This window comes from Microbacterium sp. W4I20 (assembly GCF_030816505.1).
Taxonomy (GTDB): Bacteria; Actinomycetota; Actinomycetes; order Actinomycetales; family Microbacteriaceae; genus Microbacterium.
On sequence record NZ_JAUSYB010000001.1, the window covers coordinates 4008981 to 4065795 of the forward strand.

Below are 56815 nucleotides of genomic sequence, written 5' to 3' on the forward strand. Positions count from 1 at the left end.
TGTGCCGCGAGCTCACCAAGTTCTACGAGGAGGTGCGCCGGGGCACGGCATCCGAACTCGTCGCCTGGGCCGAGAACGGCGTGAAGGGCGAGATCGTCGTTGTCGTCGAGGGCGCGCAGCGCCGCGACGCCTCGCCCGAAGACGCGCTGGCACAGGTGCAGCAGCTGGTGGCCGACGGCATCCGCCTGAAGGATGCGGCCTCCGAGGTCGCCGCGCTGACCGGACTGTCGTCGCGGGACCTCTACCAGGCCGCGCTGGCTGCCCGCACGCGATGACTCCGGCCGATTCTGCGGACGCTTCGGTAGGACGAACGCGCGTGACAAGGATGGATGCGCCGAATTCGTCCTTGGCAGGCGTACAAGGCCTTGCGAAGCGCACGGCTACGGATGCCGAGATCAGCGCACGCCCGCACGGGGCCCTCGTCGCCCGCCGGGTACCCTGGGCAGGATGACCGGAGAGAGGGCGCGATCGTGAGCAAGGCAGCGACGGTGTACGACGTCGCGGATCGCGCGGGCGTCTCGATCGCCACCGTCTCCCGCGTCCTGCGCTCGCCGGATGCCGTGCGCCCGGTCACGCGCGAGCGGGTGCTCGACGCGGTCTCCGCGCTCGGCTACGTGCCGAGCGGCAGCGCCCGCGGCTTGGCGGAGCGCCGAACCGGTGTGCTCGGTCTGTACTTCCCCGGCTTCGACGCGGCGGAGGATGCGCCCGCGCTCGACGTGCTCTCGCGCGGCGCGGATGCGGCGCCTCCGTTCACGGTCGTCCACGACGAGACGGATGCCGATGGCGAGCATCCGACGATGCTGTTCCTCGACGAGGTGCTCCGAGGCGCCGAGCTCGAGGCCTGGAAGCAGGGCTTCGTGCTCATGGTCGGTGTCGGACGTCATGACCCCGACCGCTCGACCGTGCGCGACATGGCCGGGCGGGTGGACGGTCTCGTCGTCCTGGCCCGCAGCGTTCCCGACGATGTGCTCGCCCGACTCGCCCGCAGGATTCCGGTTGTCGTGCTCTCGGGCCCGTCTCGAGGGGACCACTACGATCACGTGACCGTCGGCAACGCCGAGGCGATGGCCGAGCTGACGCGGCTCGTGCTGTCGGAGACCCGCGGCGCACCCCCGGCCTTCCTCGCCGGGCCCGACGACTCGCCGGACGGCGCCGAGCGCTGGGACGGATTCTCGCGCGCGATCTCCGATGCGGGAATCGCGGCCGATGATGTCGTGGTGCTCCGCGGAGACTTCACCCGTGCGTCCGGCCGCCGCGCCGCTGAGCAGCTCATCGGCCGAGGTCTTCCGGTGGCGCTGATGTCGGCCAACGACCAGATGGCGCTGGGCGCGCTCGACGCCTTCCGATCGGCCGGGGTGTCGGTGCCGGAAGACCTGATCGTGACCGGTTTCGACGGCATCGAAGCCGGGGCGCTCTCGATCCCTCGTCTCACCACCGTGCGGCAGCCGATGATCGAGCTGGGGAGAGCCGCCGTGCAGGTGCTGGCCCGGCGGCTGGAGCGTCCAGGCACCGATCCGGTCGCCGTCCGGCTGCCCCTCGAGATCGTGGTCCGCGAGAGCTCTCGCCGTTCGGACTGACCCCCCGCGACACCGCGGTGCACGACGGGCACACCCGTCAAGGGGTTGCCGAGCACAAATGTATGCGCTTACAATCGCTGATACGGCGCAGGCCGTACAGGGCGATCTCATCGGGGAGCGTCCTTCATGACAGAGATGACATGAGGTAGCAGGGTGTCAGAGGGCAAAGTGTCGACGAAGCACACGTTCCGACGCTGGCGACGAGCCGCGATCGTGGGACTGGCGGCCGCAGCGGTCGCCCTGAGCGGATGCAGCATCCAGATCACATCCCAACCCGATCCTTCGATCGGCGAGGACACGATGCTGATCAACGCGGACAAGGGCAATCCGTTCTTCACGCAGAACTTCAACCCGTATCTCACCAACACGCGTACCGCGTCGCGGTGGATCTACGAACCGCTGATCCTGATGAACAACCTCGACGGCTCGCTGAACCCCTGGCTGGCCACCGAGTGGGAGCAACCCGACGCCCGCACCATCGTGATGACCCTCCGGGACGACGTGACGTGGAGCGACGGCGAGGACTTCACCGCCGACGACGTGGCCTTCACGTTCCAGATGCTCAAGGACAACCCGCCGCTCGACATCAAGGGCGCCTGGCAGCACCTCGAGAGCGTCGAGACCGACGGCGACACCGTCATCCTGCATCTGCTCGGTGACGACGCGCCCGCGCTCACGATCCTCGGACAGACCATGATCGTGCCGGAGCACCTCTGGAAGGACGTGAAGGACCCCGGCACCTATCGCAACGAGAACCCGGTCGGCACCGGCCCGTTCGTGCTCGGCAACTACAACGACCAGCAGTACTCGGTGGACAAGAACCCCGACTACTGGCAGGCCGAGAAGATCGAGATCGAACACATCATCCTGCCGTCGACCAACTCGCAGCTCGACACCGTCAGCCGCGGGTACGACTGGTCGTACTCCTTCATCTCCGACGTCGAGGGGACCTGGGGTGCGGCCAGCGAGCACAACCAGTGGTGGTTCCCGCCGGGCGGCGTGATCGCGCTGATGCCGAACCTCGAGGTCGCTCCGTTCGACGACGTGAACGTGCGCCGCGGCATCGCGCTCGCGCTCGACCGTGAGGAGATCGCCGAGACCGCCTCCGAGGGCTACATGGAGCCCGCCGGCCAGACCGGCCTCATCCTCCCCAACCAGGAGGAGTACCTCGACCCCGACATCCCCGACCAGGGCATGATCACGCAGGACAGGGATGCCGCCCTCGCGGCGTTCAGCGATGCGGGCTACGAACTCGACGGCGACCGGCTCGTCGGTGCCGACGGGAAGCAGCTCGAGTTCGCCCTCACCACCGCGAACGGATTCACCGACTGGACGCGTGCGGCGCAGACCGTGCAGAGCCAGCTCGCCGACGTCGGAGTGAAGGTCACCCTGCGGCTGCCGCAGCCCGCCGGGTATCAGAGCGCCATCAGCAACGGCGACTTCGAGATGGCGATCGGCGGCATGGGCGGCGGCGACGTCTACCAGGCCTACAACAACCTGCTGTCGAGCCAGTTCTACGTGCCGTCCGGCGAGGCGACCTCGAACAACTTCCAGCGGTTCCAGTCCGAGGAGGCCGACGCCCTGCTGGCGGAGTACCGCGGCACCGTCGACCCCGCCCGGCAGACCGAGATCGTGCAGGAGCTGCAGGGCATCGTCTACGACCAGATGCCCGTGATCGGGCTGTACTACGGCGGCATCTGGGGCCTGTTCAGCGACGCCAAGTTCACCGGCTGGCCCTCGGCCGATGACCCGTACATGATCCCGCAGAACTACGACAATGCGCCGCTGATGATCTTCACGCGGCTCGAGCGAGTGAAGGGTGACGACCAGTGAAGTACGTCCTCCAGAAGGTCGGGCTGTTCGTCCTCACGCTGTGGGCTGCGATCACGCTGAACTTCTTCCTCCCGCGGCTCATGCCCGGATCCCCGGCGGATGCGGCCATCGCCAAGCTCTCGCAGAACGGGCCGGTGTCCGATGCGACCCGCGCGGCCATCGAAGCCCAGCTCGGTGTTCCGACCGGATCGATGTGGGACCAGTACGTGTCCTACCTCGGCCAGGTCGCCCGGCTCGACTTCGGCGTCTCGTACACGTTCTACCCGCAATCGGTGTCGAGCATGGTCTCGACCGCGCTGCCGTACACGATCGGACTGGTGGGCATCGTCACGATCCTCGCCTTCGTGATCGGCACCCTGATCGGCGTCGCCGCGGCCTGGCGCCGCGGCACGTGGCTCGACTCGCTGCCGACGCTGACCGGATCGTTCCTCAGCACCTTCCCGTACTTCTGGACGGCGCTGCTGCTGCTGTTCTTCTTCGGCTACGTGCTGCACTGGTTCCCGACCACGGGCGCCTACGCCGCGACGACGACTCCCGGATTCACCGGGGACTTCCTCGCCGACCTCGCCCAGCACGCCGTGCTCCCGGCGTTGACGATCCTGCTCACCTCCCTCGGCGGCTGGATCATCGGCATGCGCAACGCGATGATCAACACCCTCGGCGAGGACTACATCACCTTCGCGGAGGCGAACGGCCTGCACGGCCGCACGATCGCACTCCGCTACGCCGCGCGCAACGCGATCCTGCCCAACCTCACCGGCTTCGGGCTCACGCTCGGCGGCGTGGTCGGCGGATCGATCCTCGTGGAGCAGGTGTTCGGATACCCCGGCATCGGGTACCTGCTCTTCAACGCCGTGATCGGGCAGGACTACCCGCTCATGCAGGCGCTCTTCCTGATGATCACCGTGAGCGTGCTCATCGCCAACTTCCTCGTAGACATCCTCTACGGGGTACTCGACCCGAGGACCCGCCGATGACCTCCACGATGAACGTCAAGATCCCGGCCGACCGCATCGCCGCGCCCAGCCCGTGGCGCGCCTTCGGGCGCATGGTCGGCACCCTCTGGTCCAACGGCAAGGCGCGGCTGGGCCTGTGCATCCTCGCCTTCTTCGTGCTGGTGGCGGTCTTCGCGCCGCTTCTCGCACCATATGGAGCGAAGGACAACGGCTTCGAGCGCAACCTCGACTCGTCCTGGGAGCACTGGCTCGGCACCACCGCCGCCGGTGAGGACGTGCTCAGCCAGTTGATCTTCGGCGCCCAGGTCAGCCTGCTCGTCGGCTTCGCCGCCGGCATCCTGTCGACGATCGTCGCGATCCTGATCGGGTTGAGCTGGGGCTACATGCGCGGCTTCGGCGGCGAGGTCGTCGGGTTCATCGTCAACCTCTTCCTCGTCATCCCCGGCCTGCCGCTGATGATCGTGATCGCCGCGTACCTGCAGAACGGCGGCATCCTGATGATCATCGCCGTCATCGTGGTGACCGGATGGGCCTGGGGTGCGCGCGTGCTGCGCAGTCAGACGCAGTCCCTCCGCGGCAACGACTTCGTCACCTCGGCGCAGTTCTCCGGTGACAGCAGAGCGCGGATCATCTTCCGCGAGATCCTGCCGAACATGACCTCGATCATCGCCGGCACGCTCTTCGGAGCGGCGACGGCCGCGATCCTCGCCGAGGCGGGGCTCGAGTTCCTCGGGCTCGGCGACTCCAGCATCGTCAGCTGGGGCACGATGCTCTACTGGGCGCAGAACTCCAACTCGCTGCTCACCGGGCAGTGGCTGCTGCTGTTCGCCCCCGGTCTCTGCATCGCGCTGCTCGCGCTGAGCCTCACACTCATCAACTTCGGCGTGGACGGCATATCCAACCCGCGCCTGCGAGAGGGGAAGGGACGATGAGCGTCTCCGAACAGACCACCGGCCCCGAAGGCGCCGAAGTCCTGCTCGACGTGCAGAACCTGTCGGTCGAGTACGCGTCGCCCGGCACGACGCCGGTCACCGCGGTGCACGACGTCTCGTTCTCTCTGAAGCGCGGCGAGTTCGTCGGACTGGTCGGCGAGTCGGGGTCAGGCAAGTCGACCCTCGGCTTCGCGCTGACCCGTCTGCAGAAGCCGCCGGCGCGGATCAGCGGCGGCCGCATCCTGTTCGGCGGCCGCGACATCCGCGAGCTGGATGCCGAGGAGCTGCGGCGCCAGCGTCAGGGCGGCTTCGCCATGGTGCTGCAGTCCGGCATGAACGCGCTCAACCCGGTCCGCACCGTCGGCCACCACTTCCGCGACATCTTCGCCGCACACGGCCATGTGCCGAAGGAGGCGCGAGACGCGCGGGCTCGGGAGCTGGTCGGCAAGGTGGGTCTCGACGCCGAGGTGCTGGCCCGGTACCCGGGAGAGCTCTCCGGCGGGATGCGGCAGCGCGCCTCGATCGCCCTGGCCCTCTCGCTCGAGCCGCAGCTGATGGTCTTCGACGAGCCGACGACCGCGCTCGACGTGCTCGTGCAGCACGCCGTGATGGACACCATCAAGGAGCTGCAGCACGCCGAGCGGTTCACCGCCATCCTGATCAGCCACGACCTCGGCATCGTGCTCGAGGCCACCGACCGCGTGATGGTCATGCACGAGGGACGCATCGTCGAGGATGCGGCGAGCCGCACGATCCTCGAGAACCCCGGCGACGAATACACGCGGATGCTGTTGAGCCACTACGCCGACCCGCGTGCGAAGTCGATCTCCATCCCGGGGTTCCTCGACCTCGGCACCCGCGAGCGCGAGGGCCGCTCCCGCACCGACGTCACCGAGACGCTGCCGACCGTGTCGAAGCGCGACACGCGCCGGGCGGATGCGGCCATCGTGGTCGAGGGCGTGTCCAAGCTCTATCCGGCCCCGCGGCGCGGACAGGACGCGGTCACCGCGGTCGACGACGTGTCGTTCCGGCTGGAGCCGGGCGAGTCGCTCGCGCTGGTCGGAGCATCCGGATCGGGCAAGTCCACGATCGCCAAGCTGATCACCGGCGTCGAGAAGCCGAGCTCCGGAACGGTGCGCTTCGGCGACACCGACGTCGCCTCGCTCAAGCGCCGCGGCCTGCGCGACCTCCGCAAGGACGTGCAGATGGTGTTCCAGGACCCGTACGCGGCGCTCAACCCGCTGCACACGGTCGAGTACGCGCTGACCCGACCGGTCATGAACTACACGAAGCTGCGCGGCCAGGAAGCCAGAGCGCGGGTGCTCGAGCTGCTCGAGACCGTGGGTCTCACGCCGGTCGAGCAGTTCGCGGCGAAGCTGCCGCATCAGCTGTCCGGTGGTCAGCGGCAGCGTGTCGTGATCGCGCGGGCGCTCGCGAGTGATCCGCAGGTGCTGATCGCCGACGAGCCCGTGTCGATGCTCGACGTCTCGCTGCGGGCCGGCGTGCTGGCGCTGCTGGAGGACCTGCGTGAACGCTGGGGCATCAGCATGCTCTACATCACGCACGATCTGCTCAGCGCGCGGCTCGTGACCCAGAACATCCTGGTGCTCAACAGCGGGCGGGTCGTCGAACGTGGCGAGACCGCCGAGGTGCTGCAGCATCCGGAGGATCCGTACACGGTGCAGCTGCTGGATGCCGTGCCGAATCCGGCAAGAATTCGATAGAGAGGAGCACTCGTGCTCAGATTCCCCGACGGCTTCCTGTGGGGCGCCGCGACCGCCGCGCACCAGGTGGAGGGCAACAACACCTCCAGCAACTGGTGGGCCATGGAGCATGCTCCCGGCTCGCCGATGGTCGAGCCTTCCGGAGACGCCGCCGATCATTTCCACCGCTACCCGGAGGACATGGGCCTGCTCGCTGCGGCCGGCCTGAACTCCTACCGGTTCTCGGTGGAGTGGGCGCGCATCGAGCCGGAGCGCGGCTTCGTGTCGCGCGCCATGCTCGACCACTACCGCCGCATGATCGACACCGCCCGCGAGAACGGGCTCGATCCCACGGTCACCCTCATGCACTTCACGGTGCCGCAGTGGTTCCAGCAGGACGGCTTCTGGCGGGCGGATGACGCGGTCGACCTGTTCTCGCGCTACGTCGAGACGGTGCTTCCGATCCTCGACGGCGTGAAATACGTCTGCACGATCAACGAGCCGAACATCGCCGCGATGCTCGCCGGGGGAGAGGATGCCGCGAACCTCGTGGCCTTCGGCCTCCCGAACCCCGATCTCGCGGTCGCCGACACGCTGCTCGAGGCGCACCACCGCGCATCCGAGATCGTGCACTCGGTGTCGGGCGCACAGGCGGGCTGGACCATCGCGACGCAGGCATTCCACTCCACCGGCGAGCCGGGCGCGGACGAGATGGTCTCGACGTACGGCGACCCGCGTGACCACTGGTACCTCGACCAGTCCGCCGGCGACGACTTCGTCGGCGTGCAGGCGTACACCCGCACCTTCATCGGCCCCGAGGGGCCGCTGCCGGTCGCGGACGACGTGGAGACGACGCTCACCGGCTGGGAGTTCTTCCCCGAGGCGCTCGAGCTCGGCGTGCGCAGCGCCTGGGAGCGCAGCGGCGGCGTGCCGATCCTCGTGACCGAGAACGGCATCGCCACGGCCGACGACACCCGGCGCATCGCCTACACGCAGGGCGCGCTGGAAGGTCTGCATCGGGCGATCTCCGACGGGATCGACGTGCGGGCTTACCAGCACTGGAGTGCGCTGGACAACTACGAGTGGGCGAGCGGATTCGCCCCCACGTTCGGGCTGATCGGCTTCGACCGCGAGACGTTCGTGCGCTCACCGAAGCCCTCGCTCGCCTGGTTGGGTGAGGTCGCACGCCGGAACGGCCTCTGACACCCGCACCCGGGGTTACGCTCGGGTCATGACGATGACCTCGGACGCCCGCGTTCAACAGCGAGAACGGCTCAGGCCGGCGCTCGCCGGCCTGAGCGCGGCGTTCGCGGGCGTCGGCCTGGCCGAGCTCGTCGCCGCGGTGATCGAGCCGGCCGCGAGCCCGTTCGCCGTGATCGGGAGCGGGCTCATAGACCTGGCGCCGAGCTGGGCGAAGGACACGGCGATCGCGCTGTTCGGCACCGGCGACAAGGTCGCCCTGCTGATCGGCATCGCGATCGTTCTCGTGATGGTGGCCGCGGTCGCCGGCATCCTCGAATTGCTGCGCTCCGGCGTGGGCGCGGTGATCCTGGGCGCTCTCGGTGCCCTCGCCGTCGTCGCCGCGCTGATCCGGCCAGGAGCCGGGCCGTTCGCGTTCGTCCCCGGCATCGTGGCGGGGCTCGTCGCGATGATCGTGCTGCGCTTCCTGGTGCGCAAGCTCCGACCCGTCGCGGGGTTCCCGCCCGACGGCGACGATCGCCGCAGGTTCCTGCTGTGGACCGGGGGCGCCGCCGCCGGCGGAGTGATCACCCTGCTGATCGGGAGCGTCGCCCGCGGTGCCACGCAGTCGCTCGAGACCGTGCGCGAGGCGCTCAAGCTGCCATCGCCCGCCACCGAGGCGTCGCCTGTTCCGGCCGCTGCCGAGCTGGACATCCCCGGACTCGCCCCCGTCGTGACGCCGAACGCCGACTTCTATCGCATCGACACGGCGCTGGTCGTGCCGCGCATCGACCCCGCCGATTGGTCGTTGCGCATCCATGGGATGGTCGACCGTGAGGTCGTGATCACCTGGGACGAACTGCTCGCCCTGCCGATGACCGAGGCGGACGTCACCCTGGCCTGCGTCTCGAACGAGGTGGGCGGATCGCTGATCGGCAACGCCCGCTGGCTCGGATATCCGCTCCGAGAGCTGCTGGCGCGCGCCGGGGTCAAGCCCGACGCCGACATGGTGCTGTCGACCTCGTCCGACGGCTTCACGGCATCCACCCCGATCGAGGCGCTCACCGACGATCGTGACGCGCTGCTCGCGATCGGCATGAACGGCGAGACGCTGCCGGTGGAGCACGGCTTCCCGGTGCGGATGGTCGTTCCGGGGCTCTACGGCTACGTGTCGGCGACGAAGTGGGTCACTCAGCTCGAGGTCACGCGCTTCGACCGCACGCTCGCGTACTGGACGACCCGAGGCTGGTCGGATCACGGACCCGTCAAGCTGCAGTCGCGGATCGATGTCCCCCGCGGTGGTCGCCAGCTCGCGGCCGGCGCGACGATGATCGGCGGGCATGGCCTGGCAGCAGCACGTCGGCGTGGCCGCCGTCGAGGTGCGCGTCGACGGCGGAGCCTGGCAGCCCGCCGACCTGGCCGAGGCGATCTCGGACGACACCTGGGTGCAGTGGAGCCTCCCGTGGGCGGCGATGAGCGGGCAGCACACGATCGAGTGCCGTGCGATCAGCGCGGACGGCGAGACGCAGACGCCTGACCAGGCCGCTCCGGCGCCCGACGGCGCGCAGGGCTGGCATCGGGTCGAGGTCTCTGTCGGCGCGTAACCACCGGCGCTGCGGCACCTAGAATTGACCCCATGCCCGCAGGCGAATCGTTCTACATCACCACGCCCATCTATTACCCCTCCGACGTGCCGCACATCGGCCACGGGTACACGTCGGTGGCGGTCGACACCCTCGCACGGTGGCACCGCCAGGCGGGCGACGACACCTGGATGCTGACCGGCACCGATGAGCACGGCCAGAAGATGCTGCGGGCCGCTGCGGCCAACAACGTCACGCCGCAGGAATGGGTCGACAAGCTGGTCAGCGAGGCGTGGTTCCCGCTGCTGGAGACGCTCGACGTCGCCAACGACGACTTCATCCGCACCACGCAGGAGCGCCACGAGACGAACGTGCAGACGTTCTTCCAGCGGCTCTACGACCGCGGCTACATCTATGCCGGTGAGTACGAGGCGCTCTACTGCGTGGGCTGTGAGGAGTTCAAGCCGGAGTCGGAGATCGTCGACGGCACCGGGCCGTTCGAGGGTCTGAAGGTGTGCGCGATCCACTCGAAGCCCCTCGAGTTGCTGCAGGAGAAGAACTACTTCTTCAAGCTGAGCGAGTTCCAGGACCGCCTGCTCGAGCTGTACCGGACGCAACCCGATTTCGTGCGCCCCGACTCGGCGCGCAACGAGGTCGTCTCATTCGTCTCGCAGGGTCTGAAGGATCTGTCGATCTCGCGCTCCACGTTCGACTGGGGCATCCCGCTGCCCTGGGACGAGTCGCACGTCATCTACGTGTGGGTCGACGCTCTGCTCAACTACGCCACGGCGGTCGGCTACGGCTCCGACGAGGAGAACTTCGCGCGCCGCTGGCCGGCGTATCACGTGGTCGGCAAGGACATCCTGCGGTTCCACGCCGTGATCTGGCCCGCCCTGCTGATGGCTGCCGGCCTCGAGGTGCCGAAGGGCGTCTTCGCGCACGGCTGGCTGCTCGTGGGCGGCGAGAAGATGTCGAAGTCGAAGCTCACCGGCATCGCGCCGACCGAGATCACCGACGTCTTCGGCTCCGACGCATACCGCTACTACTTCCTCTCGGCGATCGCCTTCGGCCAGGACGGCTCCTTCTCGTGGGAGGACCTGTCGGCCCGATACCAGTCCGAGCTCGCGAACGGCTTCGGAAACCTCGCCTCGCGCACGATCGCGATGATCGAGAAGTACTTCGACGGAGTCGTGCCGTCGGCGGCCGAGTACACCGAGCAGGACCTCGGGATCCAGAAGATCGTCGCGGATGCGGCGTCGAAGGCGGATGCTGCGATCGCGCAGTTCCGCATCGACGAGGCCATCTCGGCGATCTGGACGATCGTCGACGCGCTCAACGGTTACATCACTGACAACGAGCCCTGGGCGCTTGCGCGTGACGAGGCTCAGCGCGCGCGCCTCGGCACCGTGCTCTACACCTGTGCCGAGGGACTGCGAGCGCTCGCCGTGCTGCTGTCTCCGGTCATGCCGCAGTCGACCGAGAAGCTGTGGACCGCGCTCGGCGCCGCCGAGACGCTCGGCGGTCTGCAGGACCAGCCGGTCCGCGAGGCCGGGAACTGGGGCGCGCTGCGCCCCGGAACGACCGTCGCCGCACTCGCTCCGCTGTTCCCGCGGGTGGAGTCGACGGCCTGACGCATGGCCGAGACGTATGTCCGTGAGCGCTCGGGTGACGGCCGCAAGGATCTGAAGTATCCGGCCGCACCCGAGCCGCTCGCCGTACCGGTGTACGACAACCACGCGCACCTCGAGATCCTCGACGGCGATGAGCCGCTGTCGCTGACCGAGCAGCTCGACCGCGCGGCCGCGGTCGGCATCGCCGGGGTCATCCAGGCGTCCGGCGACGTCGAGTCGTCGCGGTGGGCGGTCGAGGCCGCGGCATCCGATCGTCGCGTCCTCGCGGCCGTCGCCATCCACCCGAACGATGCGCCGACCTATGCCGAGGAGGGCCGCCTCGACGAGGCGATCGCCGTGATCGACGAGCTCGCCGCGCACCCGCGCACTCGGGCGATCGGGGAGACGGGGCTCGACTTCTTCCGCACCGAGGCCGAGCGCCGGGGGCCGCAGCACGAATCCTTCGAGGCGCACATCGCGCTGGCGAAGAAGCACGGCATCGCGATGCAGATCCACGATCGTGATGCGCATGACGCGGTGCTGGAGACGCTCGGCCGTGTCGGCGCCCCCGAGCGGACCGTCTTCCACTGCTTCTCCGGCGACGACGCGATGGCCAGGATCTGCGCGGATGCCGGCTACCACCTGTCCTTCGCCGGCAACGTCACGTTCAAGAACGCACAGAACCTCCGCGATGCCCTGAAGGTCACGCCGCTCGACCGCATCCTGGTCGAGACCGACGCGCCGTTCCTGACGCCGGTGCCGCTGCGCGGGAGGCCCAACGCCCCGTACCTGGTGCCGATCACGGTGCGCTTCATGGCCGCGGAACTCGGCCTCGACGTCGATGAGCTCTCGGCGCAGATCGCCGCCAATACGCTGCGCGTCTACGGCTCCTTCGACGACTGAACTGCTGCCATGTAGTCACGCGCTGGTAAGCTTGTGACCACAAAGGAGGCAGCCATGCAGCAGGTCGGAATCCGCGAGCTCAAGACGCATCTCAGCGCTTACGTGAGTGCGGCGCGCTCAGGGGAGAGCACCGTCATCACCGACCGAGGGATCGCGGTCGCGAGACTGGTGCCGATCACGTCCGAAGACGCGCTGGAGAGGTTGATCGTCGAGGGGATCGCAACCAGACCGTCTGCTGCGCGTCGGCCCCGACCGGCACCGATCGACGCGGGGAGTGCTCTCAGCGATCTCGTCATCGAGCAGCGTGGATGATCGTCTACTTCGACACATCGGCGTTCGTGCCCCTGCTGCTGCAGGAGCCGGGAACCCCCGTCGCCTCCCGCCTCTGGGACGAGGGGCTCGCCGTGTTCAGCTCGCGCCTCATCATCGTGGAGACGGCCGCTGCCATAGCCATGAGCCGGCGGATGGGCCGAGTGTCTCCCGACCAGGCCGAGGAATTGGGAGCGGCGTGCGATGAGCTCGTCTCGCAACTGACGCTGGTGGAGGCCGCTCCGACGGTCGTCGAGACGGCGGCGGAGCTTGCCGGCAGACACGGCCTCCGCGGATACGATGCCATGCATCTCGCGTCGGTCTCGATGGTGCTCACCACGGGCGTGCTGTTCGCCAGCGGAGACCAGCGTCTGCTCGCAGCCGCGCTCGCCGAGGGCTTCGAGACCGTCGACACGAGCGGCCGGTCTGCCTCGGCGTCGTAGGTCAGCCCTCGCCGGGCTCTTCCACTGATCTCGCACTGACGATCTGCGAGATCGGCTTCCACACGAAGACCAGCGTGAGGGCTGCACCCACGAAGGCGAACCACCACGGTGCCGTGAGACCCCAGATCTGCGCGATCACACCGCCGAGTGCCTGACCGATCACCATGCCGCCGAAGACGCCCACCATGTTCACCGACGCGACCCGACCCTGCAGTTCAGCCGGTACGAGTCGCTGCCGGACGGTGGTCGAGATCGTTCCCCAGACGAACGCATACGCGCCGAAGAAGAACATGATCACCAGCGCGACCCAACCCGTCGTGGTGAGCGCGAACGAGAGGTGCATGAGCACCTCGAGCGACAGCACGACGCGCATGAGCGTCGCGAACGACACGTGCCGCTCGAGCCAGCCGAAGCTCAGCGTCGCGAGGATACCGCCCGCGGCGGACGCGGTCGTGAGTGCGCCGTAACCGACGGCGCCCATCTGCAGGTGCTCGGTGGCGTACAGCACGAGCACGCCCCAGGGCGCGGCCCAGGTGACGTTGAACACCAGGATGATCAGCACGAGCATGCGCACCGGCGGGTTGCGCCACAGCCAGCGGAGCCCCTCGGCGATGTCGGTGTGCACCGGCGGATGCTCATCGGTATCGCGCGGCGGGACCGGCGTCTTCGCCATGCGGGAGATCAGCACGACCGCGAGCGACACGCAGACCACCTCGACGAGGAACGGCCACGCCGTTCCTGCCGCGAACAGGAACGCCCCGAGCGGAGGCCCGGCGAACTGGTTCGCGACGAGGTATCCGGCCTGCAGGCGTGCATTGCCGAGTCCCAGGTCGGCCGGCTTCACCAGCATCGGCAGCAGAGTGCTCCCGGCGGTGTCGACGAACACCTCGGCAGTGCCGTAGAGGAAGGCGACGGCGAGCACGATCCAGATGTTGGCGGATCCGGTGACGAGGAACACGCAGAGACCGGCGAGGACGACCGCCCTGGCGCCGTTGGCGAACATGACGAGGCGACGCCGGTCGAAGCGGTCGGCGATCGCCCCCGCGTGCAGGCCGAAGAGCAGCCAGGGCAGGAACTGCAGGATCGCGCCGGCCGCGACGAGGATCGGGGACGACGTCATCGACGCGATCAGGAGCGGAGCCGCCGCGAGGGCGACGCCGTCGCCGACGTTGCTGGTCCACGACGACGCGAGCAGCCATCGGAAGTCACGGCCCATGCGGCGGGGCGCGACGAGTTCACCGAGAGAGGGCATCTCGAAAGACTACTGAGGGTGAGGGACAATGGAGGGATGACCATCACGCTGCTCGGCGCCACCGAGATCCGCCGCCTCGCCGCCGAGCTCGACGTGACCCCGACGAAGAAGCTCGGACAGAACTTCGTCGTCGATGCGAACACCGTGCGCAAGATCGTGCAGGCCGCTCGGGTGCAGCCGGGCGAGCGGGTCGTCGAGGTGGGCCCCGGCCTCGGCTCCCTCACTCTCGCGATCCTCGAGACCGGTGCCGCCGTGACCGCAGTGGAGATCGACCACCGCCTGGCCGCCCGGCTCGCGCAGACCGCCGCGGAGCACGGCGTGGCACCCGACATGCTCACGGTCGTCGACGCCGATGCGCTCCGCATCACCGAGCTGCACGGCGAACCCACTGTGCTGGTCGCGAACCTGCCCTACAACGTCTCGGTCCCGGTGCTCCTGCACTTCCTCGAGAGCTTCAGCTACCTCCAGCGCGGCGTGGTCATGGTGCAGTCCGAGGTCGCCGAGCGCCTGGCCGCCAAGCCGGGCTCCAAGATCTACGGCACGCCGAGCGTCAAGGCCGCCTGGTACGGCGAGTGGAAGCTCTCCGGCACCGTGTCGCGTCAGGTGTTCTGGCCGGTGCCGAACGTCGACAGCCTGCTGGTCGGGTTCGACCGGTCGGAGGGCGAGCGCGGCAGCGAGGAGGAGCGTCGGCGCACCTTCCAGATCGTGGATGCCGCGTTCAACCAGCGGCGGAAGATGCTCCGGCAGGCGCTGTCCGGAATCTTCGGCAGTTCCGCCGCGGCATCCGAAGCCCTCATCGCCGCCGGTGTCGCACCGACCGCCCGCGGCGAAGACCTGACGGTGGAGGACTACCAGCGCATCGCGCAGCACGCGGGATCGATGAGCGGGGCGGGCATCAGGGACTAATCTGGCACGGTGACCGAGTCCCCGCGCTTCAGCCCCGACGTTCCCGAACTGCACCGTCCGTACACGGCCGACGAGAGCCGCTATCAGCGGTTCGCCTACCGCCAGGTCGGCTCCTCGGGCCTCTACCTGCCGCCGATCTCGCTCGGTCTGTGGTGGAACTTCGGCGACAACATCCCCCTCGACAACCAGCGCGCGCTGCTGCGCCACGCGTTCGACAACGGGATCACGCACTTCGACCTCGCCAACAACTACGGCCCGCCGTACGGGTCGGCCGAGAAGAACTTCGGCCGCATCTTCGCCGAGGACTTCCGCCCATACCGCGACGAGCTGATCATCTCGTCGAAGGCCGGCTGGGACATGTGGCCGGGGCCGTACGGCGACTTCGCGAGCCGCAAATACATCCTCGCGAGCGCCGAGCAGTCGCTGACCCGCATGGGCCTCGATCACGTCGACATCTTCTACTCGCACCGTGCCGACCCGGTGACACCGGTCGCCGAGACGGTCGCCGCGCTCGACACCCTGGTGCGCCAGGGGAAGGCGCTCTACGTCGGCATCTCGTCGTACAGTGCCGAGCGCACCGCCGAGGCCGTCGCGGTCGCGAAGGAGCTCGGTACGCCGCTGGTCATCCACCAGCCGGCCTACTCGATCCTCAACCGCTGGGTCGAGGACGGCCTGACCGAGACGCTGGAGCAGTCGGGGATGGGTGCCATCGCCTTCACGCCGCTCGCGCAGGGACTGCTCACCGACAAGTACCTCGGTGACGGTACGGCCGAGCGCGCCCAGCAGCGCGGCTCGCTGCCGGAGGGCCGTCTGAGCGACGACGCCGTGCAGACCCTCCGTTCGCTGAACGACATCGCGCAGCAGCGGGGGCAGTCGCTCGCGCAGCTCGCGCTGCAGTGGGTGCTGCGCAACCCCGTCGTCGTCTCGGCTCTGATCGGAGCATCCCGTCCTGAGCAGCTCGACGAGAACATCGCGGCCGTGAACGGTCCGGAGTTCACGGCCGACGAGCTCGCCCGCATCGATGAGCTCTCCGGTGCCATCGACGTGAACCTCTGGGCGACGTCGTCGGAACTGTGACCCGACCATGAGCCTCGCCTCGTCGACCGGATCCGTGCATGTGCGCGCGCCGGGGAAGATCAACGTCTACCTCGGCGTCGGCGGGCGCGACGACGACGGCTATCACGCGCTGGCGACCGTGTTCCAGGCGGTCTCGCTGTACGAGGACGTCATCGCGCGGCACGACGACGGCTTCTCGCTCACGGTCTCCGGCGTCGAAGACGTCGCCTCCGTCCCGCTCGACGACCGAAATCTGGCGATGCGGGCGGCCAAGCTGCTGGCCGCCGCCACCGAGTATCCGGGCGGCGTGGCGCTCGAGATCCGTAAGAGCGTTCCCGTCGCCGGCGGCATGGGGGGCGGATCGGCGGATGCTGCTGCGGCACTGGTCGCGTGCGACGCGCTCTGGGGCACCGGGCTCTCACCGGCGCGGCTGCATGACCTCGCCGCGCGGCTCGGCGCCGACGTGCCGTTCGCGCTGCACGGCGGCACCGCGGTGGGCACCGGCCGCGGCGATCACCTGAACCCGGCGCTCGCGCGCGGACGCTTCGACTGGATCCTGGTGACCAGCGACCAGGGACTGTCGACGCCGGTCGTGTACCAGCGGCTGGACCTCCTGCGCGAGGAGCACGGCGCCCTCGCCGACGATCCGCCGATGTCGCTCGACGTGCCGATCCCGGTGCTCCAGGCCCTGCGAGCGGGCGACCCCGTGCAGCTCGCCGAGGGTCTGGAGAACGACCTGCAGACGGCGGCCGTGTACGAGCGCCCCGATCTCGAGGACGTGATCCGGCAGGGCGTCGCCGCCGGCGCTCTGCAGGGGATCGTGTCCGGTTCGGGCCCCACGGTCGCGCTGCTGTGCCCCGACCCGGAGACCGCGCAGGACGTGCAGACGTCGCTGCGCGAGGCGGGCCTCGACCCGCTGCACGTGCACGGGCCGGTCGCCGGAGCGCGGATCCTCGCCTGACCTGTGATCGGTAGTCGCGGCGCCTGAATAGCCTGACATCACGAACCTCGGAGAAGGAGTGATCATGGGACTGTTCAGGGTGACCCGCAAGTCGCAGCAGGAACGCCAGGAGGAGGGGCTCCAGATGGCCGACGACATCGCCGCGGGTCGGGGGTTCCTCGGCAAGATGACGAAGGCGTTCATGGGGAGCGAGTTCACTGAGGCGATGCAGCAGGCGACGTCGTCGATCCACCAGGCCGAGCACGTGGCGGCGCTGCGGGCGGCCGGGGTGCCGACTCAGCCGGCCACCGTGCTGGGGCTGCAGGACACCGGGCAGACGATCAATGACAACCCGCGCGTCGTGCTGACGCTGCAGCTCGGCGCGCAGGCTGTCGCGATCCCGGCACTCGTGTCGCGTCTGGAGATCCCGCGGGTGGGGGAGCAGGTGCTCGTGGTGACCGATCCGCAGAGCGGCGAACTCCTGTACGCCGGGCTCGCTCCGCGGACCTGAGCGGAGCCTTTTCGACATCGCGGATGCACGCACGGCCTTCGACAGCCATAATGAGAAGGACGATGTGACCGTGCACATGCGAGGAGGCCTGCTGTGTCCACCGCCTCCGAGCGTGCTCGGCTGCCGAGCATCCGCGATGTCGCACGGCTTGCCGGCGTCTCGCACCAGACCGTGTCGCGTGTTCTGAACGATCACCCCAGCATCCGTCCTGAGACGAAGGCCAAGGTGCTCGACGCGATCTCCGTGCTCGACTACCGGCCGAATCTCGCGGCCCGCGCCCTCGTGACCAGCAAGTCGAACATGCTGGGCGTGCTCTCGGCCACGATCGGGGAGTTCGGTCCGGCGTCATCCATCGCCAGCATCGAGGACGCCGCCCGCGAGGAGGGCTATTCGGTGTCGACGCTGAACCTCGCCGACACCACGCCCGAGGCGATCGGGACCGCCGTCCGTCAGCTCGCGCGCGAGCAGGTCGACGGCATCGTCGTGCTCGCCCCGCAGGTGCGGGTCTTCCACGTGCTGCGCGGGATGTCGCTGGACATGCCCTTCGTCAATCTTCAGACGGCCTCGGGGTCCGACGGCGTCAGTCTGTCCGCCGACCAGGTCGCGGGTGCCAGGGCGGCGACCGAGCACCTCATCTCCCTCGGGCACGTCGACATCCTGCACCTGGCCGGCCCGCAGGACTGGATCGAGGCGGAGTCTCGGATGCGCGGATACCTCGACGGGCTCCGCGAAGCGGATCTGCCCACGTTCCCGCCGATCCGGGGGGACTGGACCGCCGACTTCGGCTACTTCGCCGGGCAGGAGCTGTCGCGTCGACGCGACTTCACCGCCGTGTTCGCCGCGAACGATCTGATGGCGATCGGTCTCATGCACGGCTTCCGCGATGCCGGCATCCGCGTGCCGCACGACGTCAGCGTCATCGGCTTCGACGACATCCCGGTGGCGGCGCACGTGGCGCCCACGCTGAGCACGGTCCACCAGGACTTCCCCGAGCTGGGTCGCCGGGCGGTCCGCATTCTCCTCGCGCAGATCCGCGGCGAGGAGCTGCCGGAGTTCGGCCCGCTGAAGACGCTGCTGCGGGCGCGCGAGTCCGCTGCATCACGGTAGCGACACGAAATCCGCACCCGGACTTGACAGATGTCCCGTCGTGCGAGGACGATGTAATCCAATGTGAACGGTCACATCGAAGGTGACCGCACGTCTGCAAGGAAAGATACGTGAGCACCACAGCAACGTTGCCGACAGTGTCAGGCCCCATCCTGGAGATGCGCAGCATCACCAAGGAGTTCCCGGGTGTCAAGGCTCTCGCCGACGTCTCCATCACCGTCCGCGCTGCCGAGATCCACGCGATCTGCGGTGAGAACGGGGCCGGGAAGTCCACCCTGATGAAGGTGCTCTCCGGGGTCTACCCGTACGGCACCTACGACGGCGAGATCCTCCTCTATGGCGAGGTGCAGCGCTTCAAGGACATCGTCGCGAGCGAGCAGGCCGGCATCGCGATCATCCATCAGGAGCTCGCGCTGATCCCGGAGCTCTCGATCACCGAGAACATCTTCCTCGGCAACGAGATCAAGCACTTCGGTCGCATCGACTGGCAGGCGCAGAAGCAGCGGGCGACCGAGCTGCTCGCACGCGTCGGATTGCGCGAAGACCCCGACGTGCAGATCAAGACCCTCGGCGTCGGCAAGCAGCAGCTCATCGAGATCGCGAAGGCCCTCAACAAGGACGTCAAGCTGCTCATCCTCGACGAGCCCACTGCGGCGCTCAACGAGTCCGACTCGCAGCACCTGCTCGACCTGATCCTCGGTCTCAAGGCCAAGGGCATTGCCTCGATCATGATCAGCCACAAGCTCAACGAGATCGAGCAGATCGCCGACGAGATCACGATCATCCGCGACGGCCGCACGGTCGAGACCCTCGACATCTCCCGCGGTGAGATCAACGAGGACCGCATCATCCGCGGCATGGTCGGCCGGTCGCTCGAGAGCCGCTACCCGGATCGCACGCCCGACATCGGAGAGGTGTTCTTCGAGGTGAAGGACTGGTGGGTGCAGCATCCCACCGTCTCCGAGCGCATGGTCGTCAAGGGGTCCAATCTCAACGTCCGCCGCGGCGAGGTCGTCGGCATCGCGGGGCTCATGGGCGCAGGGCGCACCGAGTTCGCGATGAGCATCTTCGGCCGCTCCTACGGCACGTTCCTCTCCGGAACGATGATCAAGGACGGCCAGGAGATCGCGCTTCCCGACGTTGCCTCCGCGATCAAGCACGGTCTCGCATACGTTTCCGAGGACCGCAAGGTGCTGGGACTCAACCTCCTCGACACCATCAAGCGCTCGGTCGTCGCCGCGAAACTGTCGAAGATCTCCCGCCGGGGCGTGGTGAACGCCCGTGAGGAGTTCTCGATCGCCGACAAGTACCGCAAGTCGCTGCGGATCAAGACCCCCTCTGTCGAAGAGGGCGTCGGAAAGCTCTCCGGCGGCAATCAGCAGAAGGTCGTCCTCGCGAAGTGGATGTTCACCGACCCGGATCTGCTGATCCTGGATGAGCCCACTCGCGGCATCGATGTCGGTGCGAAGTACGAGATCTACGCGATCATCAACGAGCTCGCCGCCCAGGGCAAGGGTGTCATCGTCATCTCCAGCGAGCTGCCAGAACTCCTCGGCATCACCGACCGCATCTACACCGTCTTCGAAGGTCGGGTCACCGACTGCATCCCGTCCGACCAGGCGACACCCGAGGCCCTCATGCGCAGCATGACCTCCGCGACCCAGAAAGCATCCGCATGACCACCGAATCCACCCCCGCCAAGAGCGGATTCCACTTCAAGGACATCACGAAGATGTTCGGAGGCGGGCAGTCGACGCTGCGCCAGTTCGGCATCCTCGGAAGCCTCGTCGTCATCCTGGTCGTCTTCCAGGTGCTGACCTGGGTCATCAAGGGACAGGGTCTGACGTTGTCGTCGGGCAACCTGATCAACGTCGTCAATCAGTATTCCTACATCCTGATCCTCGCGATCGGCATGGTGATGGTCATCATCATGGGGCACATCGACCTGTCGGTCGGTTCGGTCGCAGCATTCACCGGCATCATCGTCGCGAAGGCGATGGCCGACTGGAACCTCCCTTGGCCGCTCGCGGTCCTGCTCGGCCTCGGCGTGGGAGTGCTGGTCGGGGCATGGCAGGGATTCTGGGTGGCGTACGTCGGGGTGCCGGCCTTCATCGTGACGCTGGCGGGAATGCTGTTGTTCCGGGGTGCCAATCAGTGGGTGGGCGACTCGCAGTCGATTCCCGTGCCCGACGGCTTCCGCGTGATCGGAGCCGGCTACCTGCCGGAACTGTCGTTCATCCCGGTGCCGTTCAACGTGCTCACGATGGTTCTCGCGCTGATCGGCGTCGCGGTCATCGTCATCTCCGAGATCCGTACCCGCCGCGCCCAGCGCAAGATGGGTTCGGACATGGCGCCCGCTTGGGTCAGCACCACGAAGGTGGTCCTGATCTCGGTCGTCATCCTCGTCGCCGGCTGGATGTTCGCCACCGGTCGTGAGGGCACCAGCTTCCCGATCTCCGGCGTGATCCTGCTGCTGTTGGTCATCCTCTACACGTTCATCACCACCAACACCGTGTTCGGCCGCCACATCTATGCGGTCGGCGGCAACCGCCAGGCAGCTCGTCTGTCGGGTGTGAAGGACCGCTGGGTCGACTTCTTCGTGATGATGAACATGTCTGTTCTCGCGTCACTCGCCGGCATGATCTACGTGGCCCGCGCGACGGCGTCCGGCCCGCAGGACGGCAACGGCTGGGAGCTCGACGCGATCGCCTCGGTCTTCATCGGTGGCGCTGCCGTCTCCGGCGGTATCGGAACCGTGATCGGGTCGATCATCGGTGGCCTCGTGATGGCGTTCCTGAACAACGGACTCGCGCTGCTCGGCGCCGGCGCCGATGTCGTGTCGATGGTCAAGGGTCTTGTTCTCCTCGGTGCCGTCGGCGTCGACGTGTGGAACAAGCAGCAGGGCCGCCCGTCGATCATCGGGTTCATGACCCGTCGTTTCGGCCGGAAGGAAGACCCGGCCCTGCAGACCTTCGAACCCAACAAGACCTACCAAGCACCTCCCGTCGACAAGACGAGCGGACAGTAGGGGCCCCGTCGCGTTCGCACGCGTGACGAGACCTTCACACACCAGAGAAAGAGATCACATGAAGAAGATTCTTCTGTCGGCGACAGCGCTTGTCGTCGTGGGCGCATTCGCCCTCACCGGCTGCTCCTCGGAGCGCGGTGGAACCCCCGCAGGCGGCGACGGCGAAGAGACCGCGAAGGGCTTCGACGCCGGAGCCACGATCGGTGTCGCACTGCCCGACAAGACCTCGGAGAACTGGGTCCTCGCGGGCCAGCTGTTCACCGATGGTCTCGAGAAGGCCGGGTTCAAGGCCGACGTGCAGTACGCACCGGCTAGCAACACGGTCGCCGAGCAGCAGAACCAGATCCAGGCGATGGTCACCGGTGGCGCGAAGGTCATCATCATCGGCGCGAAGGACGGCAAGCAGCTCTCCACGCAGGTCGAGGCCGCTCGGGACGCCGGTGTGACGGTCATCGCCTACGACCGTCTGATCGAGAACACCGAGGCTGTCGACTACTACGTCGCCTTCGACAACTTCCGGGTCGGCCAGCTGCAGGGCCAGGCTCTGCTCGACGGTCTCGCCGAGCGTGCGGGTCATGAGGCGCCGTACAACGTCGAGCTGTTCTCGGGATCCCCGGATGACGCGAACGCACCCGTGTTCTTCGACGGTGCGATGGAGGTTCTCCAGCCGAAGATCGATGACGGCACGCTGAACGTCGTCTCGGGCCAGACTGAGATCGCTCAGACGGCGACCGAGGGCTGGAAGCCGGAGAACGCCGCTCGTCGTATGGACGCGCTCATCACCTCGTCGTACGGTTCCGAGACGCTTGACGGCGTCCTGTCCCCGAACGACACGCTCGCCCGCGCCATCATCACGCAGGTGCAGGATGCCGGCAAGCCGGTTCCGGTCGTCACGGGTCAGGACTCCGAGGTGGAGTCGGTCAAGTCGATCATGGAGGGCATCCAGTACTCCACGATCAACAAGGACACCACTCTCCTGGTGGAGCAGTCCATCAAGATGGTCGGCCAGCTCCAGAAGGGCGAGAAGGTCGACGTCAACGACACCGACCAGTACGACAACGGCAAGAAGGTCGTTCCGGCCTACCTGCTCGACCCGATCATCGTCACGAAGGAGAACGCGGCCGAGGCATACGCCAACGTCCCGAGCCTCCTCGAGATCGTGAAGTCCTACGAGTAAGTAGCACTCCGCGAGATCACGCGAGCCGCCCGGACCTTCTGGTCCGGGCGGCTCGTTCGCGTCCGGCGTGTCGCCGCGCACACCTCTGCGGTGACCGCGATGTGTCCGCGGACCATTGGGCGGCGCGAGCACCCGACCTACGGTGAGCAGCGACTCAGCCGAACGGACGGGAGCACGTCGCATGCGATTCATCACACGAGGAGTGCGCGGGGCCTCAGCGGTCCTCGCCTTGGCGACCGGCGTGGCCCTGGCCGCGACCGGGTGGGCCGGAACGAACGCGCCGAACGGGGGAGCGCCCGCAGGCGTCTCCGCCGAGGCGTCGGGCGAGCCCGATCCCTTCATCCGGGACGTCCACACCTGGGTGACGACGTCGGAGGCGGATCGGAGCTACAAGATCTCGGTCGCGCTGCCGGCGAACTACAGCGAGACGGGGAAGCCGTATCGCGTGCTGTACGTCACCGACGCCAACGCGGAGTTCGGCATGGCGGTCGAGACGGCACGCCTGAACGCTCCCGGCACGCTGGTCGTCGGCATCGGCTATGACAACCCCGGCCAGGGGTTCGCCGCATCCGGTGTGCCGAGGACTCTCGACCTGACGCCCACCCGCATCGCGGCTGCGGACTCCGGCGGTGCGCCCGAGTTCCTCTCGTTCCTGCGGGATGAGCTCGTGCCCTACGTCGAGGACGAGTATCACGTCACGTCCGACGATCGTGCACTGATGGGTCACTCCTTCGGGGGTCTCTTCGCGACTTACGCACTGCTGCACAACGAGGGGCTGTTCGAGCGGTTCGTGATCGCGTGCCCGTCGATCTGGTGGGATGACCGCGCGATCCTCGACATGGAGCAGGCGTACTCCGAGTCGCACGACGACCTCGATGCTCGCGTCTTCCTCTCCGTGGGGTCGCTGGAAGAGACGACGTCGGGCTTCCCGATGACGAGTGACATGACGGCCTTCGCGCGAACGCTCTCGGATCGCGATTACGGCGGACTGGAGCTCGGCGCGCACGTGTTCGAGGATGAGACGCACCTGTCGGTGATCGGAGCCGCGTTCAGTCGCGGACTCCGTTTCATCTACGCGGCCCCCGGTGAGACGGTTCCCGGCACGACGCTGCCCGAGGAGGCGGAGACGACTGCGCCGGTCGTGGCGACGCACCCCGCGGACGTCCGGGTCGAAGCGGGAGAGGACGCCACGTTCACCGCTGCTGCCACCGGCAGTCCCGCGCCGTCGATGAGGTGGCAGACCCGGTTACCGGATGCCGGCGACTGGGTCGACGTCCCCGACGCGACGGCCACCTCTCTCACGATCTCGGCCGCGCCGGAGTCGGCGACGGGCACCCGGTACCGCGCCGTGTTCACCAACTCGGCGGGTGAGGCGACGACGGATGCCGCGACTCTCACGGTCGTGCCGGGGGAGGAGCCGGGCGCGGGCGGGCCGAGTGAGGAGGATCTCACCGATGCGAACCGCGGAACTGTGTCGGTCCCCGATTCCGTCGCGCAGGGCGGGACCGCCGTCGTGACCGTCGGGACGGCGCAGGCGGAGGAGTCGGTGGATGTGTACCTGTTCTCCGCGCCCGTGCTGCTCGGGACCCGAGTGGTGACGGCGGACGGCACGGCGACGGTGACGATCCCTGCGGACGCGGCGCTCGGTGCCCATCGGATCGCGGTCTACGCGTCGGACGGTGCTCTGATCGGGTGGGCGGGGACCACGGTCACCGCGGCGCCGGGAGGCGCAGCAGCGGCCGGGCCTGATCGGCTGTCGGACACCGGCGGCGAGGCCGCTGTCGGTGTGTTGGCGGCTGCGCTGTTGCTGCTCACCGCGGGCGGTGGGTTGATCTTCGCCACCCGCAGGCGTGACGCGGCCGGTCACGTGTGAAGCAGCGAGGCTGATCGGCACAGTCAGAACGGCGCGGGGGCCGTCGCACTCGCTGCGACCCACACACCCCCGGGGACGACCGCGCTCTCGGCGAACGTGACCGTGTTCTGCGTCGGAGGTCGGTCGATGTAGATGCGACCGGTCGGGCTGGTCCATTCGAGGAACCCGCCGGGCCGCTGCTCGACATGCCAGGGCGAGTGGTGCTTCAGCATGTGGTGTCGTCGGCAGAACGCCGCGAGGTTTTCGTGGCTCGTGGACCCGCCGGTCGCCGCGGCCACGTTGTGGTCGACGTCGCATTTTCGTGCCACGAGGCCGCAGGTCGGGAAGCGGCACCGCTGGTCTCGGGCTCGGAGATGTCGTCGGAGTTGTTCACTGGGCCGGTAGCGATCCACCGAGAGCATGGCGCCGCTGGTCGGGTGCGTGAAGACCCGATCCCAACCGGCCGCGGAGCCGGCGAAGAAGCGTGCGGTGGCGATGTCGATCGGCATCTCGCCGTCGAGCTCGGCCGGAGGCGAATCGCATCCGTCCCCGACCGCGTCCTCGCCGTCTCTCAGTGAGGACGCGGGCACCGTGACCTCCACCCGGGCCCGGATCTCCCCGAGCAACCCGTCATCGGTGTCATGCCCGGCCGGACTCCACGGTGAGAACGAGGTCGGCCAACAGGTCAGCGCGCAACTGGTCGATCGTGCGTTCATCGCCGACGGCGCCGGATTCCTTCGCTGCCTTGCCGTTCTCCTCTTTCACGGCGTGCGCCATCTGAGAGAGCCGATCGAACATGCCGTGCACGAGCGCCGCCGGACCGTGCATGCCGATCTCGGCCATGCCGTCATCGCGATCCTTCATCCACACTCGCCGCTTCTCGCGCGCCGTGCGATGCCGCTCGGTCACCGAGCGCTTCTGGTACTTCTCCGCGATCCGTCGGGCGGTACGGCGTAGACGGTTGGGCGACTCGACGGTCGCGGCTTCGATGGCCTCCGCGGCGTAGGCCGCGCGATCCGCCTCATCGTCGAGATGAGCGCCGGCGTCGACGATCACACGCGAATGAGCGGCGCTGATGCGCCCGGCGCCCTGTGCGTGCCAGACAGAGGGGAAGCGGTCGACCAGCCACGACGCCTCGGACATGCGTCGCTCGACCGTGCGGTCGCTCATGCGCTGGATCGCCCCGATCTCGGCAGCGACCGAACGGATCGTCATGTCGCCACCGTCGGGGTGCCGCGCCTCCTGGGCGATGTCGATGGCCAGCCGTCCGGCGAGAGCCAGAAGCCCATCGCGCGCCGCCTGCATGCTGCTCAGTGTCGCCTCGGCCGCGGCCAGCGACTCGACCAGATCGGCGAGTATCGCCATCTGAGAGTCCGTCGCATCGACCATCGCTTCCATGACTTCAGTACATCATCGAGCACCGACATTCGAAGATTTCTTCGACGTCGAATCGCTATATGGATGCCGCCCGCGCGGCGAGATCGCCTGACGAGCTGTGCATCGCCTGACGCGCCGCGCTAGTCCCAGATCGGGTCGTCGGGGTCGGGGGAGTCCGTGCCGTCGGCGTCGGTCATGATGCGCGCTTCAGCGATCCATGACGTCAGCCGATCGTCGTGGAGCATATGCGGTCGCGGTGTGCCGAGAAGATCGGGAGTCGTCACGATGTCCAGCGGTTCATCGCTCGCGAAGACGACGACGTTGTTGAGCGGTCCTTCCTCGTCGGTCGGGTCTGCGTCGAGAACGACGGCGACGTGCTCGAACACCGTGCTCAGGGTGGCCGCCTGCCGCCGCGAGTACTCGAACGGGTGCCCGTCGAGCAGGTTGACTGCGACGACACCGTCGCCTGCGGAGCGTGCCGCGACCCGGCGGTAGAACTCCTGGCTGGCCACACGGTGTCGGATGAAGGCGGCATCCCACAGATCGACGACGGTGAAGCGCGCCTCCACCCAATCGGTGTCGACGGCGGTGGCGCCCGTGGCTGCGCCGCCGAGTCCGGGAGAAGGGGATCGTCCCTCGCCGGGGAACTCCGCGTCTGCGATCGCCCGCGCATCGCCGAAGACGACTCGCACGTCGGCGCCTGCGGGAAGAGGCAGCGCCTCGATCACTGCGGCATAGAGAGCGGGCTCGAACTCGACCACGAGTTGAGGCGACCCGGCACGGGTGGCCTCGACGTAGCGGGCGAGCGTGAGTGCTCCGGCCCCCAGGTGCACGGTGAACAACGGCGCACCGGGCTCGGCTGCGGCATCGATCGCCCGGGCGATGTGCTGGATGTAGGGGTATTCCAGTGAGGTGGGCTCAGTCATCGAGACCACGGACTGCGGAATCCCATCGACGCTGAGCTCGTAGCGACCGGGTCGGCTCTTCGACTCCACCAGCTTCGCCTTGTGATTGTCGAGCGAGAGCGAGAAGACCCGGCGATTCCTTGGCACCCGTCGATCTTAGGTCGGGCGAGACGGGTCGAAGACGCGACTACCCTGGAGAGGACATGGCACATCTTCTCGGGGCTGAAAGCCTCCACCTCGAATATCCGACCAGGGTCGTCTTCGATTCCGTGACCGTCGGGATCGAGGAGGGCGACCGCATCGGCATCGTCGGCCGCAACGGCGACGGCAAGTCCAGCCTCCTCGGCATGCTGGCGGGAACCAGAGAGCCGAACTCCGGCCGCGTCACCGTGCGCGGCGGCATCCGCATCGGCGTCCTCGACCAGGCCGACACGCTCGCCGACGACGTCACGATCAGTGAAGCCGTGGTCGGCGACACCCCGGAGTACGAGTGGGCGGGCGACGCGCGCGTCCGCGACGTGATCGAAGGGCTCCTGCGCGATCTGCCGTGGGATGCCGAGATCGGCTCGCTCAGCGGTGGTCAGCGGCGTCGGGTCTCGCTCGCGAAGCTTCTTGCCGGCGACTGGGACGTCATCGCCCTCGACGAGCCCACCAACCATCTCGACGTGGAGGCCATCACCTGGCTCGCGGGACACCTGAAGAAGCGGTGGAGCGGCAACTCGGGCGCACTCCTGGTCGTGACCCACGACCGGTGGTTCCTGGATGAGATCTGCACGGAGACCTGGGAGGTGCACGACCGCATCGTCGAGCCCTTCGAGGGCGGCTACGCCGCGTACATCCTGCAGCGCGTCGAGCGCGACCGGATGAACGCCACGATCGAGGCGAAGCGCCAGAACCTCGCCCGCAAGGAGCTTGCGTGGCTCCGCCGCGGTGCTCCCGCCCGCACCGCCAAGCCCAAGTTCCGCATCGACGCGGCGAACGAGCTCATCGCCGACGTGCCGGAGATCCGCGACAAGGTGTCGCTGCAGTCGCTGGCCGTCTCGCGGCTGGGCAAGGACGTCGTCGACCTCCTCGACGTCGGTGTGACGTATCCGAAGACGGATGGCAGCACCCGCGAAGTCCTGCGCGACGTCGAGTGGCGCATCGCGCCGGGGGAGCGCACCGGCATCCTCGGTGTCAACGGCGCGGGCAAGTCGACGCTCCTCGGCCTCATCGCCGGCACCGTCGAGCCCACCGTGGGCCGGGTCAAGCGCGGCAAGACGGTCGTCGTGAAGACGCTCACCCAGCGTCTGGACGAGCTCGAAGACGTGCGCCACGAGCCCGTGCGCATCATCATCTCTCGGTTGCGCACCTCCTACACGCTCGGCGCCGGCTCCAAGGCGCAGGACCTCACTCCGGGGCAGCTGCTCGAGCGGCTCGGGTTCGACTCGGCCCAGCTCTCCACCCCGGTCAAGGACCTCTCCGGTGGTCAGCAGCGTCGTCTGCAGCTGCTCCTCGTGCTCCTCGATCAGCCGAACGTGCTGATCCTCGATGAGCCCACCAACGACCTCGACACCGACATGCTCGCCGCGATCGAAGACCTGCTCGACTCCTGGTCCGGCACGCTGCTCGTGGTCAGCCACGACCGCTACTTCCTCGAGCGCGTCACCGATCAGCAGTACGCGATCCTCGACGGGAAACTGCGTCACCTTCCCGGGGGCGTCGACGAGTACCTGCGGCTGCGGCAGTTGCAGGATGCTGCGCCGCGCGCATCTCAGACCGCGACGAACACGGCGAAGAAGGGCGCGGCCCTCGAAGGCGCCGCTCTGCGCACCGCGCAGAAGGAGATCTCCTCGCTCGAACGCCGCATCGAGAAGCTCACGCAGCAGATCGACAAGGCGAAGACGGCCCTCGCCGAGCACGATCAGTCCGACTACGCCGGCATCGCCGACGAGATGAAGGCGATCGGCGAACGGCAGGCCGAGATCGAGGAACTCGAGCTGCGCTGGTTCGAGCTCTCCGAAGACCTCGGCTGACGGCGGCCGCCCCGGCCGCTTCTCGACGTCAACGCCGCGCGACCACCGCGACGATCGGGCGGTGATCGCTGCCCGCGGTGTCGTAGCCGGTGACCACCGACGCCGCGCGCACCTCCCACGCCGAGCCGACCAGGACGTGGTCGATCGGTGCGGCGAGCCAGGCAGGCGCTGTCGCAGGCCAGGTCCCGACAGCAGCCGACTGCGACTCTGACGCGGCGTCCTGGCAACCGTCGAGGGCGGACGCCAGGTGATCGACCGTCGCGTTGAGGTCGCCGGCCACGATGACCTCCGGTTCGCTGCAGTGATCCGTGACCCAGCCGAGTCCCGCGTTCCAGCGGCCCGAAAGACCGGGGAGCGGCGGTAGCGGATGGGCCGCGACGAAACGCGGACCGGAACCATCGACCGGCATCCACACGCCGCTCGGAAGCCCCGGTGTGGAGCCCGCCTCCGGATCGAGCCGATACTCCCCGAGCTCGTCCGAGATGAGGACGGACGTGGGGATGTCAGATTCTCCGTCGAGGCCCCAGGTGGTGTCGGGAACCATCGTCCTGCCCTCGAGCGCGACGAGCCGTGCGACCTCTCCGACGGCCTGCTCGTCGGTCTCGGGGAGGCTCACGATGTCGGCATCCGTCTCGATCACCAGGCGAGCGATCGACTCGGGGGATGCCGCCCCGCCCTGGGTGTTCCAGGCCAGCACGGTCATGTCTCCTTCGGCCTCGGATGCTGCGGCTGTCGCGGCGCTGCCGCGAGCCAGCAGCACTCCGGCGTTGCCGAGTGACGCCGCGAGCAGCACCACGGCCAGGCCCGCAGCGATCGACCAGCGCCGTCGGGCGACCGCGGCGAGCGCGAAGACCCCCGCGCCGGCCAGGAGCGCGATGGCGAGGCCCGCCCGGAACGAGATCACCTGGGCGACCAGCGGAAGCCGCTCGGCGTGGAGACCCTGCGGCCAGACGAGGAGGAGCGCGATCGGGACACCGAGGATCAGCGTCACGAGCAGTCCGGCCCGCCGCCGGGGCCGGTGCCGAGTGCCCGGAGAGCTCGGGTCCTGCCTGCTCGCGCTGCTCATCCGATGCTCCTTCGTGCGGGGTTTCCGACCCAGTCTCGACGATGAAGCCGACACGAACCTGACCGTGTGGAGGCGATCAGGAATATCCTTCTCCCACACGCGTTGGGAGATAGCGATGGAAGGCCTCGAAGTAACCGTCCTGCTCGGACTCACGATTCTTGTCGGAACCCTGATCGCACCGCGCGTGCGCCTCGCACTGCCCCTCGTCCTCGTCATCTTCGGGCTGCTGCTCGGCTTCGTGCCGCAGCTCCGCGAAGTGCAGCTGCCGCCCGAGACGGTGCTGCTGCTGTTCCTGCCGGTGATCCTCTTCTGGGAGAGCCTGACCACGTCGCTGCGGTCGATCCGCCGCGACTTCCGCTACATCCTGCCGATGAGCACGGTGCTCGTCGTGGCGTCGGCGTTCGCGGTCGCCGGTATCGCCGTTCTCTTCGGCATGCCGTGGGAGATCGCGCTGATCCTGGGTGCTGCCGTCGCGCCACCGGATGCCACGGCCGTTGCCGCTCTGGGACGTCTGCTGCCGCGCCGCGCCTTCATGAAGCTGAAGGCCGAGAGCCTCACCAACGACGGCACCGCCCTGGTGCTCTACGCGATCGCGGTGTCGGTCGCGCTCGGCGGCCAGATCACTCCGTGGTCGGTCACCTGGGACGTGCTGGTCTCGTACGTGGGCGGCATCGCGGCCGGCGTCGCGATCGCGGCCCTCGGCTACCTGCTCCTCAGCCGCACGACCTCGACCATCGTGATCAACGTCGCGCTGCTCCTGGTCCCGTTCTCGGCGTTCCTCGCGGCAGAGATCGTGCACGCCTCCGGGGTGCTCGCGGTCGTCGTCGCGGGCCTCGTCGTCGCCTACATCTCGCCCCGTGTGACCACCGCGTCGTCGCGGCGGCAGGCGGATGCCGCGTGGCCGTTCGGCGTCTTCCTGCTCAACGGTGCGCTGTTCGTGCTCATCGGGCTCGAGGTGCAGTACGTCGTGCACGAGATCTCGGCCCCGGCCATCGGTCGCCTCGTGCTGATCACGCTGTCCGTGTGGGCCACACTGCTCGTGGTGCGCTACCTGTTCCAGCTGCTGAACGCTCCCTTCCAGGGGCGCCCCGCGTCGCCGCTCCCGCGCGGCGTGAGGTCGCGCGCCCGGGCGGTGTCCACCGTGGCGGGCATGCGCGGAGCCGTGTCGCTGGCGATCGCCCTGTCGGTGCCCGCGTCCATCAGCGATGGCGCCGCCGTGTCCGGCCGCGACGAGATCGTCTTCGTCACCGCGGGCGTCATCATGCTCAGCCTCCTCGTCCAGGCGCCGCTGCTGCCGATGATCGTGCGCTGGGCGCGGTTCCCGGTCGACCATGCGGAGGACGAGGAGTACGAGCTCGCGGAGCGCGCGATCTCGGGCGCAGCCCTCGCGGCCCTCGACGACCTCGCCGCGGAGCACGGCGTCGGCCAGGAGGTGCGGGACCGGGTGCGGGCCGAGGGGTACCAGAACCTCGAGTTCGCGAATGCCCGGACCCTGGCGCGCGAGCAGGCGCTCGTCGATGCCGAGGCCGAAGCTCTCGACAACATGCTCGACGAGCCCGATCCGCTCGGCATCGGGGGAGTGACCTCCACCTCGGGCGCCGCTGCGCCCGTGCCCACCGGGAGTGACGCCACCGACGGCACCGTGCTGCAGATGATCGCCACCTCGGCCGACGTCGACCTCGCCCAGCGCTCGCCGCTGATCCGCCACGAGGAGCACACGCGACTCAAGCTCGCGCTCCTCGACCGCAAGCGCGAGGTGCTGCTCGGGCTTCGTGGTGCCGGCACCGTCGACGACATGATCGTACGCCGCATCTCGGCCCGCCTCGACCTCGAACAGGTGCGTCTGCAGGGCATCGAAGACTACGACTGAGCCCGATCCGGCCCGGCTGTGACGTCGTGTGACACCCGATTCTGCGCGCCTGCGAGAGCCTGCCTAACGTATTCGAGTCCCCCCACGAGAGGAACTCCTTCCCATGTCACGTCGCACCACGTCCGTCATCGCCGCGCTCGTCGCGGTCCCGCTCTTCGTCGCGCTCGCCGGCTGCGCCACCGCAGCCTCGAACGCCGGCTCCGACGGCGGTGAATCGAAAGCCGACGAGGTCGTCAAGATCGGCGTCGTCGGAAAGGGCGACGAGCAGTGGGCGCCCTTCGTCGATGCTGCAGCCGCAGAGGGCATCACGGTGGAGCTCGTCGACTTCGGCTCCTACGAGCAGCCGAACCCGGCGCTCACCGAGGGCGAGATCGACCTCAACCAGTTCCAGCACATCGTGTACCTCGCGGAGTACAACGAGAACTCGGGCGCGGACCTCACCCCGATCGGCTCGACCGCGATCTACCCGCTGGGTCTCTACTCGACCAAGTACGACGACGTCGACGACATCAAGAAGGGCGAGACCGTCGCCGTTCCCGACGATGCGTCGAACCAGGCGCGCTCGCTGAACGTGCTGCAGCAGGCCGGTCTCATCGAGCTCAAGAGCGGTGGCACCCCGTACTCCGACCTCGCCGACATCGACACCGAGAAGTCCAAGGTCAAGGTGACGGCCCTCGAGGCCGCGATCACGCCGACCTCGCTGCCCGATGTGGCCGCAGCCATCATCAACAACGACTTCGTCGTGAACGCCGGCCTGACGTTCGAGGACGCGCTCGCCACGGACGATGTCGAGGATCCGAACGCACTGCCGTACGTGAACGTCTTCGCGACGCGTGCCGAAGACGCCGACAACGAGACGTACCTGAAGCTCGTCGAGATCTTCCAGACCGACGAGGCCGTCCAGGAAGGACTCGCCGAGTCCTCCGGCGGAACGGCCCTCTCGCTCGAGGTCCCGGCGACCGACCTCGTCGACTCGCTGAAGAAGGTCCAGAAGGAAGCGGCCGAGAACAAGTGACCGCGGGCGGGAGCCATCCCGCCTGACACGAGGGAATCGGGTGACGCCGCTGCGTCACCCGATTCTCATTCCCCCAGAACCGGACCGGAGCAGTACATGCCGATCGTGAGCCTGACCAACGTGTCGAAGGCCTATCCGTCGCGGAAACCCGGAGACGGCGACATCGTCGCCGTCGACGACGTGACCCTCGAGATCGAGAAGGGCGACGTCTTCGGCATCATCGGATACTCGGGCGCCGGCAAGTCCACGCTGGTGCGGCTGATCAACGCCCTCGAGCCGGCCACCTCCGGCAGCATCCTCGTGGACGGCGTCGACATCACCTCCCTCAAGGAGAGCGAGCTGCGGAAGGTGCGCGGCGGGATCGGCATGATCTTCCAGCAGTTCAACCTCTTCTCCTCCCGCAGCGTGAAGGCCAACATCGCCTATCCGCTCACCCTCGCCGGGTGGAAGAAGGCCGACATCGAAGCCAGGGTCACGGAGCTGCTGTCGTTCGTCGGGCTCTCCGACAAGGCGAAGGCCTACCCCGAGCAGCTCTCCGGCGGACAGAAGCAGCGCGTCGGCATCGCCCGCGCCCTCGCCACTGGTCCCGCCATCCTGCTCGCCGATGAGGCGACCAGCGCGCTGGACCCGCAGACCACGCACGAGGTGCTCGACCTGCTCAAGCGCGTCAACCGGGAGCAGGGGGTGACGATCGTCGTCATCACGCACGAGATGGACGTGATCCAGACGATCGCCACCAAGGTCGCCGTCATGGAGCGCGGCCGCGTCATCGAGCAGGGCGACGTGTTCGACGTGTTCTCCGCGCCGCAGAATCCGGCGTCGCAGCGCTTCGTCGGCACGGTCGTCAAGGGCGTGCCGTCGCCCGCCGAGGTCGCGGTGCTCCGCGAACGCCATCAGGGCCGTCTGGTGACCTTCTCGTTCCGCGACGGCGACTCCTCCCAGGCGCAGGTATTCCTCGACCTCGCGAACGCCGGCCTCGACTTCGAGCTCGTGTTCGGCGGCATCAACGACATCCGCGGACGCGCGTTCGGACACCTCACTCTCGCGATCCGCGGCGAGAGTTCGGCGATCGACCAGACTCTCGCCGCGATCGGCGAACGCGTCGAAGTCACCGAGATCGCCGGAGAGGAGGTCCACTGATGGACCGTCTGATCGAACTCGCCCCCGAGTTCTGGGCCGCCGCCCTCGAGACCCTCTACATGTCGTCGTTCGCGCTCGTGCTCGGCGGCGTGCTCGGACTCGTGATCGGCATCATCCTGTACGTGACGCGTCGCGGTGGCCTGCTGCAGAACGTCGTCGTCTCGACGATCGCGAACCTTGCGGTCAACTTCTTCCGTCCGATCCCGTTCGTGATCTTCCTGGTCGTCGCGCAACCGCTCGCCCGCGCCGTGATCGGCATCGGCATCGGCACCACCGCGGGGGCGTTCATCATCGGCATCGCCGCCGCCTTCGCGATCGGCCGCATCGTCGAGCAGCATCTCGTCTCCGTGTCGCCCGGCGTGATCGAGGCGGCGCGGTCGATGGGGGCCGGTCCCTGGCGCATCCTGTTCACGGTCGCGATCCCCGAGTCGCTCGGGCCGCTCATCCTCGGGTACACGTTCATCGTGGTCGCGCTTATCGACATGACCGCGATGGCGGGGCTCGCCGGCGGCGGAGGCCTCGGTGCGTTCGCGCAGATCTACGGCTTCCGGCAGTTCGAGCCGGTCGTGATGTGGGCGGCGATCGTCCTGATCGTAGTGTTCGTGCACCTGGTGCAGCTGCTCGGCACGGCGCTCGCGCGCAAGATCATGCGCCGCTGACCCTTCGTCAGGCTCAGGGACCGAGGGGCGCCTCCTGCAGCACGCGCCGCGTCGTGAAGACCCGATCCTCGCCGCTCAGCGGATCGACGAAGCGCAGCTCGCGGGCGAGCAGCTGCAGCGGTCGGTCGTAGTCGTCCGGCAGGTCCTCGGTCAGCGTCGGGTAGAAGCGGTCGTTCAGGATGCCGAGGCCGATGGCGGCGAGATGCACGCGCAACTGGTGCATCTTGCCGCTGTGCGGCCGCAGCAGGGTGTGCACGACGCGGTCGTCGGCGCGGATGAGCTCGATCAGCGTCTCGGAGTTGGGCTCGCGCTCGTCGTCGATCTGCACGCGCACCTGGGCGCGCAGCTTCTCGATGTGGTTGCGGTACACGAGGGGGAAGCGGGCCGGATCCCAGTCGGCGGGCCGGGCGGACACCGCCTCGTAGACCTTCTGCACCTGCCGGTTCTCGAACAGCAGCTGGTAGGCGCCGCGCGTCGCCGGACGCGCCGAGAACATCAGCAGTCCGGCGGTGGCGCGATCCAAGCGGTGGATGGGCGCGAGGTCGTGATTGTCGAGCCGGCGGCGCAGGCGCACCAGTGCCGAATTCTGCAGGAACTTCCCGCCCGGCGTGGTCGGCAGGAAGTGCGGCTTGTCGACCACCACGAGGTGCTCGTCCTGGTGCAGGATCTCCTCGGTGAACGGGATCTCCTGCTCCACCGCCGGCTCACGGTAGTACCAGATGAACTCCTCGGCACCGAGGGGCGTGTGCCGGGTCAGGGCCGTGCCGTCGCGCGCCACGATGTCGCCGCGGTCGAAACGGAACAGCAGGCGTTCCGGGTCGAGGTGGAAGAAGCGCTCCACCATGTACGCGGCCACGGTGGGCCACTCGCCGGTCAGCGGCACGTGGAGGCGCGTCGCGCCCACGCCATCGCGCGGGGGGAGCGGAGACGGCATGCCCATCAGCAGAGTCCCATCAGCAGCAGCTCATCGGCAGAGCCTCGTCACGAGTCGAAGCTGAGGCTGAGCTTGCGGAGGAGGCCGGCGAGGCGGTCGCGGTCGCCACGGGACAGCCCGCGCAGCAGGTCGGCTTCGACGTCGACCAGACGGGTGATCGCGGCATCCACCCGGATGCGCCCGTCGTCGGTGAGGATCACGAGCACGCTGCGGCCGTCGCCCGGGTCAGCCTCCCGGCGCACGAAGCGCCGTGCGACGAGGCGGTCGATCCGGTTCGTCATGGTGCCGCTCGAGACGAGGGTCTGCTGCAGCAGCTGCTTCGGCGACAGCTGGAAGGGAGCGCCCGCGCGACGCAGCGCCGAGAGCACGTCCCACTCCCAGGGCTCGAGATCGCTGCGCCGGAAGACGTCGCGGCGGGCCCGATCGAGCAGTCGGGTGAGCCGGTCCATCCGCGACAGCACCTCGAGCGGCGAGAAGTCGAGGTCGGGTCGCTGCGTGTTCCACGCACCGACGATCCGGTCGACCTCATCCGCTTCGCTCATCCGATCATTATCCCGTGCGCGCCGGCACGCCGGATGCCGGGGGCAGCACGAGTGTCATGAACGTGCTGAGCGGATCGGGGCGATAGCCGCCGAACGGTCCGCACTCCACGAACCCCGCGCTCGCATAGAGCGCCCGCGCAGGGGCGAAGAACTCCATGCTCCCCGTCTCCAGTGACACACGACGGATGCCGCGGCTCGCGGCATCCGTCAGCAGGAAATCGAGCATCGCGCGTCCGAGGCCCCGGCCGCGCATCGCGGGATCCGTGCGCATCGACTTGAGCTCCTCGTGGCCGTCATCGACGGTCGCAAGCGCACCGGTCGCCACCGGGTGTCCGTCGTCGAGGGAGGCGAACAGGCGGATGCCGGGCACGAGAAGCCGGTCGAAGGGCAAGGCGTGCCGGCTCTCCGCGGGGGCGGTCGGCTCCATGTCCGCGTGGTGGGATTCGAGGAAGGCGGCCAGGGCCGGGCTCGGGCTCTGGACCCGTTCGATGACGATGCTCACCCCCTCAGCATCCCAAAGAGGTGTTTCGCGCGGATGACGCCGCTGCCCGTCAGCAGAACACCGGCCCAGGCATGGCAGACTTGACGCGCGGCGTCCTCGCGGACGGCGCGGTCCGCCGTGGTGTAATGGCAGCACGACAGCCTTTGGAGCTGTTAGGTCTAGGTTCGAGTCCTGGCGGCGGAGCATGACAGCTAACCTCGCGATCATCATCCTCGCCGCAGGACAGGGCACGCGCATGAAGTCGCGCATCCCCAAGGTCCTGCATCCGATCGGCGGACGACCGCTGGTCGGCCACGTGCTCACGACCGCGGCGCGGCTGGAGGCGCAGCACATCGAGGTCGTGGTGCGTCACGAGCGCGACCAGGTGGTCACCGCCCTCTCGAAGGACTATCCCGACGCCGTCTTCATCGACCAGGACGACGTCCCCGGTACCGGCCGCGCCGTCCAGGTGGCGATCGACGCGCTGCCCGGCGACTTCGACGGCGATGTGCTCGTGCTCTCGGGCGACGTGCCGCTGCTCGAGGTCGAGACGCTCCGCCGGCTCATCGACGGCCACCGGAGTGCCGCCGCAGCGGCCACGCTGCTCAGCGCCCGACTCGACGACCCCACCGGCTACGGCCGCGTGATCCGCGACGACGCGGGAACGGTGCAGCGCATCGTCGAGCAGAAGGATGCGAGCACCGACGAGGCGGCGGTCACCGAGATCAACGCCGGCGTCTACGTGTTCCGCGCCCCCGAGCTGCGCACCTACCTCTCGCGGGTCGGTCAGGACAACGCTCAGGGCGAGATGTACCTGACCACGGTCATCGAGCTGCTCCGCGGCGCCGACCAGACGGTCGCGGCCGAGCTCGCCGAGGACACCGCGTCGACCTTCGGCATCAACGACCGCGTCCAGCTCGCCGAGGCCGGTCGCGTGCTGAACGACCGGATCGTGCGCCGCTGGCAGCGCGAGGGCGTCACAGTGATCGACCCGGCGACCACCTGGATCGACGACGACGCGAACCTCTCGCCCGACGTCACGATCCTCCCGAACACGCACATCCTGCGGGCCACCGCCATCGCTCCCGGCGCCATCGTCGGCCCCGACACCACTCTCGTCGACTGCGAGGTGGGGGAGGACGCGATCGTCCGACGCACCGATGCCACGCTCGCCGTGATCGGCGCGGGCGCGACCGTCGGCCCGTTCTCGTTCCTGCGCCCCGGGACCGTTCTCGGCGCGAACGGAAAGATCGGCGCCTACGTCGAGACGAAGAACGCGGAGATCGGCGAGGGCAGCAAGGTCCCGCACCTGTCCTACGTCGGAGACGCGACCATCGGCCGCGGCGTGAACCTCGGCGCGAGCACGATCACCGCGAACTACGACGACGTGCACAAGCACCGCACCGAGATCGGCGACGAGGTGCACACCGGGTCGCACACCGTGCTCGTCGCGCCCGTTAGGCTGGGTGCTGGTGCGAAGACCGCGGCAGGCGCAGTCGTCCGCAAGGATGTCCCCGCCGGCGCCCTGGCCATGAGCGTCGCCCCTCAGCGCAACATCGAGGGGTGGGTCGAGAAGAACAGAGCAGGCACGGGTGCGGCGGATGCTGCATCTCGCGAGAATTCGGCGGAATAGGCGGACATGGCGCGCAAGAAGAAGATCGTCGATCTGGATCGCGACAACGGCATCGCTCCGGGTCTGGTCGCGAAGACCAAGAAGCGCCTGGTCATCGCGGGAGGGCGTTCGCATCCCGCGCTCACCGCAGCGGTCGCGGAGTCGCTCGGCACCGAGATCGCGCCGACCGAGCACCGCACCTTCGCCTCGGGCGAGATCTACGCCCGATTCGAGGTCTCGATCCGCGGCTGCGACCTCTTCCTCTTCCAGACGTTCGGCGAGCCGGTCAACGAGTGGCTCATGGAGACGCTCATCATGATCGACGCCGCCAAGCGCGCGTCCGCCAAGCGGATCACCGTCGTGGCGCCCTACTACCCCTACTCTCGTCAGGACAAGAAGGGCCGTGGGCGCGAGCCGATCAGCGCGCGCCTCGTCGCCGATCTGCTCAAGACGGCCGGCGCCGACCGCGTGATGAGCGTCGACCTGCACGCCGCGCAGATCCAGGGGTTCTTCGACGGCCCCGTCGACCATCTGTTCGCGAAGCCGGTCCTCCTCGAGCATTTCCAGCGCACGCTGAGCCCGGCGGACCGCGAGATCCTCACCGTCGTCTCTCCGGACATGGGCCGCGTGCGCGTCGCCGACACCTGGTCGGACAGCCTCGGCGCGCCGCTCGCGATCATCCACAAGCGCCGCGACCCGAAGGTGGCCAATCAGGTCTCCGTGCACGAGATCGTCGGAACCGTCGAGGGTCGCACCTGCCTCCTCGTCGACGACATGATCGACACGGGCGGCACGATCGTCAAGGCCGCCCAGGCGCTGAAGGCCGCGGGGGCGCACCGCGTCATCGTCGCTGCCACGCACGCGATCTTCAGCGACCCGGCGCACGAGCGCCTGCAGGACGAGTCGATCGACGAGGTCGTCGTCACCGACACGATCCCGCTCACCGAGTCCCGCCGCTGGGACCGCCTCACGATCCTCCCGATCGCGCCGCTGCTGGCCCGCGCCGTGCACGAGGTCTTCGAAGACGGCTCTGTCACGAGCATGTTCGGCGGCGACGCGTAACGCAGCGCCACGGTACAGCCCGCGCATAGACGGGATGCCTACGGTCGATTCAGCGGCATACAGTCGCGAGACACCGAGCCGGGAGGACCATCATGATCCGCACGACCGTACCGACCTCTGTCCACAAGGGAGCCGCTCTCATCGGCGTCGCGGGACTCCTCGTCCTCGCCGGCTGCTCCGCACCCGCCGACACCGACGAGCCGACGAACGGCGCCGGCACGGGCTCCGACGAGAGCACCGGCTCCGAGTCCGGCGGTGACGCCGCCGGCAGCTACAAGGACGGCACCTACACCGCCGATGGCCAGTACCAGACGCCCGAGACGGTCGAGAAGATCTCGGTCACGCTGACCCTCGCAGACGGCGTCGTCACCGACGTCGAGGTCACCGGCGACCCGCAGGCCCCCGAGACCGAGCGCTATCAGGGCGAGTTCATCGACGGCATCGCCGACGAGGTCGAGGGCAAGTCCATCGACGAGCTCGACGTGAGCCGCGTGGCCGGCTCCTCGCTCACGAGCGGCGGATTCAACGACGCGGTCGACGCGATCAAGGAGCAGGCCGCGGCCTAGGCGCCGGAGGTCTCGTCATGGCGACCTGGCGGTTCGAGGCGATCGGCACCGGCTGGGAGATCGAGACGTCGGTGGAGTTGACCGATGCCGACCGCGCAGCCGTCGCCGCCGAGATCGATCGGTTCGACCGCGAGTGGTCGCGGTTCCGCGATGACTCCGACGTCACCCGGCTCGGTCGCGAGGGCGGCGCGCTCGCCTCGACGGACGCCCGCGTCATGCTCGACGCCTACCGGGAGCTGTCGGATGCCACCGGTGGGGCCGTGAACCCGCTGGTGGCCGACAGTCTCAGTGCCCTCGGGTACGACCCCGGCTATTCGCTTATCGCCGGGGAGCCGGTGAGTGCGCCGGCCGACTGGCAGGACCGCGTGTCGTGGACGGATGCCGCAGCGACGGCATCCGCTCCCGCACTGCTCGATGTCGGCGCGCTCGGCAAGGGGCGGCTGGTCGACCTCGTCACCACAGTGCTGTCCGGTGTGTCCGGAGACGTCGTGGTCGATGCGGGTGGCGACATCCGGGTGCGGGGTGCGGCCGCCCGCATCGGGCTGGAGCATCCGTTCGACGCCCGCAAGGCGATCGGCGTCGTCAGCGTGCAGGACGGCGCGCTGTGCGCGTCGGCCGTCAACCGTCGGGCGTGGGGGAACGGCCTGCACCATGTGCTCGACGCCCGCACCGGGGTGCCCGTGCGCACCTGGGCCGCCACGTGGGCGTTCGCGCCAGAGGCGATGCGAGCGGATGCCGTCGCGACGGCGCTCTTCTTCGACGGTGGCCCGGCGCTGGCCGCGGCCTGGGGCGTGGAGTGGGTGCGGATGACCACCGACGGCCGGGTCGAGCGATCGCCCGGGTGCCCGGCAGAGCTGTTCCTCGCAGGGTCGGGGCGCGGAGCGCGCCCCGACGATCAGAACTAAGGAAGAGTGGAAAACGTGATCTCGTCTCTCGCCGCCGCACGCCAGCGGGTCCTCGCGGTCCTGGGCTCGCTGTCGATGTACCGCCTCGTGCTCTTCGCCCTCGCCGCCCTCGCCGTCATCGCGTTCGTGCTGTCGCTGCTCGGCGTGATCGTCTCTCCGGCGCCGCTCGAGCTGGTGGTGTCGTTCGTCGTGCTCGCGGTGGTGATCTCGGCGGTGGACGCCGCAGCCCAGCGCATCCTCCGGCTTCCCTGGCGCATCGAGTCGTCGCTGGTCACCGCGTTGATCCTGCTGTTCGTGCTGCGACCGGGACTGGAGCCGGCGAGCCTGCTCGGTCTCGCGCTGGCCGGCGCTCTCGCGAGCCTCTCCAAGTACCTGATCGCGTGGCGCGGGCGGCACATCGTGAACCCCGCCGCGTTCGGCGCCGCCGTGGTGTCGATCCTGGGCGCGTTCGGCGCACTCGAATGGCTGGGCACCTCCTCGTCGTGGTGGGTGGGCACGCCCGTGCTCACGATCCCCGTGGCCGTCCTCGGGCTGGCCGTGCTGTGGCGCACCGAGAAGGTGCGCGTGGTGCTGGTGTTCCTCCTCGTCGCGTTCGCGGTGTCGATCCTCCGACAGGCCGTGCAGGCGCAGGAGTTCGATATCCCGTTCGACATCGTCACGGCGCTGCAGTTCGCGGTGCTCCAGTCGCCGTTCCTCTTCCTCGGAGCGTTCATGCTCTCCGAGCCGCTCACCCTCCCGCCGCGCCGCCATCAGCAGTTCGCGGTGGCCATCGTGGTCGGCGTGCTGGCCGGATGGCCCATCTCGGTCGCCGGCCTGTTCACGCTGGGTCAGGAGCGGGCCCTGATAATCGGGAACCTGCTGGCGTTCGCCTTCGCCCTGCGCGGGTCGGTGCGGCTGGTGCTGGAGCGGCGCGATTTCGTCACGCCGACGGCGCAGGAGCTGACCTTCCGCGCCAACGGGAAGGTGAACTTCCTCCCCGGCCAGTATCTCGAACTCGACGTCCCCCACCACCGTCCCGATGCGCGAGGCACCAGGCGGGAGTTCAGCATCGTGTCGGCGCCGACCGACCTGCCGACGCTGCGCATCGCGTACAAGAACGGCGATCAGAAGCATCCGTCGAGCTACAAGCGGGCACTCGCCGCGGCCGAGCCCGGCACGACGCTGGCCGTGACCGGCACCTGGGGAGACTTCATCCTCCCTCGCAGCGAGTCGCCGGTGCTCATGGTCGCCGCCGGGATCGGCGTCACCCCCTTCGTCTCCCAGCTGCGCCAGCTGCAGGCCGACGGACGGCAGCGCGACATCGTGCTCGTGTACGTGGCGTCCGAGGCGGCGGAGCTCGCGTTCCGCGATGAGCTGGCCGCGACCGGGGTGCGCACCTTCGTGTTCACCCGCGACGAACCGGCAGACCTGCCCGCGCACTGGACCTGGGCGCAGGGCGCCCGGCTGGACGCCGAGTCGCTCGAGCGGTCCGTCGGCGACCTGGCAGCCCGGCACGCCTACATCTCGGGTCCGCCACGCCTCATCGCGGATCTCACGCCCGCGCTGCAGAAGGCCCGCAGCCTCACGACCGACGCGTTCGCCGGCTACTGACCCGGGAAACGCCCGAGCGCAGGATCAGGCCGGGGTGCCCGCGGTTGCGGCAGGAGTGAGCGGCAGGCGCACCGTGAAGGTCGTGTCACCCGGCTCGCTGGTCGCGAGGATCGTTCCGCCGTGGCCGTCGACGATGGCCTTGACGATCGCGAGCCCGAGGCCCGTGCCACCGGTCTGCCGGGCGCGGGAGCTGTCGCCGCGCGCGAAGCGGGCGAAGAGCTCGTCGCGGAGCGCGGGATCGATCCCCGGGCCGTCGTCGTGCACGCGCAGGACGGCCTCGGAGCCCTCCTGGCCGACGCTGAGGGTGATCGTGGTGCCCGCGGGGGTGTGCGTGCGCGCGTTCGCGAGCAGGTTCGCGACGACCTGATGCATGCGCCCCGCATCGCCGACGATCGTGACCGGCTCATCGGGGACCTCGATCACCCAGTGGTGATCGACCCCGGTGGGTCGAGCATCCGACAGGCCCTCCAGAGCGAGCTGGGTGAGGTCGACGGTGCCGTAGATGAGTTCGCGTCCCTCGTCGAGTCGGGCCAGCAGCAGCAGATCCTCGACGAGACGTGTCATCCGCAGGGACTGCGCCTGGATACGCTCCAGCGACGAGGTCGTGCTCTCGATGGCGTCCGGGCCGTCGGCACCCTGCGGATTCTGACGGAGCGCGCGGAGGGACAGCTCCGAGTAGCCGCGGATGGAGGCGAGCGGGGTCCGAAGCTCGTGACTGGCGTCGGCCACGAACCTCCGCATCTGCTCCTCGTTCTTCTGGCGGGCGGCGAGCGAGGTGTTCACGTGATCGAGAAGTTTGTTGAGCGCGGCGCCCACGAGACCGGTCTCGGTGCGCGGATCGGCCTCGTAGGCCGGAACCCGCTCGGTGATGGTCACCTCGCCGCGATCAAGCTGCTGGTTGGCAACGCGGGTCGCGGTCCTCGCGACGGCGCGGAGCGGGCGCAGGCCGAGTCTGATCGTGATCGCTGTCGTCAGGGCCAGCAGGATCAGGCCGCCGATCGTCGCGAGCGCGATCACGGTGAGCAGCTGGGTGAGCTGGTTCTGGATGTCGTCGCGGGGAAGGCCGGTCACGGCGATGGCGCCGTTGCCCACCGGCAGGGCCATGATCCGGTACGACCCGACGCCGGTGAGGGTGACGGTCACCGGCGAGGTGTCGGTCATCGTGTCGACGCTCTGCTGCAGCGTGTCGACGATCTCCTGCAGCTGCTGGCGGGTGAGGCCCTCGAGGGTGCCGGTGAGTTCGTCCTCGGCGCTGCTGGTCACGATGACACCGCTCGCTCCGGTGAGCGGACTCAGCACGGCGAACAGCACACCGGACGCCTGCACCGTCTGCCCGGCCAGCACGTTCTGTGCGGTCGTCTGCTGCCCGTCGAACGATGACGCCCAGCGGGCGTGCTGCTGCGCGCTGAGGCTGAGCTTCTGGTCGAGCTGGTCCTCCATGGTGCGGCCGAGGGTGGCGCTGGTGATGATCGCGACGATGACGAGGATCAGCGAGACGAACCCGATCACGGCGGTCATCAGCCGTGTCTGCAGGCTCATCGGCCGTCGTGCCATCGCCGCATCGGTCACTGCGGCGCCTTGATCATGTAGCCGACTCCGCGGACCGTGTGCAGGAGCGGCGTGCGGCCGGCATCGATCTTCTTGCGCAGGTACGAGATGTACAGCTCGACGACCGAGGACTTGCCGCCGAAGTCGTAGCTCCAGACCCTGTCGAGGATCTGTGCCTTCGACAGCACGCGCCGCTCGTTGCGCATGAGGTATCGGAGCAGCTCGAACTCCGTCGCGGTGAGGTCGATCTCGACGTCGTCGCGGATGACCTCGTGGCTGTCCTCGTTGAGGGTGAGGTCGGCGACGCGGAGGATTGACTGTCCGTCGTCGGCGGTGGCGTGCCCGGTGCGACGGATGATGGCGCGCAGGCGCGCGATGACCTCCTCGAGGCTGAACGGCTTGGTGACGTAGTCGTCCCCGCCGGCGGTGAGCCCGGCGACGCGGTCGCCGACGGCATCCTTCGCGGTGAGGAAGAGCACGGGCACCAGGCTCCCGGCCTCGCGGAGCCGCTTCAGCACGGCCATACCGTCGAGATCGGGCATCATGATGTCGAGCACCAGAGCATCCGGTTCGAACTCCTTCGCGACCTGCAGGGCCTCCATCCCGGAGGAGGCGGTGCGCACCTCCCAGCCCTCCATGCGGAGCGCCATCGCCAGGAGATCGGTGAGCATCTGCTCGTCGTCGACGGCGAGGATGCGCAGGGGAGAACCGTCAGGACGGCGAAGATCGGGCAGGTCGCTGGTCATGCATCCATTCTGCGGAATCTCCTATGGAATTTCTATGGAGCTGACTATGCGTCTTCTGTGAAGATCCCCTGTGCGGTGGATGCCGACTTCGGCATCCTGACCAGGCGCTCGTCGGGGAGCACGAAGAAGTCGATCGCGCCCTGCGCGACGAGCTGGTCCGAGAGCTCCGCGATCGGTCCGTCGAGATGTCCGTTCGCCCGCACGGTGAGGCGACGAGCGCCGGTGAGGGCGTGGTACACCGCGAACTGCCCGCGCGGGTCGACCGCGGGGTCGAGCAGAGCGGCTCCGATGTGAACGGGCAGATGCAGGCGGCGTGCGGCGATGGCGGCATCGAAATAACTCAGGACCGGGCGGTCTTCGGGATGCTCGCGCAGATGCCGACGCACGGCCTCGCTGCTGCCGGTGCTCCGTCGACCGAGCCGCACCGGATGGTCGCCGAAGCTCGGCACGTCGAAGGACGCGCGACGGAACCGTGCGTCCCAGGGCAGTGCCAGGGCACCGATACCGCCGCCGAAGCTGGTGCCCGAGTAGTCGAGCGCTCGGGCCGCCGGGGGAGCGAGGTCGAGCAGGACGCTCGCCGCCCGCCACAGGTCGGCGGCGGCGAAGCGATGCGAGTAGGTGTCCCGATGCGCGATGCCCGCGAGCACGTGATCGGAGGGATCGGCGGGGAAGCGGCTGGGCGTGCCCGTAGGGATTCCCGGGGCGCACGGGAAGATCGCGGCGGTGTCTGCGGAGACGAGGTCGAGGTCGGGGCCGCTCCGGCCTCCGTAGCCGTGTCCCACCACGAGACCGCGGCGGACGTCCGCCCCCGACAGGGGCACCATCGCGTAGGCGACCGCCCATTCACCCGCGGAGGACCAGAGCCGAAGTTCCGTCACCCGGTGGGTCTCCGTCGACTCGAGGGAACGCACCTCCTCCCACTCGACCCTGCCGCCGCCGAACTCCGCGAACGTCGACAGCCAGAAGTCATCGAAGTCCTCAGGCTCCGGGGGAGCGGTCGGCGGCGTCAGCAGAGCGCTCAGCGAGTACTCCGTCATCTCTTCACGATCGCCGGTCATGATGCTCCTCCTGTCCGCAGGGACGTGCACGACGATACCGACGCGAAAGGGCCGGACACCATCGCGGTGCCCGGCCCTCGTGCATCAGAACGCAGGTCAGTGCGTGTCTTCCGCCTCGATCTCGGTGCGGTCGCCCGACCACAGCGTGTGGAAGGTGCCTTCCTTGTCGATGCGCTTGTAGGTGTGCGCGCCGAAGAAGTCGCGCTGACCCTGCACGAGCGCGGCGGGGAGCCGGTCGGCGCGGATGCCGTCGTAGTACGACAGTGACGACGAGAAGGCGGGTGCGGGGATGCCGGCCTGCGCGGCGGTGACGACCACGCGGCGCCAGGACGCCTGGCCGCGGGTGAAGACCTCGGCGAAGTACGGGGCGGTCATCAGCACGGGGAGGTCCGGCGTCTCGGCGTAGGCCTCGGCGATGCGGTTCAGGAACTGGGCGCGGATGATGCAGCCGCCGCGCCAGATCTTGGAGATCGCGCCGAGGTCGATGTTCCAGCCGTATTCGGCGGCGCCGGCGCGGATCTCGTCGAAGCCCTGCGAGTACGCGACGATCTTCGACGCGTACAGCGCGAGGCGCACGTCTTCGATGAAGGCGGCCTCGTCCTCGACCTCGAACTCGTCGTCCGGACCCGGGAGCGCGCCGGCGACGGCACGCTGCTCGGGGTGCGAGGAGAGCGAGCGGGCGAACGTGGCCTCGGCGATGCCCGAGACGGGCACGCCGAGGGAGAGCGCGGTCTGCACGGTCCAGGCGCCGGTGCCCTTGGCGCCGGCCTGATCGACGATCACGTCGACGAGCGGCTTGCCGGTCTCAGCATCCACCTGGCGCAGCACCTCGGCGGTGATCTCGATGAGGTACGACTCGAGCTCGCCCGTGTTCCACTCGGCGAAGATGTCGGCGATCTCGGCGGGGGTCTTGCCCGTGCCGCGGCGGATGAGGTCGTAGGCCTCGGCGATGAGCTGCATGTCGGCGTACTCGATGCCGTTGTGCACCATCTTGACGAAGTGGCCGGCGCCGTCGTGGCCGACGTGGGTGACGCACGGTTCGCCCTCGGCCACTGCGGCGATCGACTTCAGGATCGGGCCGAGGGTGACCCACGACTCGTCGGAGCCGCCGGGCATGATCGAGGGGCCGGTGAGCGCGCCCTCTTCGCCGCCCGAGATGCCGGCGCCGACGAAGTTGATGCCGGTCTCGCGCACGGCCTTCTCGCGGCGGATCGTGTCGGGGAAGTAGGCGTTGCCGCCGTCGACGATGATGTCGCCGGGCTCGAAGACCTCGACGAGCGAGTCGATGACAGCGTCGGTGGGACCGCCGGCCTTGACCATGATGATCGCGGTGCGCGGCTTCTGCAGCGAGTCGGCGAACTCCTGGTACGTCGATGCGGCGACGAAGCCCGCCTCCGGGTGCTCATCCAGGAGCGTCTGGGTCTTCGCGTGGCTGCGGTTGAAGATCGCCACGGTGTTACCCTCGCGGCTGGCGAGGTTGCGGGCGAGATTCGAACCCATGACGGCGAGTCCGACGACTCCGATGTTCGCTGATGCTTCGGGCACAGAAGGCTCCTGAATCGTGAAGAATGGGGTGCTTTCAGCGTATCGCTGTGCGGAGGGCGGGCGCGCCTCGTGTCACGGATTGCGACGAACGGTCGGGTCGCCCGGCGGGAGCGATCGCCCGACGTCCTACGCTGGACAGGGTCGTCGGCGAGAGGGGTCACCATGGTCGGTTCGGAGAGCAAGCTGCGTGCGGTCGTGGCTGTACCGCTGCCCGAGGAGCTCTGCCGGCTCATCGAGACGCTCGAACCGCGTGTGGAGGTCGTCAGCGATCCGGCGCTGACGCCGCCGATGCGAGGGCCCGCGGACTGGACGGGGGATCCGGACTTCGTGCGCACTCCTTACCAGCAGGCCGCCTTCGACGCGATGGTGGATTCGGCCGAGGTCCTCTTCGGGATCCCCGACGTCGATGCGGCGGCGCTCGCCCGCACGGTGAGTGCGAACCCCGGCCTGCGCTGGGTGATGACGACGGCCGCGGGCGGCGGCAGCACCGTGAAGGCGGCCGGGCTCTCGCGGGAGGATCTCGATCGGGTCGTCTTCACGACCAGCGCCGGTGTGCACGGGGGAACGCTCGCGGAATTCGCGGTCTTCGCCGTCATGGCCGGCGCCAAGGGCCTGCCCCGGCTGCTGGCGGATCAGCGTACCCGGACCTGGCCCGACCGCTGGGAGATGCGACAGCTCGACGAGATGACGGTGCTGATCGTCGGGCTCGGTGGGATCGGCGCGGAATGCGCCCGGCGGTTCCACGCCCTCGGGGCGACAGTGTGGGGCACGACGCGGTCCGGGGAGCCCGTCGACGGCATCGATCGCCTGGTGCCGCTCGACGAGCTCATCGAAGCCGTCCGTCACGTCGACGCGATCGTCGTGACGCTGCCGGGAACCGCGCAGACCGAGCACCTGATCGGCGCGGAGGTTCTCGAGGCGGCGAAACCCGGCATGATCTTGACGAACGTCGGACGTGGGACCGTCGTCGACGAGGCTGCGCTGCTGAGCGCGCTGGACGACGGGACGATCTCGTTCGCGGGCCTCGATGTCTTCGAGCAGGAGCCTCTGGATGCCGCGTCGCCGCTGTGGTCTCATCCGAACGTGCTGGTCAGCCCGCATACGGCGGCGCTCAATTCCCGGGAGGAAGAGCGCATCGCCCGCCGCTTCGCCGAGAACGCGACGCGACTGCTGGACGGCCGGGAGCTGCGGGCCGTGGTCGACACGGTCGAGTTCTACTGAGCGAACTCTCCTGAGCGGGCTCTCCCCGGTGTCAGTCCTTGCGGTATCCGGAGCGGCCCATCGAGAACAGGGCGGCGAAAGCACCGCCGACCGCGCACACGGACATCGCACCGATCAGCCAGAGGAGTGCGTGCGAGAGGAAGGCGCCGTCGAGCATGAGGTTCTCCGTGATCTGCAGAAAAGGACCGGTGTCACCAGCCTATCGGCTCATCCGGTACCATTGAGCTGTACCTCGGCGAGGGATGCTTCTGCGCGTGCGCGGACATCCGTTATCGACGCGGCGAAGCGAGCCGGTGGCTTTCCTCACGCGTCTGCGTTCGAGCTGACAATTCCAAGACCACCGCGCGGCGCCTTCGCTGCGTGTCCCGAAGGAGAACCGCATGTCTGAAGACACCAAGGTCCACGCCGAGCTCCGCGAGAGCTTCGGCAAGGGCTTCGCCCGTCGCCTCCGCGCCGCCGGCAAGATTCCCGCCGTCATCTACGGCCACGGCACCGAGCCGGTGCACGTCGCACTGCCCGGCCACCAGGTCGGACTCATCATCCGTCGCGCCAACGCGCTGCTCGAGCTCGACATCGAGGGCAAGGAGCAGCTCGCGCTGGTCAAGGACGTGCAGAAGGACCCCGTGCACCAGGTGATCGAGCACATCGATCTGCTCGTCGTCCGCAAGGGCGAGAAGGTCACGATCGACGTTCCGGTCATCGTCACCGGCGAGCCCGCGCCGGGCACGGTCGTCAACCAGGACGCGAACACCCTGTCGATCGAGGCAGAGGCCACGCACATCCCGCAGAACCTCGAGGTCTCCGTCGAGGGTCTCGAAGAGGGCGCGCACATCACCGCCGCAGACGTGAAGCTCCCCAAGGGTTCGACGCTGCTGGCCGACCCCGAGGTGCTCATCGTCGCGATCGCGGTTCCCGCCGAGCAGGACCTCGGTGAGGAGACCGAGGCCGCCGAGGGCACTGAGGCTGCAGAAGGCGCCGAGGGCGACGCTGCCGCTGAGGACGCCGCCGCGGAGTGATCTCCGACTGATTCACCGCAGAGGGGACGCGATCCGATCGCGTCCCCTCTGTCGTATCCTGACCGGGTCCCGGCAAGGGACGCGGATGAGAGGACGAGGGCATGTCATCCACCTGGCTGGTGGTGGGCCTGGGCAATCCCGGCCCCCGCTACGAGAGCACCCGCCACAACATCGGTCAGATGGTCGTCGACGAGATCGCGACACGTCGCGGTGAGAGTTTCCGCGAGCACAAGGGCGGCGCACGCGTCGTCGATACCTGGCTTCGCCCGGGTGCCGACAAGCTCGTGCTCGCGAAGCCGAACAGCTTCATGAACGTCTCGGGCACTCCGGTGGCAGCTCTGGCGCGGTTCTACTCGGTGCCGCCGGAGCAGGTCGTCGTGGTGCACGACGAGCTCGACATCCCGTTCGACACGGTCAAGCTGAAGATCGGCGGCGGACACGGAGGCCACAACGGCGTCCGTGACATCGCGCGCGCGCTCACGACGCCCGAGTTCCCGCGCGTGCGCGTCGGCATCGGGCGTCCGGTCGGCCGTCAGGACCCCGCCGACTGGGTGCTCTCGCCGTTCGGCAAGGAGGAGCGTCCGAACCTGCCGATCCTGGTCTCAGACGCCGCCGACGCGGTCGAACTCCTCGTCGCCGAGGGGTTGCTCGCCGCGCAGCAGAAACACCACGCGCCGCGCTGAGGCGTGTACGCAGTCCTGGCGAGCGCTCGTCAGCTGGCGAACTCGACGAAGCCCGCTGCGCTGCCGGTGGAGAAGGCGATCAGCAGCACCACGAAGAAGATCGCCGGTGCGAGCACCGCGACCACCAGAGCGCCGATGCCGGCACCCCGCCCCTGCTTCTTTCGGATGGCGATGATGCCCATGACGATGGCGGCCACGCCGAGCAGTGTGCCGGTCCAGAAGGAGAGCTCTGCCCACAGCACCTGGTCGCGCGCCGGTGAGAGCACGCTGAGCACGTCATCGTTCGTGGTCGTGATGCCCTGCGGGATGCGGCGGCCGATCTCGAAGCCCGCCACTCCGACGACGATCGGCGTCACGACGGCGGCGACGAGCGCGAGGATCAGGGCGAGCAGGCCGAGGAAGCCCGAGGCGCGAGGAGTCGTCTCCGGCACGGCATATGCGCCCGCAGGAGCCGCGTAGCCGCCGACGGGAACCTGGTAGGCGCCCGGAGGAGCCGCCTGCGGTGCAGGAGTCGGAGCCGAGTAGACCGGAGGCGCAACGGCCGGGGCCGCGTACACCGGCGGTGCGGCAGGCGGAGCCGGCTGGTAGCCCGGGGGAGGCGGCGGAACGGCTCCATACGGCGCAGTCGGAACAGGAGGCACGGCACCGGATGGGGGCGGCAGCTGCGGATCGGTCACGCCCCCATCCTAGAGGCCGGAGGCTCTCAGACGCGGCGGAGCAGCCCCACGCGGTCGTACACATCCGACAGGGTCGCGTCGGCGACGGCATCTGCTCGCCCGGCGTTCTCGGCCAGGATGCGATCGAGCTCGGCGGGGTCGTCGAGCAGCTCGAGCGCCCGTGCGCGCACGGGCTCGAACTCGCTCACCACCACCTCGGCGAGGCCCTTCTTGAAGTCGCCGTAGCCGCGCCCCGCGTACTCGTCTTCGATCGACGCGACCTGACGACCCGAGAGGGCCGCGTAGATCGTGAGCAGGTTCGAGACGCCGGGCTTGTTCTCCCGGTCGAAGCGCACGGATCCCTCGGTGTCGGTCACGGCCCGCATGACCTTCTTGGCCGACTTCGCCGGGTCGTCGAGCATCCAGAGCACGCCCGCATCGCTCTCCGAGGACTTCGACATCTTCGACGTCGGGTTCTGCAGGTCGTAGATGCGCGCGGTCTCCTTCTGGATGACCGGCATCGGCACCGTGAAGGTCTGACCGTAGCGGGTGTTGAAGCGCTCGGCGAGATCCCGAGTGAGCTCGACGTGCTGCTTCTGATCGTCGCCCACCGGCACCACGTCGGTCTGGTACAGCAGGATATCCGCGGCCATGAGCACCGGATACGTGAACAGACCGACGCTCGTGGAGTCCTGCCCGTAGCGGGCCGACTTGTCCTTGAACTGCGTCATCCGGTTCGCTTCGCCGAAGCCCGTGATGGTGCTGAGGATCCAGGCCAGCTCGGCGTGCGCGCGCACGTGCGATTGCACGTACAGCGTCGACTTCGACGGCTCGATGCCCGCCGCGATGTACTGCGCGGCGGTGCGTCGCGTCTTCTCGCGAAGCTCTGCTGGATCGTTCGGCTGCGTGAGGGCATGCAGGTCCACAACCGAGAAGTACGCGTCGTAGGAGTTCTGAAGATCCCGCCACTGCAGGAGCGCGCCGATGTAGTTGCCGATCTGAAGGGAGTCGGCGGAGGGCTGCATTCCGGAGTACAGGCGAGGTTTCGTCACGGTATCAATCCTATGGGGATGCCGGACGGGGTCAGCGCGCAGCGGCGTCTACGCTGAGGGCATGATGCTCGCCCCTCGGACCGCACGGACACCCGGGCGCCGCGATCGCGCTCTCTATGTCGAGATCCTCATCGATGCCCCGATCGAGACGGTCTGGGAGCTCACCCAGGATCCCGAGCAGCACGCACGCTGGGACGGCCGGTTCACGGCGATCCGCCCGAGGCGGCGGCGGGAGGATGGAGCGCAGGAGTTCACCTACGAGCTGGACCTCGGCATCCACACCATCCGCGGCACCGGCGTCTCGCTGGGTGACAAGCACGGGCGGCAGGGGGAGCGCACCTCCGCTCTCGCCTTCGACACCTCTGACCGGCTCTCGCCGCTGGGGCCAGGACGAGGGTACTGGCGCTACATCCCCACCTCCGAGGGAGTGCGCTTCCTCACCGGCTACGACTACGCGCCGGGGTGGGGCTGGGCGGGCCGGGTCCTCGATCCGCTCGTGACCCGTCCGTTCGTGTGGTGGCTCACGGCCTGGAGCTTCGATCGGCTCCGACTCTGGGCGGAGGACGGCGTTCCGCCGGAGGAGACGCGATGGTGGCGGTCGCTCCTTCCCGGACGGCGGCCGCGCGCTCGTGCCCGGCGGTGCCTGTCGCGTCCGGCCAGCACCGGCGGACGCACCATCATGCAGCACGCGCCGGCATCCCTCGCGGTGGTGAGTCCGTGAGCCCCGCTCCCGGGGTGTTCGAGCGCGCGCTCGGTGCCGACTTCGCGCGCCTGCATCCGCAGATGCAGCGGCGGTTCGGGGTGGGCGTCGAGGCGGGATACGGCTGCGTGGGCCGCGGCGTCATGACCGAGATCCGGCGCGGGCCGTGGTGGACGCTCCCGTTCCTCGCGATCGGCACCATGCGGAACATCATGTTCCCCGAGCGCGGGCGGAACATCCCTTTCCAGATCGACAACTTCGCCTACATCGACAGCCTCGGGCGGGAGACCGTGACGTTCGTGCGGACGATGACGATGCGACCGGGCCGGCGTCGCCGATTCGACGCGACGATGATCTACAGCCCCGCGCGCGGGAGGATCGTCGACTACCTCGGAACGCACCAGCACCTCGCGGTGGACCTCGACCTGGCTGTCACGGAGGACGGCGGACTGCGGTTGACGTCGGGCGAGCAGCGCTTCTACGAAGGACCGGTCGCCTTCCGATTCCCGATGCTGTTCAGCGGACGCGCGAGGCTGGTCGAGCGATTCGACGACGAGCAGGGATGCTTCGTCATCGACCTCGAGGTGCACAACGACGTGCTGGGCTTCCTGTTCGGTTACCGGGGGAGTTTCCAGTGCGAGTTCCCCGACGGCACCGCGATGCCGGAGACCGCCAAACCCGTCCGCGAGGAGGTGCGGGAGTGAGTGCGCGAGGTGAGGTCTTCCTGACGGCGCTCGGCGCCGAGGCGGAGCGTCTGCACCCGGAGATCCTGGCGCAGTTGCGAGCGCCCGCTGCTGCCGAGACCGCGGAGGGTGTCTTCGCCGTCGCGGGAAGCCGATTCGGTCGGCTCGGCGCGCTGGCGCTGCCCGTCGTCGGACCTCGGATGCTGGTGACACGACACGCACGGGATGTGCCGTTCATCCTCCGAACCCGTCCGGGGCGCACCGAGGACGGCCGCGCGACTCTCGACACGATCCGGGAGTTCCGCTTCCCCGGCGCGACGCAGTTCATCACCGACCGGCTCACCGAGAGCGTGGTGCCCGGTCTCGTCCGCAACGTGCTCGGTGCGCGGGGCCGGGTGGAACTCATCGAGGAGTGCAGCGTGACGGATCGGGGCGCACTGCGGATGCGGACGAAACGGGTGGCGCTGCGCCTGTGGGGTCGCCGGTTCGCACTGCGCGGCATCCTGGGCATCTCCGTCGACCTGGAGGACGGCTGGGATGAGACTCATCGACGCCGCACGATCGACATGCGCGCCCGAAACCCGCTGTTCGGCACCGTGCTGGAGTATCGCGGCTGGTACCGTCACCTCGAGGAGACGGATGAACCGAACATCGCGTGATGCCCCCGGACGCGGCGTGCGCATCCTCGGGCTCATCCTCACGGTGGTGGCGGGGATCCCGTTCGTGTTCTGCGCGTGGATCGCGCTGAGCAGTCGTCTCGGCCTCGGCTCCGTCGATCCGCACGGGTATGGACTCATCTTCGGAACGTTCCTCGCCCTGGTCGCAGGGATCTTCCTCGCTATGGTCGTGCCACTGATGTTCCCGACCGCGCGTCGGGGCAGCGCATACGTGGGGAGCCTGATCGGCTACGTCGTCGTGGCCGCGGCGCTGATCATCTCGCTCATCACCGCCTGAGCGACCGCCTCGCGGACGCGTGCGGGTCGACGCTCAGTAGGTGTAATCGACCACGACCGGCGCGTGGTCGCTCCATCGCTGGTCGTAGGCGACAGCGCGGGCGACCTGGTACGTCTGCACGCGTTCGGCAAGGGCGGGCGTGGCCAGGTGGTAGTCGATGCGCCAGCCGGAGTCGTTGTCGAACGCCTGGCCGCGCATGGACCACCACGTGTACGGACCGTCGACTTCGCCGTGGAACCGACGGCCCACGTCGACCCAGCCCAGGCCGGGGCCCACCGAGCCGTCGACCCCGGTGACCGGAGAATCCGCTTCGCCGAGGAAACGGTCGAAATAGGCGCGCTCGCGAGGTAGGAAACCCGCCTTCTTGCGGTTGCCGCGCCAGTTCTTGATGTCGAGCTCGCGGTGGCCGACGTTCAGGTCGCCGGTCACGAGCGCCAGGGCGTCGTCAGCCCCGAGCTCGGCCAGGCGTGCGCCGAACGCGTCGAGGAACTTCCATTTCTCGTCCTGCTTGGGGGTGTCGGCCTCGCCGGAGTGCACATACGCGCTCACGACGGTGAGCGGACGATCGCCGATCACGAAATCGGCTTCGATCCAGCGGCCCTTCGAGTCGAAGTCATCGGGACCGAGGGCGGTGCGCGACGTCAGAGCGGGCGTGCGGCTGGCGATCGCGACGCCGGCGCGGCCCTTGGCCGTGGCCTCGTCGTGCACGAACGACCACCCGGGAAGCGCCGCTTCGATATGTTCGTCCTGCCCGCGAACCTCCTGGAGAGTGAGGATGTCGATGTCTGCGGCGTCGAGCCATGAGCTCATCCCGTTGCGAGCCGCCGCCCGGATCCCGTTGACATTGACCGTGGCGATACGCAGATGAGGCATGATTCCCAGCCTAGAGGCGGGCTCGGACATTCTCCGATTCGGCCGGCGTCGAGGCTTCGAGCGCTGCGAGTTCGGCGCTCGCCTCTTTCACGGTCCGCCCCGCCTGCCAGGCGCGGTACCACGGCGCGTTGCGCCGGGCTGCGTCCGCCTCTCGCACGCGGATGCGTGCGGCCAGCAGCAGCGTCCGATGCTCTGCCGAACGACGCTCCGCCTCGGTCTGTGCGAGCAGCGGCAGATCACGGTCCTGTGCGGTGACGGCGATCCAGGAGGACGCCACCAGCATCACGACGCCGTTGACGCGGAACCACAGCAGGAGACCCACGAAGATCGCGAACGTGGCGAGCAGGGGGTTGGTCGGGGTGTAGCTCAGCAGGAAACCCGCACCGAACTGCAGGATGGTCATCGCGCCGCCGCCCAGAAGCGCGCCCGGCCAGATGGTGCTCCCGCGCAGCGAGGTGCCGGTGAGGAAGCGCACCATCGCCGCGAGGGCCGTGGAGAGCAGCACGAAGGAGACCAGGACGGTACCGATGCGGATGCTGAGGTTCAGCCCATCCGATCCGGCATCCCAGCCGAGCAGGCTCAGCATCCATGTCAGCACGGCAGCGCTGGCCGAACTGAGTATCGAACCGGCGATCAGCGCGACACCGAAGATCAGTGCGGCGAGCAGGTCTCGCGCCTTCAACAGCACGTAGCTGCGCAGATCGGGCGGCAGACCGAAGATGTCCCTGGTGGCCCGGCGCGAGAAGGTCACCCAGCCGATCGCGGTCCAGATCACGGCGCCGAGCGCGATCAGGCCGGTGATGCTCAGGACTCCGGTGGTGTTCGCGGCGATCTCCTGCACCTGCGCGGGCGTGAACACGCCGCCCGGATCCCGGATCAGGTTGGGGATGTACCTGTTGATGAGATCGATGATGCCGGCGACCGCAGCGGTGCTGCCGCCGAGCCAGAGCCCGGCGATGGCGAAGGCGAGGTAGATCGCGGCGAAGATGGCGAAGAGCGCCTGGTAGCTCACTCCCGCGGCGAGGAGGAATCCGTTGTGCTGCAGGAAATGACGCCAGACGCGCACCGGGAACAGGGCGAGGGTCTGATGCGTCAGCGCGGTCGCGCGTTCGACGGCCGCATCGAGGCGACCGCGCTCGGTGGAAGCGCCAGCAGGATCAGACACGTTCTCAGCCTATCCACACGATCAGAACGGGCGGACTCCCGGAGGAGTCCGCCCGTTCTCGTGATCTCGAAGCGTGTCAGGGACGGCCGCGGAGAACCGCCTGCTTGACCTCGGCGATGGCCTTGGTGACCTCGATGCCACGCGGGCACGCCTCGGAGCAGTTGAAGGTGGTGCGGCAGCGCCAGACGCCTTCCTTGTCGTTGAGGATGTCGAGGCGGACCGCCGCGTTGTCGTCGCGGGAGTCGAAGATGAAGCGGTGCGCGTTCACGATCGCCGCGGGGCCGAAGTACTGCCCGTCGGTCCAGAACACGGGGCACGA

Annotated in this window: 55 protein-coding genes, 1 tRNA gene and 1 pseudogene (2 of these 57 only partly in view); 39 read left to right on the plus strand and 18 right to left on the minus strand. The window is 68.6% G+C overall.

Annotation, left to right across the window (positions count from 1 at the left end; all coding sequences use genetic code 11):
• The 12 genes and pseudogenes from rsmI to QFZ21_RS19555 all read left to right on the plus strand — a co-directional run.
• Positions 1-275: the 3' portion of a 16S rRNA (cytidine(1402)-2'-O)-methyltransferase gene (gene rsmI, locus QFZ21_RS19500; RefSeq protein ID WP_307380841.1), read on the plus strand. 547 nt of this gene lie to the left of the window's left edge; the window shows 275 of its 822 coding nt (coding positions 548-822); its start codon lies beyond the left edge, outside the window; it ends in the stop codon at positions 273-275.
• Between the two features lie 195 nt (positions 276-470).
• On the plus strand, positions 471-1577 hold the full coding sequence (locus tag QFZ21_RS19505; protein ID WP_307380843.1) for a LacI family DNA-binding transcriptional regulator: 1107 nt from the start codon (positions 471-473) through the stop codon (positions 1575-1577).
• 153 nt (positions 1578-1730) lie between these two features.
• Entirely contained in the window at positions 1731-3410 is a 1680-nt protein-coding gene (locus tag QFZ21_RS19510) for an ABC transporter substrate-binding protein (RefSeq protein WP_307380845.1), read from the plus strand.
• Positions 3407-4387, plus strand: coding sequence for an ABC transporter permease (locus QFZ21_RS19515; RefSeq protein ID WP_307380847.1), 981 nt, complete (start codon positions 3407-3409; stop codon positions 4385-4387). Before QFZ21_RS19510 ends, QFZ21_RS19515 begins: the two co-directional genes overlap by 4 nt.
• Positions 4384-5298 carry an ABC transporter permease gene (locus tag QFZ21_RS19520; RefSeq protein ID WP_282216545.1) on the plus strand — a complete coding sequence of 305 codons (915 nt, stop codon included), beginning with the start codon at positions 4384-4386 and terminating at the stop codon, positions 5296-5298. Before QFZ21_RS19515 ends, QFZ21_RS19520 begins: the two co-directional genes overlap by 4 nt.
• Positions 5295-7022, plus strand: a complete 1728-nt coding sequence (locus tag QFZ21_RS19525; protein ID WP_307380850.1) for an ABC transporter ATP-binding protein — start codon at positions 5295-5297, stop codon at positions 7020-7022. Before QFZ21_RS19520 ends, QFZ21_RS19525 begins: the two co-directional genes overlap by 4 nt.
• A gap of 12 nt (positions 7023-7034) precedes the next feature.
• On the plus strand, positions 7035-8204 hold the full coding sequence (locus QFZ21_RS19530; protein ID WP_307380851.1) for a glycoside hydrolase family 1 protein: 1170 nt from the start codon (positions 7035-7037) through the stop codon (positions 8202-8204).
• Between the two features lie 34 nt (positions 8205-8238).
• Positions 8239-9784 (plus strand): annotated as a pseudogene (locus QFZ21_RS19535) (molybdopterin-dependent oxidoreductase).
• Between the two features lie 32 nt (positions 9785-9816).
• On the plus strand, positions 9817-11394 hold the full coding sequence (gene metG, locus QFZ21_RS19540) for a methionine--tRNA ligase (RefSeq protein WP_307380855.1): 1578 nt from the start codon (positions 9817-9819) through the stop codon (positions 11392-11394).
• Between the two features lie 3 nt (positions 11395-11397).
• The gene (locus QFZ21_RS19545; RefSeq protein ID WP_307380857.1) at positions 11398-12276 is read left to right on the plus strand and encodes a TatD family hydrolase; all 879 of its coding nucleotides are present in this window, start codon (positions 11398-11400) and stop codon (positions 12274-12276) included.
• 54 nt (positions 12277-12330) lie between these two features.
• Positions 12331-12588: a type II toxin-antitoxin system Phd/YefM family antitoxin gene (locus tag QFZ21_RS19550; RefSeq protein WP_307380859.1), complete on the plus strand. Its 258-nt coding sequence runs from the start codon at positions 12331-12333 to the stop codon at positions 12586-12588.
• A complete protein-coding gene (locus QFZ21_RS19555; protein ID WP_307380861.1) occupies positions 12585-13028 on the plus strand; it encodes a type II toxin-antitoxin system VapC family toxin in 444 nt (147 codons plus the stop codon). Before QFZ21_RS19550 ends, QFZ21_RS19555 begins: the two co-directional genes overlap by 4 nt.
• Position 13029: 1 nt before the next feature.
• Here QFZ21_RS19555 and QFZ21_RS19560 read toward each other — a convergent pair whose 3' ends face one another.
• The gene (locus tag QFZ21_RS19560) at positions 13030-14280 is read right to left on the minus strand and encodes an MFS transporter (protein WP_307380863.1); all 1251 of its coding nucleotides are present in this window, start codon (positions 14278-14280) and stop codon (positions 13030-13032) included.
• 36 nt (positions 14281-14316) lie between these two features.
• Here QFZ21_RS19560 and rsmA point away from each other — a divergent pair, with 36 nt between their 5' ends.
• The 9 genes from rsmA to QFZ21_RS19605 all read left to right on the plus strand — a co-directional run bounded on the left by rsmA (position 14317) and on the right by QFZ21_RS19605 (position 24878).
• A complete protein-coding gene (gene rsmA, locus QFZ21_RS19565) occupies positions 14317-15186 on the plus strand; it encodes a 16S rRNA (adenine(1518)-N(6)/adenine(1519)-N(6))-dimethyltransferase RsmA (protein ID WP_307380864.1) in 870 nt (289 codons plus the stop codon).
• A gap of 9 nt (positions 15187-15195) precedes the next feature.
• Positions 15196-16263 (plus strand): L-glyceraldehyde 3-phosphate reductase, encoded by a 1068-nt coding sequence (mgrA, locus tag QFZ21_RS19570; protein ID WP_307380865.1) that lies wholly within the window; start codon positions 15196-15198, stop codon positions 16261-16263.
• A 7-nt stretch (positions 16264-16270) separates the two neighbouring features.
• Positions 16271-17203 carry a 4-(cytidine 5'-diphospho)-2-C-methyl-D-erythritol kinase gene (locus QFZ21_RS19575; protein WP_307380866.1) on the plus strand — a complete coding sequence of 311 codons (933 nt, stop codon included), beginning with the start codon at positions 16271-16273 and terminating at the stop codon, positions 17201-17203.
• Positions 17204-17267: 64 nt separating this feature from the next.
• Positions 17268-17693: a hypothetical protein gene (locus QFZ21_RS19580; protein WP_307380868.1), complete on the plus strand. Its 426-nt coding sequence runs from the start codon at positions 17268-17270 to the stop codon at positions 17691-17693.
• Between the two features lie 93 nt (positions 17694-17786).
• Positions 17787-18800: a LacI family DNA-binding transcriptional regulator gene (locus QFZ21_RS19585; RefSeq protein WP_307380870.1), complete on the plus strand. Its 1014-nt coding sequence runs from the start codon at positions 17787-17789 to the stop codon at positions 18798-18800.
• A gap of 158 nt (positions 18801-18958) precedes the next feature.
• Positions 18959-20479, plus strand: a complete 1521-nt coding sequence (gene mmsA, locus QFZ21_RS19590; RefSeq protein ID WP_307381364.1) for a multiple monosaccharide ABC transporter ATP-binding protein — start codon at positions 18959-18961, stop codon at positions 20477-20479.
• Complete coding sequence (gene mmsB / locus QFZ21_RS19595) at positions 20476-21828, plus strand: multiple monosaccharide ABC transporter permease (protein ID WP_307380871.1); 1353 nt, start codon at positions 20476-20478, stop codon at positions 21826-21828. The genes mmsA and mmsB overlap by 4 nt, the downstream gene beginning before the upstream one ends.
• A gap of 58 nt (positions 21829-21886) precedes the next feature.
• The gene (locus QFZ21_RS19600; RefSeq protein ID WP_307380873.1) at positions 21887-23005 is read left to right on the plus strand and encodes a sugar-binding protein; all 1119 of its coding nucleotides are present in this window, start codon (positions 21887-21889) and stop codon (positions 23003-23005) included.
• A gap of 181 nt (positions 23006-23186) precedes the next feature.
• Positions 23187-24878 carry an alpha/beta hydrolase-fold protein gene (locus QFZ21_RS19605; RefSeq protein ID WP_307380875.1) on the plus strand — a complete coding sequence of 564 codons (1692 nt, stop codon included), beginning with the start codon at positions 23187-23189 and terminating at the stop codon, positions 24876-24878.
• 23 nt (positions 24879-24901) lie between these two features.
• Here QFZ21_RS19605 and QFZ21_RS19610 read toward each other — a convergent pair whose 3' ends face one another.
• From QFZ21_RS19610 to QFZ21_RS19620, 3 genes are all read right to left on the minus strand, one after another.
• Positions 24902-25447: an HNH endonuclease signature motif containing protein gene (locus tag QFZ21_RS19610; RefSeq protein WP_307380876.1), complete on the minus strand. Its 546-nt coding sequence runs from the start codon at positions 25445-25447 to the stop codon at positions 24902-24904.
• 49 nt (positions 25448-25496) lie between these two features.
• The gene (locus QFZ21_RS19615; protein WP_307380877.1) at positions 25497-26255 is read right to left on the minus strand and encodes a DUF222 domain-containing protein; all 759 of its coding nucleotides are present in this window, start codon (positions 26253-26255) and stop codon (positions 25497-25499) included.
• 119 nt (positions 26256-26374) lie between these two features.
• Positions 26375-27286, minus strand: a complete 912-nt coding sequence (locus QFZ21_RS19620) for a spermidine synthase (protein WP_307380879.1) — start codon at positions 27284-27286, stop codon at positions 26375-26377.
• A gap of 56 nt (positions 27287-27342) precedes the next feature.
• On the opposite strand from QFZ21_RS19620, the gene QFZ21_RS19625 reads away from it, so the two are divergent.
• Positions 27343-29154, plus strand: a complete 1812-nt coding sequence (locus QFZ21_RS19625) for an ABC-F family ATP-binding cassette domain-containing protein (RefSeq protein WP_307380881.1) — start codon at positions 27343-27345, stop codon at positions 29152-29154.
• Positions 29155-29182: 28 nt separating this feature from the next.
• Here the strand turns inward: QFZ21_RS19625 and QFZ21_RS19630 are convergent, their stop codons facing one another.
• Positions 29183-30220, minus strand: coding sequence for an endonuclease/exonuclease/phosphatase family protein (locus tag QFZ21_RS19630; protein WP_307380884.1), 1038 nt, complete (start codon positions 30218-30220; stop codon positions 29183-29185).
• 115 nt (positions 30221-30335) lie between these two features.
• On the opposite strand from QFZ21_RS19630, the gene QFZ21_RS19635 reads away from it, so the two are divergent.
• From QFZ21_RS19635 to QFZ21_RS19650, 4 genes are all read left to right on the plus strand, one after another.
• Entirely contained in the window at positions 30336-32090 is a 1755-nt protein-coding gene (locus tag QFZ21_RS19635; protein ID WP_307380886.1) for a Na+/H+ antiporter, read from the plus strand.
• A 103-nt stretch (positions 32091-32193) separates the two neighbouring features.
• The gene (locus tag QFZ21_RS19640) at positions 32194-33105 is read left to right on the plus strand and encodes a MetQ/NlpA family ABC transporter substrate-binding protein (RefSeq protein ID WP_307380888.1); all 912 of its coding nucleotides are present in this window, start codon (positions 32194-32196) and stop codon (positions 33103-33105) included.
• Positions 33106-33201: 96 nt separating this feature from the next.
• The gene (locus QFZ21_RS19645) at positions 33202-34245 is read left to right on the plus strand and encodes a methionine ABC transporter ATP-binding protein (protein ID WP_307380890.1); all 1044 of its coding nucleotides are present in this window, start codon (positions 33202-33204) and stop codon (positions 34243-34245) included.
• The gene (locus QFZ21_RS19650) at positions 34245-34904 is read left to right on the plus strand and encodes a methionine ABC transporter permease (protein ID WP_307380891.1); all 660 of its coding nucleotides are present in this window, start codon (positions 34245-34247) and stop codon (positions 34902-34904) included. The genes QFZ21_RS19645 and QFZ21_RS19650 overlap by 1 nt, the downstream gene beginning before the upstream one ends.
• 13 nt (positions 34905-34917) lie before the next feature.
• Here QFZ21_RS19650 and QFZ21_RS19655 read toward each other — a convergent pair whose 3' ends face one another.
• From QFZ21_RS19655 to QFZ21_RS19665, 3 genes are read right to left on the minus strand one after another with little or no spacing between them, the layout of a single operon-like run.
• Positions 34918-35844, minus strand: coding sequence for a pseudouridine synthase (locus QFZ21_RS19655; RefSeq protein ID WP_307380893.1), 927 nt, complete (start codon positions 35842-35844; stop codon positions 34918-34920).
• Between the two features lie 41 nt (positions 35845-35885).
• Positions 35886-36380: a MarR family winged helix-turn-helix transcriptional regulator gene (locus tag QFZ21_RS19660; protein WP_307380895.1), complete on the minus strand. Its 495-nt coding sequence runs from the start codon at positions 36378-36380 to the stop codon at positions 35886-35888.
• Between the two features lie 7 nt (positions 36381-36387).
• The gene (locus QFZ21_RS19665; protein ID WP_307380896.1) at positions 36388-36882 is read right to left on the minus strand and encodes a GNAT family N-acetyltransferase; all 495 of its coding nucleotides are present in this window, start codon (positions 36880-36882) and stop codon (positions 36388-36390) included.
• A 111-nt stretch (positions 36883-36993) separates the two neighbouring features.
• Between QFZ21_RS19665 and QFZ21_RS19670 the strand changes: the two genes are divergently transcribed.
• The 6 genes from QFZ21_RS19670 to QFZ21_RS19695 all read left to right on the plus strand — a co-directional run bounded on the left by QFZ21_RS19670 (position 36994) and on the right by QFZ21_RS19695 (position 42596).
• Positions 36994-37065: transfer RNA gene (locus tag QFZ21_RS19670), tRNA-Gln, on the plus strand.
• 1 nt (position 37066) lies between these two features.
• A complete protein-coding gene (gene glmU / locus QFZ21_RS19675) occupies positions 37067-38494 on the plus strand; it encodes a bifunctional UDP-N-acetylglucosamine diphosphorylase/glucosamine-1-phosphate N-acetyltransferase GlmU (protein ID WP_307380897.1) in 1428 nt (475 codons plus the stop codon).
• A gap of 6 nt (positions 38495-38500) precedes the next feature.
• Complete coding sequence (locus QFZ21_RS19680) at positions 38501-39535, plus strand: ribose-phosphate diphosphokinase (protein ID WP_046012959.1); 1035 nt, start codon at positions 38501-38503, stop codon at positions 39533-39535.
• Positions 39536-39627: 92 nt separating this feature from the next.
• The gene (locus QFZ21_RS19685; RefSeq protein ID WP_307380898.1) at positions 39628-40101 is read left to right on the plus strand and encodes an FMN-binding protein; all 474 of its coding nucleotides are present in this window, start codon (positions 39628-39630) and stop codon (positions 40099-40101) included.
• Between the two features lie 17 nt (positions 40102-40118).
• Entirely contained in the window at positions 40119-41006 is an 888-nt protein-coding gene (locus tag QFZ21_RS19690; protein WP_307380900.1) for an FAD:protein FMN transferase, read from the plus strand.
• 15 nt (positions 41007-41021) lie between these two features.
• A complete protein-coding gene (locus tag QFZ21_RS19695) occupies positions 41022-42596 on the plus strand; it encodes an FAD-dependent oxidoreductase (RefSeq protein ID WP_307380901.1) in 1575 nt (524 codons plus the stop codon).
• A gap of 24 nt (positions 42597-42620) precedes the next feature.
• Here the strand turns inward: QFZ21_RS19695 and QFZ21_RS19700 are convergent, their stop codons facing one another.
• The 4 genes from QFZ21_RS19700 to gndA all read right to left on the minus strand — a co-directional run bounded on the left by QFZ21_RS19700 (position 42621) and on the right by gndA (position 47493).
• Positions 42621-44135 (minus strand): sensor histidine kinase, encoded by a 1515-nt coding sequence (locus tag QFZ21_RS19700; RefSeq protein WP_373426055.1) that lies wholly within the window; start codon positions 44133-44135, stop codon positions 42621-42623.
• Positions 44136-44161: 26 nt separating this feature from the next.
• Positions 44162-44890 (minus strand): response regulator transcription factor, encoded by a 729-nt coding sequence (locus QFZ21_RS19705; protein WP_307380904.1) that lies wholly within the window; start codon positions 44888-44890, stop codon positions 44162-44164.
• A gap of 44 nt (positions 44891-44934) precedes the next feature.
• Complete coding sequence (locus QFZ21_RS19710; RefSeq protein WP_307380906.1) at positions 44935-45948, minus strand: acetylxylan esterase; 1014 nt, start codon at positions 45946-45948, stop codon at positions 44935-44937.
• Positions 45949-46044: 96 nt separating this feature from the next.
• On the minus strand, positions 46045-47493 hold the full coding sequence (gene gndA, locus QFZ21_RS19715; RefSeq protein ID WP_307380908.1) for an NADP-dependent phosphogluconate dehydrogenase: 1449 nt from the start codon (positions 47491-47493) through the stop codon (positions 46045-46047).
• 162 nt (positions 47494-47655) lie between these two features.
• Between gndA and QFZ21_RS19720 the strand changes: the two genes are divergently transcribed.
• Positions 47656-48714, plus strand: coding sequence for a D-2-hydroxyacid dehydrogenase (locus tag QFZ21_RS19720; RefSeq protein WP_307380909.1), 1059 nt, complete (start codon positions 47656-47658; stop codon positions 48712-48714).
• Positions 48715-48745: 31 nt separating this feature from the next.
• Here the strand turns inward: QFZ21_RS19720 and QFZ21_RS19725 are convergent, their stop codons facing one another.
• A complete protein-coding gene (locus QFZ21_RS19725) occupies positions 48746-48871 on the minus strand; it encodes a hypothetical protein (RefSeq protein ID WP_307380910.1) in 126 nt (41 codons plus the stop codon).
• Positions 48872-49094: 223 nt separating this feature from the next.
• Here QFZ21_RS19725 and QFZ21_RS19730 point away from each other — a divergent pair, with 223 nt between their 5' ends.
• Positions 49095-49730, plus strand: coding sequence for a 50S ribosomal protein L25/general stress protein Ctc (locus QFZ21_RS19730; protein WP_307380911.1), 636 nt, complete (start codon positions 49095-49097; stop codon positions 49728-49730).
• Positions 49731-49831: 101 nt separating this feature from the next.
• Positions 49832-50413 (plus strand): aminoacyl-tRNA hydrolase, encoded by a 582-nt coding sequence (pth, locus tag QFZ21_RS19735; protein WP_307380913.1) that lies wholly within the window; start codon positions 49832-49834, stop codon positions 50411-50413.
• A gap of 29 nt (positions 50414-50442) precedes the next feature.
• On the opposite strand, the gene QFZ21_RS19740 is transcribed toward pth, so the two are convergent.
• Positions 50443-51090 carry a hypothetical protein gene (locus QFZ21_RS19740; protein WP_307380914.1) on the minus strand — a complete coding sequence of 216 codons (648 nt, stop codon included), beginning with the start codon at positions 51088-51090 and terminating at the stop codon, positions 50443-50445.
• A 26-nt stretch (positions 51091-51116) separates the two neighbouring features.
• The gene (gene trpS, locus QFZ21_RS19745) at positions 51117-52121 is read right to left on the minus strand and encodes a tryptophan--tRNA ligase (protein WP_307380916.1); all 1005 of its coding nucleotides are present in this window, start codon (positions 52119-52121) and stop codon (positions 51117-51119) included.
• A 61-nt stretch (positions 52122-52182) separates the two neighbouring features.
• Here trpS and QFZ21_RS19750 point away from each other — a divergent pair, with 61 nt between their 5' ends.
• The 4 genes from QFZ21_RS19750 to QFZ21_RS19765 are packed head-to-tail and all read left to right on the plus strand — an operon-like array spanning position 52183 to position 54458.
• Positions 52183-52842, plus strand: coding sequence for an SRPBCC family protein (locus tag QFZ21_RS19750; RefSeq protein WP_307380918.1), 660 nt, complete (start codon positions 52183-52185; stop codon positions 52840-52842).
• The gene (locus tag QFZ21_RS19755) at positions 52839-53525 is read left to right on the plus strand and encodes a DUF4166 domain-containing protein (RefSeq protein WP_307380920.1); all 687 of its coding nucleotides are present in this window, start codon (positions 52839-52841) and stop codon (positions 53523-53525) included. The genes QFZ21_RS19750 and QFZ21_RS19755 overlap by 4 nt, the downstream gene beginning before the upstream one ends.
• On the plus strand, positions 53522-54163 hold the full coding sequence (locus QFZ21_RS19760; RefSeq protein ID WP_307380922.1) for a DUF4166 domain-containing protein: 642 nt from the start codon (positions 53522-53524) through the stop codon (positions 54161-54163). The genes QFZ21_RS19755 and QFZ21_RS19760 overlap by 4 nt, the downstream gene beginning before the upstream one ends.
• Positions 54144-54458: a hypothetical protein gene (locus tag QFZ21_RS19765; RefSeq protein WP_307380924.1), complete on the plus strand. Its 315-nt coding sequence runs from the start codon at positions 54144-54146 to the stop codon at positions 54456-54458. Before QFZ21_RS19760 ends, QFZ21_RS19765 begins: the two co-directional genes overlap by 20 nt.
• 33 nt (positions 54459-54491) lie before the next feature.
• On the opposite strand, the gene QFZ21_RS19770 is transcribed toward QFZ21_RS19765, so the two are convergent.
• From QFZ21_RS19770 to QFZ21_RS19780, 3 genes are all read right to left on the minus strand, one after another.
• A complete protein-coding gene (locus QFZ21_RS19770) occupies positions 54492-55331 on the minus strand; it encodes an exodeoxyribonuclease III (RefSeq protein WP_307380926.1) in 840 nt (279 codons plus the stop codon).
• Between the two features lie 10 nt (positions 55332-55341).
• Positions 55342-56496, minus strand: coding sequence for a YihY/virulence factor BrkB family protein (locus QFZ21_RS19775; protein WP_307380928.1), 1155 nt, complete (start codon positions 56494-56496; stop codon positions 55342-55344).
• Between the two features lie 76 nt (positions 56497-56572).
• Positions 56573-56815, minus strand: the final stretch of a protein-coding gene (locus QFZ21_RS19780; protein WP_307380931.1) for a succinate dehydrogenase iron-sulfur subunit. Its footprint extends 525 nt past the window's final position; the window shows 243 of its 768 coding nt (coding positions 526-768); the start codon falls outside the window, past its right edge; the stop codon is at positions 56573-56575.

Coding starts and splice junctions, on each gene's coding strand:
- QFZ21_RS19520 (WP_282216545.1), top strand. CDS start 4,384: ATGACCTCCACGATGAACGTCAAGATCCCGGCCGACCGCATCGCCGCG.
- QFZ21_RS19525 (WP_307380850.1), top strand. CDS start 5,295: ATGAGCGTCTCCGAACAGACCACCGGCCCCGAAGGCGCCGAAGTCCTG.
- metG (WP_307380855.1), top strand. CDS start 9,817: ATGCCCGCAGGCGAATCGTTCTACATCACCACGCCCATCTATTACCCC.
- QFZ21_RS19545 (WP_307380857.1), top strand. CDS start 11,398: ATGGCCGAGACGTATGTCCGTGAGCGCTCGGGTGACGGCCGCAAGGAT.
- QFZ21_RS19550 (WP_307380859.1), top strand. CDS start 12,331: ATGCAGCAGGTCGGAATCCGCGAGCTCAAGACGCATCTCAGCGCTTAC.
- QFZ21_RS19555 (WP_307380861.1), top strand. CDS start 12,585: ATGATCGTCTACTTCGACACATCGGCGTTCGTGCCCCTGCTGCTGCAG.
- QFZ21_RS19560 (WP_307380863.1), bottom strand. CDS start 14,280: ATGCCCTCTCTCGGTGAACTCGTCGCGCCCCGCCGCATGGGCCGTGAC.
- rsmA (WP_307380864.1), top strand. CDS start 14,317: ATGACCATCACGCTGCTCGGCGCCACCGAGATCCGCCGCCTCGCCGCC.
- QFZ21_RS19575 (WP_307380866.1), top strand. CDS start 16,271: ATGAGCCTCGCCTCGTCGACCGGATCCGTGCATGTGCGCGCGCCGGGG.
- QFZ21_RS19580 (WP_307380868.1), top strand. CDS start 17,268: ATGGGACTGTTCAGGGTGACCCGCAAGTCGCAGCAGGAACGCCAGGAG.
- mmsA (WP_307381364.1), top strand. CDS start 18,959: ATGCGCAGCATCACCAAGGAGTTCCCGGGTGTCAAGGCTCTCGCCGAC.
- mmsB (WP_307380871.1), top strand. CDS start 20,476: ATGACCACCGAATCCACCCCCGCCAAGAGCGGATTCCACTTCAAGGAC.
- QFZ21_RS19600 (WP_307380873.1), top strand. CDS start 21,887: ATGAAGAAGATTCTTCTGTCGGCGACAGCGCTTGTCGTCGTGGGCGCA.
- QFZ21_RS19605 (WP_307380875.1), top strand. CDS start 23,187: ATGCGATTCATCACACGAGGAGTGCGCGGGGCCTCAGCGGTCCTCGCC.
- QFZ21_RS19615 (WP_307380877.1), bottom strand. CDS start 26,255: ATGGAAGCGATGGTCGATGCGACGGACTCTCAGATGGCGATACTCGCC.
- QFZ21_RS19625 (WP_307380881.1), top strand. CDS start 27,343: ATGGCACATCTTCTCGGGGCTGAAAGCCTCCACCTCGAATATCCGACC.
- QFZ21_RS19630 (WP_307380884.1), bottom strand. CDS start 30,220: ATGAGCAGCGCGAGCAGGCAGGACCCGAGCTCTCCGGGCACTCGGCAC.
- QFZ21_RS19635 (WP_307380886.1), top strand. CDS start 30,336: ATGGAAGGCCTCGAAGTAACCGTCCTGCTCGGACTCACGATTCTTGTC.
- QFZ21_RS19640 (WP_307380888.1), top strand. CDS start 32,194: ATGTCACGTCGCACCACGTCCGTCATCGCCGCGCTCGTCGCGGTCCCG.
- QFZ21_RS19645 (WP_307380890.1), top strand. CDS start 33,202: ATGCCGATCGTGAGCCTGACCAACGTGTCGAAGGCCTATCCGTCGCGG.
- QFZ21_RS19650 (WP_307380891.1), top strand. CDS start 34,245: ATGGACCGTCTGATCGAACTCGCCCCCGAGTTCTGGGCCGCCGCCCTC.
- QFZ21_RS19655 (WP_307380893.1), bottom strand. CDS start 35,844: ATGGGCATGCCGTCTCCGCTCCCCCCGCGCGATGGCGTGGGCGCGACG.
- QFZ21_RS19660 (WP_307380895.1), bottom strand. CDS start 36,380: ATGAGCGAAGCGGATGAGGTCGACCGGATCGTCGGTGCGTGGAACACG.
- glmU (WP_307380897.1), top strand. CDS start 37,067: ATGACAGCTAACCTCGCGATCATCATCCTCGCCGCAGGACAGGGCACG.
- QFZ21_RS19680 (WP_046012959.1), top strand. CDS start 38,501: ATGGCGCGCAAGAAGAAGATCGTCGATCTGGATCGCGACAACGGCATC.
- QFZ21_RS19685 (WP_307380898.1), top strand. CDS start 39,628: ATGATCCGCACGACCGTACCGACCTCTGTCCACAAGGGAGCCGCTCTC.
- QFZ21_RS19690 (WP_307380900.1), top strand. CDS start 40,119: ATGGCGACCTGGCGGTTCGAGGCGATCGGCACCGGCTGGGAGATCGAG.
- QFZ21_RS19700 (WP_373426055.1), bottom strand. CDS start 44,135: ATGAGCCTGCAGACACGGCTGATGACCGCCGTGATCGGGTTCGTCTCG.
- QFZ21_RS19705 (WP_307380904.1), bottom strand. CDS start 44,890: ATGACCAGCGACCTGCCCGATCTTCGCCGTCCTGACGGTTCTCCCCTG.
- QFZ21_RS19710 (WP_307380906.1), bottom strand. CDS start 45,948: ATGACCGGCGATCGTGAAGAGATGACGGAGTACTCGCTGAGCGCTCTG.
- QFZ21_RS19720 (WP_307380909.1), top strand. CDS start 47,656: ATGGTCGGTTCGGAGAGCAAGCTGCGTGCGGTCGTGGCTGTACCGCTG.
- QFZ21_RS19725 (WP_307380910.1), bottom strand. CDS start 48,871: ATGCTCGACGGCGCCTTCCTCTCGCACGCACTCCTCTGGCTGATCGGT.
- QFZ21_RS19730 (WP_307380911.1), top strand. CDS start 49,095: ATGTCTGAAGACACCAAGGTCCACGCCGAGCTCCGCGAGAGCTTCGGC.
- pth (WP_307380913.1), top strand. CDS start 49,832: ATGTCATCCACCTGGCTGGTGGTGGGCCTGGGCAATCCCGGCCCCCGC.
- QFZ21_RS19750 (WP_307380918.1), top strand. CDS start 52,183: ATGATGCTCGCCCCTCGGACCGCACGGACACCCGGGCGCCGCGATCGC.
- QFZ21_RS19765 (WP_307380924.1), top strand. CDS start 54,144: ATGAACCGAACATCGCGTGATGCCCCCGGACGCGGCGTGCGCATCCTC.
- QFZ21_RS19770 (WP_307380926.1), bottom strand. CDS start 55,331: ATGCCTCATCTGCGTATCGCCACGGTCAATGTCAACGGGATCCGGGCG.